The 57,671-nt window shown below is 68.9% G+C and carries 40 protein-coding genes and 2 pseudogenes (1 of these 42 running past the window's edge); 11 read left to right on the top strand and 31 right to left on the bottom strand.

Annotation, left to right across the window (positions count from 1 at the left end; all coding sequences use genetic code 11):
• The 3 genes from dnaG to AC5Y5B_RS21925 form a co-directional block, all read right to left on the bottom strand.
• The coding region (gene dnaG / locus AC5Y5B_RS21915) for a DNA primase (RefSeq protein WP_500006474.1) at positions 1-1,389 on the bottom strand (1,389 nt) is incomplete at its 3' end.
• A 29-nt stretch (positions 1,390-1,418) separates the two neighbouring features.
• Positions 1,419-2,036 carry a superoxide dismutase[Cu-Zn] gene (gene sodC / locus AC5Y5B_RS21920; protein ID WP_112633217.1) on the bottom strand — a complete coding sequence of 206 codons (618 nt, stop codon included), beginning with the start codon at positions 2,034-2,036 and terminating at the stop codon, positions 1,419-1,421.
• A 67-nt stretch (positions 2,037-2,103) separates the two neighbouring features.
• Entirely contained in the window at positions 2,104-3,369 is a 1,266-nt protein-coding gene (locus AC5Y5B_RS21925) for a deoxyguanosinetriphosphate triphosphohydrolase (protein ID WP_500006477.1), read from the bottom strand.
• A gap of 143 nt (positions 3,370-3,512) precedes the next feature.
• On the opposite strand from AC5Y5B_RS21925, the gene AC5Y5B_RS21930 reads away from it, so the two are divergent.
• A complete protein-coding gene (locus AC5Y5B_RS21930) occupies positions 3,513-5,498 on the top strand; it encodes a TPM domain-containing protein (protein ID WP_500006479.1) in 1,986 nt (661 codons plus the stop codon).
• 175 nt (positions 5,499-5,673) lie between these two features.
• On the opposite strand, the pseudogene AC5Y5B_RS21935 reads toward AC5Y5B_RS21930, so the two are convergent.
• The 3 genes and pseudogenes from AC5Y5B_RS21935 to AC5Y5B_RS21945 form a co-directional block, all read right to left on the bottom strand.
• Positions 5,674-5,833, bottom strand: a pseudogene (locus AC5Y5B_RS21935) (hypothetical protein); the annotation flags it as partial.
• A gap of 518 nt (positions 5,834-6,351) precedes the next feature.
• Positions 6,352-7,584 (bottom strand): PPE family protein, encoded by a 1,233-nt coding sequence (locus tag AC5Y5B_RS21940; protein WP_500006481.1) that lies wholly within the window; start codon positions 7,582-7,584, stop codon positions 6,352-6,354.
• A gap of 251 nt (positions 7,585-7,835) precedes the next feature.
• Positions 7,836-9,227, bottom strand: coding sequence for a glycine--tRNA ligase (locus AC5Y5B_RS21945; protein WP_500006584.1), 1,392 nt, complete (start codon positions 9,225-9,227; stop codon positions 7,836-7,838).
• Positions 9,228-9,417: 190 nt separating this feature from the next.
• Between AC5Y5B_RS21945 and AC5Y5B_RS21950 the strand changes: the two genes are divergently transcribed.
• A complete protein-coding gene (locus AC5Y5B_RS21950; protein WP_205869105.1) occupies positions 9,418-9,846 on the top strand; it encodes an ArsR/SmtB family transcription factor in 429 nt (142 codons plus the stop codon).
• On the top strand, positions 9,843-10,238 hold the full coding sequence (locus tag AC5Y5B_RS21955; RefSeq protein WP_007770286.1) for a Fur family transcriptional regulator: 396 nt from the start codon (positions 9,843-9,845) through the stop codon (positions 10,236-10,238). The genes AC5Y5B_RS21950 and AC5Y5B_RS21955 overlap by 4 nt, the downstream gene beginning before the upstream one ends.
• A gap of 4 nt (positions 10,239-10,242) precedes the next feature.
• On the opposite strand, the gene AC5Y5B_RS21960 is transcribed toward AC5Y5B_RS21955, so the two are convergent.
• From AC5Y5B_RS21960 to recO, 3 genes are read right to left on the bottom strand one after another with little or no spacing between them, the layout of a single operon-like run.
• A complete protein-coding gene (locus tag AC5Y5B_RS21960) occupies positions 10,243-10,671 on the bottom strand; it encodes a hypothetical protein (RefSeq protein ID WP_112633223.1) in 429 nt (142 codons plus the stop codon).
• Positions 10,671-11,588, bottom strand: a complete 918-nt coding sequence (locus AC5Y5B_RS21965; RefSeq protein WP_112633224.1) for a decaprenyl diphosphate synthase — start codon at positions 11,586-11,588, stop codon at positions 10,671-10,673. The genes AC5Y5B_RS21960 and AC5Y5B_RS21965 overlap by 1 nt, the downstream gene beginning before the upstream one ends.
• Positions 11,581-12,378 (bottom strand): DNA repair protein RecO, encoded by a 798-nt coding sequence (gene recO, locus AC5Y5B_RS21970; protein ID WP_112633225.1) that lies wholly within the window; start codon positions 12,376-12,378, stop codon positions 11,581-11,583. The genes AC5Y5B_RS21965 and recO overlap by 8 nt, the downstream gene beginning before the upstream one ends.
• Positions 12,379-12,439: 61 nt before the next feature.
• On the opposite strand from recO, the gene AC5Y5B_RS21975 reads away from it, so the two are divergent.
• Entirely contained in the window at positions 12,440-13,930 is a 1,491-nt protein-coding gene (locus tag AC5Y5B_RS21975) for an amidase (RefSeq protein WP_112633226.1), read from the top strand.
• Positions 13,931-14,000: 70 nt separating this feature from the next.
• Positions 14,001-15,458 (top strand): aminotransferase class I/II-fold pyridoxal phosphate-dependent enzyme, encoded by a 1,458-nt coding sequence (locus tag AC5Y5B_RS21980; protein WP_500006496.1) that lies wholly within the window; start codon positions 14,001-14,003, stop codon positions 15,456-15,458.
• Between the two features lie 42 nt (positions 15,459-15,500).
• On the opposite strand, the gene era is transcribed toward AC5Y5B_RS21980, so the two are convergent.
• From era to hrcA, 8 genes are read right to left on the bottom strand one after another with little or no spacing between them, the layout of a single operon-like run.
• Positions 15,501-16,400 (bottom strand): GTPase Era, encoded by a 900-nt coding sequence (gene era / locus AC5Y5B_RS21985; protein ID WP_500006500.1) that lies wholly within the window; start codon positions 16,398-16,400, stop codon positions 15,501-15,503.
• Positions 16,393-17,703, bottom strand: coding sequence for a hemolysin family protein (locus AC5Y5B_RS21990; RefSeq protein WP_500006503.1), 1,311 nt, complete (start codon positions 17,701-17,703; stop codon positions 16,393-16,395). Before AC5Y5B_RS21990 ends, era begins: the two co-directional genes overlap by 8 nt.
• Complete coding sequence (locus AC5Y5B_RS21995; protein ID WP_500006507.1) at positions 17,700-18,968, bottom strand: hypothetical protein; 1,269 nt, start codon at positions 18,966-18,968, stop codon at positions 17,700-17,702. The genes AC5Y5B_RS21990 and AC5Y5B_RS21995 overlap by 4 nt, the downstream gene beginning before the upstream one ends.
• On the bottom strand, positions 18,965-19,498 hold the full coding sequence (gene ybeY, locus AC5Y5B_RS22000) for an rRNA maturation RNase YbeY (RefSeq protein WP_112633231.1): 534 nt from the start codon (positions 19,496-19,498) through the stop codon (positions 18,965-18,967). The genes AC5Y5B_RS21995 and ybeY overlap by 4 nt, the downstream gene beginning before the upstream one ends.
• A gap of 20 nt (positions 19,499-19,518) precedes the next feature.
• Positions 19,519-20,577: a PhoH family protein gene (locus AC5Y5B_RS22005; protein ID WP_112633232.1), complete on the bottom strand. Its 1,059-nt coding sequence runs from the start codon at positions 20,575-20,577 to the stop codon at positions 19,519-19,521.
• Between the two features lie 56 nt (positions 20,578-20,633).
• Positions 20,634-21,482 carry a 16S rRNA (uracil(1498)-N(3))-methyltransferase gene (locus AC5Y5B_RS22010; protein WP_500006513.1) on the bottom strand — a complete coding sequence of 283 codons (849 nt, stop codon included), beginning with the start codon at positions 21,480-21,482 and terminating at the stop codon, positions 20,634-20,636.
• Between the two features lie 22 nt (positions 21,483-21,504).
• The gene (gene dnaJ, locus AC5Y5B_RS22015) at positions 21,505-22,656 is read right to left on the bottom strand and encodes a molecular chaperone DnaJ (RefSeq protein WP_112633234.1); all 1,152 of its coding nucleotides are present in this window, start codon (positions 22,654-22,656) and stop codon (positions 21,505-21,507) included.
• Positions 22,657-22,712: 56 nt separating this feature from the next.
• The gene (gene hrcA, locus AC5Y5B_RS22020; protein WP_112633235.1) at positions 22,713-23,744 is read right to left on the bottom strand and encodes a heat-inducible transcriptional repressor HrcA; all 1,032 of its coding nucleotides are present in this window, start codon (positions 23,742-23,744) and stop codon (positions 22,713-22,715) included.
• Positions 23,745-23,958: 214 nt separating this feature from the next.
• Between hrcA and AC5Y5B_RS22025 the strand changes: the two genes are divergently transcribed.
• The 3 genes from AC5Y5B_RS22025 to AC5Y5B_RS22035 all read left to right on the top strand — a co-directional run bounded on the left by AC5Y5B_RS22025 (position 23,959) and on the right by AC5Y5B_RS22035 (position 25,855).
• Positions 23,959-24,273, top strand: coding sequence for a type II toxin-antitoxin system VapB family antitoxin (locus AC5Y5B_RS22025; protein ID WP_112633237.1), 315 nt, complete (start codon positions 23,959-23,961; stop codon positions 24,271-24,273).
• 83 nt (positions 24,274-24,356) lie between these two features.
• Entirely contained in the window at positions 24,357-24,953 is a 597-nt protein-coding gene (locus tag AC5Y5B_RS22030; RefSeq protein ID WP_112633238.1) for a carboxymuconolactone decarboxylase family protein, read from the top strand.
• The gene (locus tag AC5Y5B_RS22035; protein WP_112633239.1) at positions 24,950-25,855 is read left to right on the top strand and encodes a sigma-70 family RNA polymerase sigma factor; all 906 of its coding nucleotides are present in this window, start codon (positions 24,950-24,952) and stop codon (positions 25,853-25,855) included. The genes AC5Y5B_RS22030 and AC5Y5B_RS22035 overlap by 4 nt, the downstream gene beginning before the upstream one ends.
• On the opposite strand, the gene AC5Y5B_RS22040 is transcribed toward AC5Y5B_RS22035, so the two are convergent.
• The 10 genes from AC5Y5B_RS22040 to AC5Y5B_RS22085 all read right to left on the bottom strand — a co-directional run bounded on the left by AC5Y5B_RS22040 (position 25,849) and on the right by AC5Y5B_RS22085 (position 48,537).
• Complete coding sequence (locus AC5Y5B_RS22040) at positions 25,849-26,370, bottom strand: MTB12 family secreted protein (RefSeq protein ID WP_112633240.1); 522 nt, start codon at positions 26,368-26,370, stop codon at positions 25,849-25,851. The two genes, AC5Y5B_RS22035 and AC5Y5B_RS22040, sit on opposite strands and share 7 nt — an antisense overlap.
• A 260-nt stretch (positions 26,371-26,630) precedes the next feature.
• A complete protein-coding gene (locus AC5Y5B_RS22045; RefSeq protein ID WP_112633241.1) occupies positions 26,631-27,167 on the bottom strand; it encodes an MTB12 family secreted protein in 537 nt (178 codons plus the stop codon).
• Between the two features lie 226 nt (positions 27,168-27,393).
• Positions 27,394-27,609 carry an MbtH family protein gene (locus tag AC5Y5B_RS22050; protein WP_112633242.1) on the bottom strand — a complete coding sequence of 72 codons (216 nt, stop codon included), beginning with the start codon at positions 27,607-27,609 and terminating at the stop codon, positions 27,394-27,396.
• Positions 27,590-28,876 (bottom strand): NADPH-dependent L-lysine N(6)-monooxygenase MbtG, encoded by a 1,287-nt coding sequence (gene mbtG, locus AC5Y5B_RS22055; protein ID WP_112633243.1) that lies wholly within the window; start codon positions 28,874-28,876, stop codon positions 27,590-27,592. Before mbtG ends, AC5Y5B_RS22050 begins: the two co-directional genes overlap by 20 nt.
• Positions 28,873-33,312, bottom strand: coding sequence for an amino acid adenylation domain-containing protein (locus AC5Y5B_RS22060; RefSeq protein ID WP_500006530.1), 4,440 nt, complete (start codon positions 33,310-33,312; stop codon positions 28,873-28,875). Before AC5Y5B_RS22060 ends, mbtG begins: the two co-directional genes overlap by 4 nt.
• Positions 33,309-39,890: an amino acid adenylation domain-containing protein gene (locus AC5Y5B_RS22065; RefSeq protein WP_500006532.1), complete on the bottom strand. Its 6,582-nt coding sequence runs from the start codon at positions 39,888-39,890 to the stop codon at positions 33,309-33,311. The genes AC5Y5B_RS22060 and AC5Y5B_RS22065 overlap by 4 nt, the downstream gene beginning before the upstream one ends.
• Before the next feature lies 1 nt (position 39,891).
• Positions 39,892-42,933: a mycobactin polyketide synthase MbtD gene (gene mbtD, locus AC5Y5B_RS22070; RefSeq protein WP_500006536.1), complete on the bottom strand. Its 3,042-nt coding sequence runs from the start codon at positions 42,931-42,933 to the stop codon at positions 39,892-39,894.
• The gene (locus tag AC5Y5B_RS22075) at positions 42,933-44,273 is read right to left on the bottom strand and encodes a beta-ketoacyl [acyl carrier protein] synthase domain-containing protein (RefSeq protein WP_500006541.1); all 1,341 of its coding nucleotides are present in this window, start codon (positions 44,271-44,273) and stop codon (positions 42,933-42,935) included. Before AC5Y5B_RS22075 ends, mbtD begins: the two co-directional genes overlap by 1 nt.
• Positions 44,270-45,031: a thioesterase II family protein gene (locus tag AC5Y5B_RS22080; protein WP_112633248.1), complete on the bottom strand. Its 762-nt coding sequence runs from the start codon at positions 45,029-45,031 to the stop codon at positions 44,270-44,272. Before AC5Y5B_RS22080 ends, AC5Y5B_RS22075 begins: the two co-directional genes overlap by 4 nt.
• An 8-nt stretch (positions 45,032-45,039) precedes the next feature.
• Positions 45,040-48,537: a non-ribosomal peptide synthetase gene (locus AC5Y5B_RS22085; protein WP_500006544.1), complete on the bottom strand. Its 3,498-nt coding sequence runs from the start codon at positions 48,535-48,537 to the stop codon at positions 45,040-45,042.
• Between the two features lie 106 nt (positions 48,538-48,643).
• Between AC5Y5B_RS22085 and AC5Y5B_RS22090 the strand changes: the two genes are divergently transcribed.
• Positions 48,644-50,308, top strand: coding sequence for a (2,3-dihydroxybenzoyl)adenylate synthase (locus AC5Y5B_RS22090; RefSeq protein ID WP_500006548.1), 1,665 nt, complete (start codon positions 48,644-48,646; stop codon positions 50,306-50,308).
• A 30-nt stretch (positions 50,309-50,338) separates the two neighbouring features.
• Here AC5Y5B_RS22090 and AC5Y5B_RS22095 read toward each other — a convergent pair whose 3' ends face one another.
• A complete protein-coding gene (locus AC5Y5B_RS22095) occupies positions 50,339-51,400 on the bottom strand; it encodes a 3-deoxy-7-phosphoheptulonate synthase (protein ID WP_500006552.1) in 1,062 nt (353 codons plus the stop codon).
• Positions 51,401-51,713: 313 nt separating this feature from the next.
• Entirely contained in the window at positions 51,714-52,574 is an 861-nt protein-coding gene (locus AC5Y5B_RS22100) for a LysR family transcriptional regulator (RefSeq protein ID WP_500006555.1), read from the bottom strand.
• Between the two features lie 106 nt (positions 52,575-52,680).
• On the opposite strand from AC5Y5B_RS22100, the gene AC5Y5B_RS22105 reads away from it, so the two are divergent.
• Positions 52,681-53,391 (top strand): SDR family oxidoreductase, encoded by a 711-nt coding sequence (locus AC5Y5B_RS22105; protein WP_500006557.1) that lies wholly within the window; start codon positions 52,681-52,683, stop codon positions 53,389-53,391.
• Positions 53,392-53,523: 132 nt separating this feature from the next.
• On the opposite strand, the gene AC5Y5B_RS22110 is transcribed toward AC5Y5B_RS22105, so the two are convergent.
• Both AC5Y5B_RS22110 and AC5Y5B_RS22115 read right to left on the bottom strand, forming a co-directional pair.
• Positions 53,524-54,840: a PPE family protein, SVP subgroup gene (locus tag AC5Y5B_RS22110; protein ID WP_500006559.1), complete on the bottom strand. Its 1,317-nt coding sequence runs from the start codon at positions 54,838-54,840 to the stop codon at positions 53,524-53,526.
• 254 nt (positions 54,841-55,094) lie between these two features.
• A pseudogene (locus tag AC5Y5B_RS22115) lies at positions 55,095-56,753 on the bottom strand (NAD-dependent malic enzyme).
• 860 nt (positions 56,754-57,613) lie between these two features.
• Here AC5Y5B_RS22115 and AC5Y5B_RS22120 point away from each other — a divergent pair.
• Positions 57,614-57,671 carry the 5' portion of a condensation domain-containing protein gene (locus AC5Y5B_RS22120; protein WP_500006561.1) on the top strand. Its footprint extends 1,334 nt past the window's final position, so the window shows 58 of its 1,392 coding nt (coding positions 1-58); its start codon is at positions 57,614-57,616; its stop codon lies beyond the right edge, outside the window.

Genomic DNA, 57,671 nt, shown 5'->3' on the forward strand with positions numbered 1-57,671 from the left:
GGCGTTCGACGTCTTGGCCTGGCCGCGCACCCGGTCGATGACCTGCGCGACGTCGTCCCAGCCGACCCACCCGGCCAGCTGGCGGGCGTACTCGTCGCGCAGCGTGGGGTCCTTGATCTGGCTCACCATCGGCACGCAGCGGCGCAGCGCGGCGACCCGGCCCTCGGCGCTGTCCAGGTCCATTTCGGCGAGCGCCGAACGGATCGCGAACTCGAACAGCGGCGTTCGCCGCGCCACCAGATCGCGCAGCGCCCCGTCGCCGGACTTCAGCCGCAGATCACAGGGATCCATGCCGTCGGGCGCGACGGCCACGAACGACTGCCCCGCCAGGTTCTGCTCGCCGCCGAAGGCCTTGAGCGCGGCGGCCCGCCCGGCCGCGTCGCCGTCGAACACGTAGATCAGTTCGCCGCGAAAGAAACTATCGTCCATCATCAGCCGGCGCAGCATCGACAGGTGTTCGTCGCCGAACGCGGTGCCGCACGACGCCACCGCCGTGGTGACCCCGGCCAGGTGCATCGCCATCACGTCGGTGTAGCCCTCGACGACGACGGCCTGATGCCCCTTGGCGATGTCGCGTTTGGCCAAGTCGATGCCGAACATCACGTTCGACTTCTTGTACAGCAGCGTCTCGGGCGTATTGATGTACTTGGCTTCCATCGGATCGTCGTCGAAGAGCCGCCGGGCGCCGAAGCCGATCACCTCGCCGGCAGAACTGCGGATGGGCCACAGCAACCGGCGATGGAAGCGGTCCATCGGGCCGCGGCGCCCCTGCCGTGACAGGCCGGCCGCTTCCAGCTCCTTGAACTCGAATCCCTTGCGCACCAAGTGCTTTGTCAGCGAGTCCCAGCCCGAGGGCGCGAAGCCGCATCCGAAGCGACGGGCCGCCTCGGCGTCGAAGTTCCGCTCGGTCAGGTACTGGCGGGCCGGTGCGGCCTCCGCGGATTCCAGCGCCGCCGCATAGAACTCCGCCGCGGCCGCGTTGGCCGCGACGAGCCGGCTGCGACTACCGCGGTCGCGCTGCACGCTGGTCGCCGGGCCGGAGTAGTTGATGGTGTGGCCGATCCGGTCGGCGAGCAGTTCGACGGCCTCGACGAAGCTGACGTGTTCGATCTTCTGGATGAACGCGTACACGTCGCCGCCCTCACCACAGCCGAAGCAGTGAAAGTGACCGTGGTTGGGGCGGACGTGGAAGGACGGCGACTTCTCGTCGTGAAACGGACACAGGCCCTTGAGCGAATCGGCGCCGGCACGCCGCAATTGGACGTAGTCGCCGACGACTTCGTCGATGCGCACCCGGTCGCGGATGGCGGCGATGTCGCGATCGGGGATCCGGCCCCGACCCCGGGCACGGCCATCGCCCTCCGCGCGTGAACCTGCCGGGCTTGACATCGGCTCAGTCTAAGTCGCGACGGCGGACGCTAGCCGGTACCGATGACACCGCAGGCGATCCGGTCCATCGCGTTCTCGGTGTCCTGGGCGCCGTGCAGCATCAGCGCGGTCTTGTTGCCCGCCAGCAGGTCGTCCCGGTTGAACGAATCGGTGGTGGTGACCAGGTACGCCGAGCCGTCCTGACGGACCTCGAGCGAGGCCAGGTCGCCACTTTCGGGCTTACCGGTGTGTCCGGGGGCCTGGTAGTGACCGCCGGCGGACAAGAAGTTGCCGGGCGCACCGCCGGTGGGGGCCACCGAGTTGGGCTCGCACTTGCCGATCTCGTGCACGTGCAGGCCGTGGATACCGGGCGCCAGGATGCCGGGCGCCACCGTCTTCACCGTCACGGTCACGTATCCGCCGGTGAAGTCGAAGGTCGCGGTGGCCGCCGAACGGCCATCGGGCGTCTTCAGTTCCGCGCTGAGCGAGCCGGCCGCGGGCGCCGGGGTCGTCGCCTCGCCGGAGGACGTCGGGGCGGCACTTTTCACCGGAGGGGTGGTGCCCGGCTGGGTGCTCGCGTGCTGCGGTGAACTGCAGGCGGTCATGGCGACGACGGGGAGCCCCATCAAGAAGGAGGCCACAAAGGGCGAGCCGCTGAATTTCGTCATGTCGGGCAGCCTAACTCGCCGCGGCCCCGCCGATTCCCGGACCGGACGACTTGGTGCCAACCGGTGACTACGGACCGGCCTGGCGGGTGTCGATCCGTTCGAGCCGGCCCTCGGTGTACGAGGCGATCTGGTCGACGATGACGCGCCATCGGGCGGCGTCGTCGGCCGCGGTGTTGAAGGCCGCAGCAAAGAAGGGGTCCAGCGTTCGGGGCGCCCCCGCATACAGCCAGTGCGCCACCCGATGGATGCGTTCACGCTGCCCGGCTTGCGTTTCCTGATGGCGTGGATCGGACATGATGAACTGCAGCGCCAGGATTTTCAGCAAGGCGACCTCGGCGCGCACCAAGTCGGGGACCTGCAACTGGGCCCGGTAGCGCACCAGCGGGCCCGGACCGGCCGCCGCACGCGTCGTGGCGACGGCGGCCGAGGCGAACCTGCCGACCAGTTCACTGGTCAACCTCTTGAGCGCCACCGAAGCCGCGAGCGTGGCGTCGTACTTGCCGACGGCGGCGACGACGGGCAGAGCGGAGAGCCGTCGCGCCGCCGCCATGAAGTCGTCGGCGCGCACCCGCGAGAATTCGGTCTCGCCCAATCGGGCCAGCGCGGCGGCCTCGTCTTCGTCGGCGAGCACCCGCAGGTCGATGCGTTGGGACACCACACCGTCCTCGACGTCGTGCACCGAATACGCCACATCGTCGGCCCAGTCCATGACCTGCGCTTCCAGGCACATCCGGCCCGGCGGTGCGCCCGCCCGAACCCAGGCTGCCGGCTCGCGGTCGTCGTCGTAAAACCCGAACTTGCGCTGCCCTTCGCCGCGGGGCCACGGGTACTTGGTCACCGCGTCCAGCGACGCGCGCGTCAGGTTCAGCCCCGCGCTATTACCTTGTGCATCAAGGACTTTCGGCTCCAGACTGGTCAGGATCCGGAAGTTCTGGGCGTTGCCCTCGAAGCCGCCGTAGTCCGCCGCGACCTCGTCGAGCGCGCGTTCGCCGTTGTGTCCGTAGGGTGGGTGGCCGATGTCGTGGGCCAGTCCCCCCAGCTCGACCAGGTCGGGGTCGCAGCCCAGCCCGATCGCCATCCCCCGCCCGATCTGCGCGACCTCGAGCGAGTGCGTCAGCCGGGTGCGCGGCGTGTCCCCTTCTCGGGGCCCGACGACCTGGGTCTTGTCGGCCAATCGGCGCAGCGCGGCGCTGTGCAGGACCCGCGCCCGATCGCGGGCGAAGTCGGTGCGGTGCTGCCCCTCGGCGCCCGGCAGGCCCGCAGTCTTGGGCGCTTCGGCCACCCGTCGCTGACGGTCGAAGTCGTCGTAGGGGTCGTGCTGATTCCCGGTCACCGACGCACAGTCTGCCAGGGAATGCCTGCCGAAGTATGGCTCGACTCAAGCGTACTGGCCCGTGTCGCCGCCCGGCTGCGCCTGACCGCCCCACTCCTCAGCAGGCCTACTGGCCTGCATCGTCACGGGGCTAGATTGGCCCTATGCGCACCGCTCGCCTGATCGCCGTGATCGCGGCGATCCTCACGGTCGGCTTCGGCGGCGGCCTGCTGCTCGCGCCCGGCGCCGGCGCGCAACCACCGTTCCGGTTGGCCGACTACATCACCGACAACGCGGGGGCCCTGTCGGATTCCGGGCGCGCGGCGGTCACGTCGGCGCTCGACAAGCTGTACACCGACCGGCACATCCGGCTGTGGGTCGTCTACGTCGACAACTTTTCCGGGCAGAGCGCGACCGGGTGGGCACAGCGCACGGTGACCAGCAGCGACCTGGGCGCCTACGACGCGATACTGGCCGTCGGCACCAACAGTCGTGAATACGCCTTCCTGGTGCCCTCAACGATCAAGAGCGTCACCGCTAATCAGGTCGACAAGTTGCGGCGCAACAAGATCGAGCCCGCATTGCACGACGGCGATTGGAGCGGCGCCGCCGTCGCGGCGGCCAACGGGCTCGACACCTCGCCGGATTCGTCGGGCCGGGTCGCACTGCTGGCCGTGCTGGCGGGCATTGTCGTCGCATTGGCAATCCTGTTGCTAGTCATGCGTTATCGCGGCCGGCGGCGCCGCGCCGCCGCGTTGGCGGCGGCACGCCGGGTCGACCCCACCGACGCCGATGCGCTGGCCGCGGTCTCCCCGCAGGCACTCGACGACCTGTCCCGCGAACTGGTGGTCGACGTCGACAACGCGTTACGCACCAGCGCCAACGAATTGGACCTGGCGGTCACGGAATTCGGCGCCGACCGCACCCAGCCGTTCACCCAGGCCGTGACCAACGCGAAAGCCGCTCTGTCCCAAGCCTTCACGATTCGCCAACAACTCGACGACGACACACCCGAGACGCCGGCGCAGCGTCGTGAGCTACTCACCCAGGTGATCGTCTCGGCGGCGCGCGCCGACCGCGAACTGGAGTCGCAAACCGAGGCGTTCGAGAAGCTGCGCGATCTGGTGATCAACGCCCCCACCCGCCTGGACTCACTGACGCAGCGATACGTGGAACTCACGACCCGCATTACGCCGGCCGAACAACGACTTGCCGCGCTGCACAACGACTTCAGCGCGGCTGCACTGACTTCGGTGTCCGGCAATGTGACCGCGGCCAAGGAGCGGCTGGCCTTCGCCGACCGCAACATCACCAGCGCCCGTGAGCTGGCCGTCCAAGCCATCAGCGGGCAGCAGGCCCGCCTGGTCGACGCCGTCCGCGCCGCCGAGTCGGCGCTGGGCCAGGCGCGCGCGCTGCTCGACGCGGTGGACAACGCGGCCAGCGACATTCAGCACGCCATCGACCGGCTGCCATCGGCCATGACCGACATCGAAAACGACATCGAGCGCGCGGACGAACTGCTGCGAAAGACACCGAAGGTCAACACCGCGCACACCGGTGATCTGGTCGCCGCGCGCGATGCCGCCATCAGTGCCGTCGAGAGCGCACGAGCCGGCGCTTCCGACGATCCGCTGGGCGCCTTCGGTCAACTGACCAAGGCCGACGCCGGCCTCAACGGGCTCCTGGCCACCCTGGCCCAGGAGCAGGCCGCCGCCGAGCGGCTGAACCGGTCGTTGGAGCAGGCGTTGTTCACCGCGCAGTCGCGGATGCGTGCGGTGTCGGACTACATCGACACCCGCCGGGGCAGCATCGGTCCCGAAGCGCGCACCCGGCTCGCCGAAGCCAGACGGCATCTACAGGCCGCGGAGGACAAACGATCGACGCTGCCCACCGAGGCGATCGCACATGCCAACGCGGCGTCGACGCTGGCCGCCACCGCCCAGTCTCTGGCCAACGACGACGTGCAACTGGCGCAGCGGGCCTACGTGGGCCGCGGCGGCAGTGACATGGGTGCGATGCTCGGCGGGATCATCATCGGCAATGTGCTCAGCGGAGGCATGCGGGGCGGATTCGGCGGCTGGAGTCCGACGTCGTTCGGCGGCAGCCCCTCGTCCGGCGGCGGCTTCCTGGGTGGCGGCGGCCGATTCTGAGCGGCGCCTAGCGCCGGCGATCGCGGCGGCTTTGGGTTTCGCCGGTGTCAGCCGGCTGCCGGGGAATGCGGGATCACGCCCGAGCCCCGTGGCACGGTGTCGCCTTCCCACCCGCTCCACACGCCGTCGGCAACCGCGGTCGGGCGGGGCACGTCGGCCGTCTCTTCGGGGGTCTCGGCGCCGGCGTCTGGCTTCGGCGCCCAGTGGTCATAGTCGTCCGGTGGGACGACCACGCCCCACTTGAGTGGAACCGACAGGCCACCGAGCATGCCGGACTCTCCTCGAACTGCCGACACCGTGTCATCCGGCAACGGCGAACCGAGAGGCAATAGCACCCCTGCCCCCTTCCACAGCCGATTAGAGCGTTCGGGCGCTGTGGCGATCTATTTACACCAACCGGTTCACATCGTAAGACAAACTGAAGAAAATATGCGGGAATTGCCAATTTTCTTCTGGTGAGCACATGAGGGACGGGCGGCGCGCGACGCCGGATCCGCGGTCACGGCCACCGGACATCGCCACCCGCCGCGCCGACAACCACATTCGCGCGGGCCGACTCGCGACTTCGCCCGGTGGATCGGGACTCCCACATTCGTTGTGCCGCAACACTTCAGCGCGTGCGGGTGGACGCCGGTCCGAGGACGCCAAGTTTCACACGGGCCGCCTAAATCGGTTTCCTCGCCCCGTTCCTCCGACAAGCGCGCGGACCGGTTGCGGATATTCACTCGACCATTCGGATGAATTCGGCGTTGCGGATCCGACGTTCGTGGCGGCGCATGCCGGGCATAACCAAAAGTATCGAATTCGGGCCGCTTTGCACACTATTCACGTCTGCAACAGCAGCATCGCCGCGCTAGCCCGGACGGTTGCGCGGCACCACCTTGGGACGAGACCTGACCACCTGTGCCCGGGTCCCGCGGTCCTCGCCCTCCGGGGTCTTGTCACCGACCGGCATCGCCGTCATCGGCACGCCACTTCCCGAGGCGCCGGCCCCCACCGCCGCCGTGGCCGGCGCGCCGGAGCTCGCCCCCGACATCGCCGGAGTGGCGACGTAAGCCGGCACCGACCCTTGCCACGCCGCGGGCACCGTCAGCGACCCGACGAACCGCGCGCCGCCGAGGCCCGCGGTCGCAACCCCCAAGGCGCCCAACCCTCCACCGGCCAGCGGCTGCAAGTCCGACAGGGCGGTACCCGCGCTGTGCGGCGCGCTCAGAGGAGCGCTGGCCGCGCCCACCAGCGCCGGCTTGAGTGACGGCGCCAACGCGGGCGCCACCGGTGCCGGCGCCGGGGCGGCACTTTGCGCGAGCGTCACCATGGGTGTCATCAGCGCGGTGGCCGGGTACATTCCGGCCTGCGCCACCGTCGTCAATGTCGCGACCGGAGTCGACGACAGCAACGAGACGGCCGGCGAGAACGCCGAGAACACCGACTGCAGTTGGGAGACGAACGCGGTCCCCAGCGAGGACAGGCCCTGGAAGAACTGCGACGCGAAACTCAGGGGCGCCGTGACCAATCCGGCCAGGCCCGACAGATCCGCGGCGGGTGCGCCACCGCCGAGCGCCGCCGGTGGCACGCTGAATTCCGGCAGCGCCTGCGTCATCGATTGCGCCCCGGCGTGGTAGCCGAGCATCGCGGCGACGTCCTGCGCCCACATCTCGACGTACTCGAGCTCGGTCTGCGCGATCGCCGCCGTGTTCAGGCCCAAAAAGTTCGTCGCGATCAGGACGAGCAGCCGGGCCCGATTGGCCAGCACCGCCGGCAGCGGCACCGTCGCCACCAGTGCGCCCTCGAAAGCCAGCGCCGCGAGGCGCGCCTGCAAGGCCGCCACCTCCGCTTGCGCCGCCGCGATGATCAGCCATTGCACGTAGGGCGCCGCGGCCGCCGTCATCGCCATCGACGACGGCCCCATCCAGGGGCCGGCCGCCAAATCCGACACCACGGTGTTGAATGACGAGGCCGAGGACGACAGGTCGACCGCCAGCCCATCCCACGCCGAGGCCGCCTCGAACAGAGGTCCGGCCCCCGGGCCGCCAACTATCAAGGCCGAGTTGATCTCCGGAGGGAAGAACACAAACGCGGGAATCATGTACAACCCCAACCGACCGAGTCAACGGCTCCTACCCCGGACAGCCGACATCCGCCCGCGGCCATTAGCTATCTACTTATGCCCCAGTGGCGATCCTAAGGCACCCGCACCGCGAAATGCCGGACTTTTACGCAAACCTTATTTCGCGAAATTTGGTGTCGGTGAGCACACATCAGCGGCCGCGCCGGCGGTCAGACGCGCGCCGATGCAACGGGACAGAACAATCTACAAGACGGCCCGGGAGTACGCGATTAACAACCCTTGAGGCGCGCCGCCAGATAATCGGACACGGCATTCATCGGGACCCGCTCCTGGGACATGTCGTCGCGCCGGCGCACCGTCACGGCGTCGTCTTCGAGTGAGTCGAAATCCACCGTCACGCAGAAGGGCGTGCCGATCTCGTCCTGGCGTCGATAACGTCGTCCGATGGCCCCGGCATCGTCGAAATCGATATTCCAGAACTGGCGCAACTCGGCGGCGAGGTCTCGCGCCTTGGGACTCAGGTCGGCGTGCCGGGACAGCGGCAGCACCGCGGCCTTGACCGGGGACAGGCGCGGGTCCAGCCGCAGCACCGTCCGTTTTTCCATCTTGCCCTTGGCGTTCGGGGCTTCGTCCTCGGTGTAGGCGTCGATCAAGAACGCCATGAACGACCGTGTCAGGCCGGCGGCCGGCTCGATCACGTACGGGGTGTACCGGGTGTCGGTCACCTGGTCGTAGAACGACAGGTCGACACCGGAATGCTTTGCATGCGTCGACAAGTCGAAATCCGTGCGGTTGGCGACGCCTTCCAACTCGCCCCACGGGTTACCGGCGAAACCGAACTTGTACTCGATGTCGACCGTGCGATCCGAGTAGTGCGACAGCTTGTCGGCGGGGTGCTCGAATAACCGCAAGTTCTCCGGATCGATACCCAGCCCGACATACCATTGCAGCCGGGTGTCGATCCAGTACTGATGCCATTCCTTGGCGGTCGAGGGCTCGACGAAGAACTCCATTTCCATTTGTTCGAACTCGCGGGTCCGGAAAATGAAGTTGCCCGGGGTGATCTCGTTGCGAAAACTCTTGCCGATCTGACCGATTCCGAAAGGCGGCTTCTTGCGGGCGGTCGTGACCACGTTGGCGAAGTTGACGAAGATGCCCTGCGCGGTCTCCGGGCGCAGATAGTGCAGACCCTCCTCGGTTTCGATCGGACCGAGGTAGGTCTTGAGCATCATGTTGAATTCGCGCGGCTCCGTCCACTGGCCCGGCTCGCCGGTCTCCGGGTCGCGGATGTCGGCCAGACCGTTGGGCGGCGGGTGTCCGTGCTTGGCTTCATAGGCCTCGATGAGATGGTCGGCGCGGTAGCGCTTGTGGGTGATCAGCGACTCGACCAGCGGGTCGTGGAAGACCTCGACGTGGCCGGAGGCCACCCAGACTTGCCGCGGCAAGATGATCGACGAGTCCAGACCCACCACGTCGTCGCGGCCGGTGACCACCGAGCGCCACCACTGCCGTTTGATGTTCTCCTTGAACTCGACGCCCAGCGGGCCGTAGTCCCACGCCGACCGGGTGCCGCCGTAGATCTCCCCCGAGGGAAAGACGAAGCCGCGCCGTTTGGCCAGGTTCACTACGGTGTCGATGACGGACGCCACGGGGTGGTGCACTCCCTTTCCGGGTTTGAGCGGGCACGCGCGGCGCTCGACCGCGGTGCGCAGAGCATCAGTCATGGTAGCGATCGGCGCCGCGGTCTTTGACATGCGTCATCATGCATGTGACAGTGGATGGCAGCCGACAACGATATTCAATGGCGGATACTTTCCCACTACCTGGCACTTCTCGAGGTGATGCCGCTCCATGATGACGTCCCCGTCACCTTCTGCCTCGATGCCGGCCCCCGCCGACGGCGACTCCGACCCGGGTGTGGTCGCCCATGACCACGACGCGCTCGGCGCAGCCGGGCATTCCGCAGGGGCCGCCTATCCCGTGCCGCCGCCGCGGGACATCCTCGATGCCGCCGGCGAGTTGTTGCGCGCGCTGGCCGCGCCGGTGCGCATCGCCATCGTGCTGCAGCTGCGCGAGTCCCATCGCTGCGTCCACGAGCTGGTGGACGCGCTCGGCGTGCCGCAGCCGCTGGTCAGCCAGCACCTGAAGATTCTCAAGGCGGCCGGCGTGGTCACCGGCGAGCGATCCGGCCGCGAAGTGCTCTACCGGCTGGCGGACCACCACCTCGCGCACATCGTGGTGGACGCCGTCGCGCACGCCAGTGAGGAGCCGCGCCAATGACCGGAACCAGCGTCCGCTCCACCCGGCAGCGGGCCGCGATCTCCACGCTGCTGGAGACGCTCGACGAGTTCCGCTCGGCCCAAGAGCTGCACGACGAGCTGCGCCGCCGCGGCGAGAACATCGGCCTGACGACCGTCTACCGGACCCTGCAGTCGATGGCGGCGGCCGGGATGATCGACACGCTGCGCACCGACACCGGTGAATCGGTCTACCGCCGGTGTTCCGAACACCACCACCACCATCTGGTCTGCCGCAGTTGCGGCGCCACCATCGAGGTCGGCGATCACGAGGTCGAGGAGTGGGCCACGGAAGTGGCTGCCAAGCATGGCTTCTCCGACGTCAGCCACACCATCGAGATCTTCGGCACCTGCTCGGATTGCGGGGGCCGGTAACCGGTTACGCCGTCAGCGCCCGGCGTATCTCGGCGCCGGTGTCGAGCACCAGCAGGATCAAGGTCCGCAGGGCGTCGTCGGCCAGGCCGGCGCCGGGGAAGTTGTAGCGCAGCATCACGTCCGCGGTTTTCGACGCGCCTTTGCCCGAATTACGTTGCACCGCTTTCTCATTGATTTTCTCAATCAGGGTCACGCTGCCGAAGTTGCTGTCGCGCGCCTGCTTGGCCACCTGCTCGCCGAGTTTCTTGGTCAACGGCAGATCCCACGCCAGTATCTGGGTGAGCGAGATCAGATCGAGGCCCTCGGCGATGTTCACCACCCGCAACGAGGCGATGGTGCCGTCGTGACGCACCGTCACCGCGCCGTCGGCCTCCTCCTCGAGCGGAAGGACATCGCCGAGTATCGATGCCAGACGCTGCTGCTGTGACGGCATTATGCGCTCCCGAATCTGCGGTTGCGCGAGGCGTATTCCTCGCAGGCCGCCCACAAGTCGCGGCGGTCGTAGTCGGGCCACAGCTTGTCCTGGAAGACATACTCGGCGTACGCCGACTGCCACAGCATGAAATTGCTGGACCGGTGCTCCCCCGACGTCCGCAGGAACAGGTCCACGTCGGGGATGTCGGGCCGCTGCAGGTGGTGCGACACCGTCGCCTCGGTGACCCGTTCGGGGTTCAGCCGGCCGGCCGCGGCCAAACGGGCGATTTCCTTTGTGGCCTCGGCGATTTCGGCGCGACCGCCGTAGTTGACGCAATAATTGACCGTGATGACGTCGTTGTCCTTGGTCAGGTCCTCTGCGATCGCGAGTTCATTGATCACGCTGCGCCACAGGCGTGGCCGCGAACCCACCCACCGGATCTTGACCCCGATGGTGTTCAGGTTCACCCGGCGCATGCGCACCACGTCGCGGTTGAATCCCATCAGGAAGCGGACCTCCTCGGGGGACCGCTTCCAGTTTTCGGTGGAGAAGGCGTAGAGGCTGAGCCATTTGATGCCGAGTTCGATTGCACCACAGACGATGTCGATGACCACCGCCTCCCCGGCCTTGTGGCCGTCGGTGCGGGTCAATCCCTGCTGGGTGGCCCAGCGGCCGTTGCCGTCCATCACGATGGCCACATGGTTGGGCAATCGGTCCGCCTCGATGTTGGGCGCGGCCGCCTTGGAGATGTGCTGCGGGGGCCGGCACGGCCCGCCGTCGGCGGACGGCGGCAGCTCGGGAAAGACGACCGGCCAGGTCGACTTGTCGGGGAACACCGGATAGTCGTCGGGCGCGGGGGGCAGCTGCGGGAAATCGGCTGACGCCGTGGGGCGCTGCGCCTTTCGGCCCGAGCCGCCGACCCAGAGTTTAGCCACAGTCCATATCCTGCCCGATCAGCGCCGCGCGCTGGTCGGCGATGGTGCGGTCGGCGTGATACGTCCGCTCCACCAGCGGCAAGGTCTTGAGCTGCCGCTCGAGATGCCACTGCAGGTGCGCGGCCACCAGACCGCTGACGTAGTTGCGGTGCGATTGCGGCGTCTTCTCGGCGAAGTCCCAATCGCCGTCGTGGAGCGCGGACATCAGATCCAGCACCCCCGGCGGCGGCGTCGTCGCACCGGCCGGGCGGCAATGAGTACAGACGCTGCCGCCGGCACCGACATGGAAGGCCCGGTGGGGACCGGGCGTCGCGCACCGGGCGCACTCGTTCAGCGCCGGCGCCCATCCGGCGATGCCCATCGCGCGCAGCAGGTAGGCGTCCAGCAGTAGGTCCCGGGACCGGCGGCCGTCGGCCACCGCCCGCAACGCGCTCACCGTGAGCCCGTGCAGCGCCGGCGCCGGTGCCCGCTCCTCGCCGGCCAGGCGTTCGGCGGTTTCCAGCATGGCGCACCCGCACGTGTAGCGGCCGTAGTCGTTGACGATGTCGGTGGCGAACGCGTCGATGGAGACGACCTGGGTGACGATGTCGAGGTTGCGGCCGGGATGGAGCTGCGCGTCGATATGCGCGAACGGCTCCAGCCGAGCACCGAATTTGCTGCGGGTGCGGCGCACGCCCTTGGCAACCGCGCGGACCAGCCCGTGATCACGAGTCAGCAGGGTGACGATCCGGTCGGCTTCGCCGAGCTTGTGCTGGCGCAACACAACAGCTCGGTCTCGGTATAGCCGCATCACAATAGTTTTGCACCCCGCCGCGACATTACGGGTATCCGCGCCGTTAGTCTCGTACCCCGTGATTGGCGCTTCTGGGTCGGGTCCCGGATCCATTTCCGGATCCGGCCACCGGCGCCTGCCCACGCTCACTGACCTGCTCTATCAGCTGGCGAGCCGCTCGGTGACGTCCACCACACTGGTGGGTCGCTCGCTGCACGCCATCCATGCCAGCCAGCCGACGCTGAACGCCTTTCGGGTGGTGCTGACCGAGTCGGCGCTGGCCGATGCCGCCGAGGCCGACCGGCGACGCGCGGCCGGTGACACCGCCCCGCTGCTGGGGATTCCGATCGCGGTCAAAGACGACGTCGACGTTGCTGGAGTGCCCACCGCCTTCGGGACCGAGGGGTCGGTCGCCCCGGCGACGCAGGACGCCGAGGTAGTGCGCCGTCTCAAGGCGGCCGGCGCGGTGATCGTCGGCAAGACCAACACCTGCGAACTCGGCCAGTGGCCGTTCACCAGCGGGCCCGGTTTCGGGCATACCCGCAACCCTTGGTCGCGCCGGCACACCCCGGGCGGATCGTCGGGGGGCAGCGCAGCGGCGGTGGCGGCCGGGCTGGTCACGGCGGCGATCGGCTCCGACGGCGCCGGCAGCATCCGCATCCCTGCGGCGTGGACGCACCTGGTGGGCATCAAGCCGCAACGCGGCCGCATCTCGACCTGGCCCTTGCCGGAGGCGTTCAACGGCATCACGGTCAACGGCGTGCTGGCCCGGACCGTGGCCGATGCGGCACTGGTGCTCGACGCCGCTTCCGGAAATGTCGAGGGAGACCGGCACAAGCCGCCGCCGATCACCGCCTCCGACTATGTGGGCAAGGCGCCCGGCCCGCTGAACATCGCGCTGTCCACCCGGTTTCCGTACACCGGCTTCCGGCCGAAGCTGCACCCGGAGATCCTGGCCGCGACGCGCGCGGTCGGCAAGCAGCTCGAACTGCTCGGCCACACCGTGGTGCCGGGCAACCCCGATTACGGCGTGCGGCTGTCGTGGGACTTTCTCGCCCGGTCCACGGCGGGACTGCGGGATTGGGAGGAGCGGCTGGGCGACGGCGTGGTGCTGGACCCCCGCACCCTGTCCAACCTGCGCCTGGGCGCCGTGCTGGGCCAGGCGATTCTGCGCAGCGCGCGTCGGCACGAGGCGGAAGACCAGCGCCGGGTCGGCTCGATCTTCGACATCGTCGACGTGGTGTTGGCGCCGACCACCGCGCAGCCCCCGCCGCTGGCCCGCGCCTTCGACCGGCTCAGCGGCTTCGGCACCGACCGCGCCATGATCGCCGCCTGCCCGCTGACGTTCCCGTGGAATGTCCTGGGGTGGCCGTCGATCAACGTCCCGGCGGGCTTCACCTCCGAGGGCTTGCCGATCGGTGTGCAGCTGATGGGGCCGGCGAACAGCGAGGGCATGTTGATCTCGCTGGCCGCCGAGCTGGAAGCGGTCAGCGGGTGGGCGAGCGAACAGCCCCAGCCGTGGTGGGACCAGACGACGGACGCTCCGGGCGCCGCCGGGCCCCGCGCCTGACCACGTCGCCCCGCGTTCGCCCAGGTATTCGTGAGGAATTAGCCGCTGGCAACTCGGGTACTCGTTGGCGATGGACCAATCGACCGCTCCCCTACTCGATGCGCTGGCCGATTATCGGGCCAAGAACCGGTACGGATTCACGCCACCGGGCCACCGCCAAGGTCGCGGCACCGACGACCGCGTGCTGCAGGTGCTGGGCCACGAACCGTTCCTCGACGACGTACTGGCCAGCGGCGGCCTGGATGACCGCAGAACCAGCAACCAGTACTTGAAGCACGCCGAGGACCTGATGGCCGAGGCCGTCGGCGCCGACATCGCATGGTTTTCCACCTGCGGCAGTTCCCTGTCGGTGAAGGCGGCGATGATGGCCGTGGCCGGCGGCGACGGCAGTCTGCTGGTGAGCCGGGACAGCCACAAATCGATCGTCGCGGGTCTGATCTTCTCCGGCGTGCAGCCGCGGTGGATCACGCCGCGGTGGGACGCCGAACATCACTTCTCCCATCCGCCGTCACCGCAGCAGGTCGAAGAGGTGTGGGACAAGCATCCCGACGCCGCCGGGGCGCTCATCGTGAGCCCAAGCCCGTATGGCACCTGCGCCGACATCGCCGGAATCGCCGACGTCTGCCACGCGCGGGGCAAGCCCTTGATCATCGACGAAGCCTGGGGCGCGCACCTGCCGTTCCACGACGACCTGCCGACCTGGGCGATGGACGCCGGCGCCGACATCTGTGTGGTCAGCGTGCACAAAATGGGCGCCGGTTTCGAGCAGGGCTCGGTGTTCCACGTGCAGGGCGACCGCATCGACAAGGATCGCCTGTCGGCCTGCGCGGACCTGTTGATGACCACCAGCCCCAACGTCCTGCTGTATTCGGCCATGGACGGATGGCGGCGACAAATGGTCGAGCACGGACGCGAATTACTCGGTGCCGCATTGGATCTCGCGCATCAATTGCGCGCGGACATCGAAGAGCTACCCGGCGTCGAGGTGCTCGACGACGAGCTACTCGGGGTGCAGGCGTCCCACGACCTGGACCGCCTGCAGGTGCTGATGGACGTATCGGGCACCGGCACCTCCGGCTACCAGGCCGCCGACTGGCTGCGCGCCAACGCGCACGTCGACACCGGGATGAGCGATCACCGCCGCATCCTGGCCACGCTGTCGTTCGCGGACGACAAGACCACCGCCGGGCGTCTCACCGATGCCCTGACGGCGTGGCGCAAGGCGGCCGACGACTTCGACCGCCCGCCACGGATCGCCCTGCCCTCGCCCGAAGAGCTGCAATTGGAGACCGTGTGTCTACCCCGCGACGCGTTCTTCGGTCACGTCGAGGCGGTGCCCACCGATCAGGCCGCCGGGCGGGTCGCCGCCGAACAGGTGACACCCTATCCCCCCGGCATCCCGGCGGTCGTGCCCGGCGAGCGTCTCAATGAGGCGGTGCTGGACTACTTGTGCACCGGGGTGCGCGCCGGCATGAACACCCCGGACGCCGCCGACCCGTCGATGAAAACGATTCGGGTGCTCGCCTGACCCACCGGTGAAGCGCGGGCACCCGCCGGCCGCATAGGACCGCTAAAAGCCCAACCGGCCAAGCTGTTTGGGGTCGCTCTGCCAGTTTTTGGCGACCTTGACGCGCAGATCGAGGTAGACCTTTGTGCCCAGCAGCTTTTCGATCTGGGCGCGCGCGGCGGTGCCCACCTCCCGCAGCCGGGCACCACCCTTGCCGATGACGATCCCCTTCTGGCTGTCGCGTTCGACGTAAAGCAGGGCATGCACGTCGATCAGGTCGTCGCGATCCTGGCGCGCGTTGACTTCGTCGATGACCACCGCCAGCGAATGCGGCAGCTCGTCGCGCACACCCTCGAGGGCGGCCTCCCGGATGAGCTCGGCCATCAGCACCTCTTCGGGCTCGTCGGTCAGCTCACCGTCGGGGTAGTACGCCGGGCCGGGCGGCAGCGCCGCGGCCAGCACGTCGATCAAGATGTCGACCTGGGCCCCGGTGACCGCCGACACCGGGACGATTTCCGCCGAGTCGCCCACCAGCTCGCTGACCGCCACCAGCTGCGCGGCCACGCGGTCTTTGGGCGTTTTGTCGATCTTGGTGACGATCGCGACCAGCGTCGTCTTCGGCGCGGTCACGCGGATCTGCTCGACGATCCACCGGTCGCCGGGACCGATGGCTTCGTCGGCCGGGATGCACAGCCCGATCACGTCGACCTCGGAATAGGTATCGCGCACAAGATCATTCAGCCGCTTGCCCAGCAGGGTGCGGGGCCGGTGCAGGCCGGGCGTGTCGACCAGGATGATCTGAAAGTCGTCGCGGTGCACGATGCCGCGGATGGTGTGCCGGGTGGTTTGGGGGCGCATCGAGGTGATCGCCACCTTGGTACCGACGAGCGCGTTCGTCAGCGTCGATTTGCCGGTGTTGGGGCGGCCCACCAAACACACAAAGCCGGAACGGAATTCAGTCATGCTGCTCGGATTTCTCACCATCGGATGAACCGTCGGATTCGACCGGGCTGAGCAGCACGGTATTGATCCGCACCCGGCCCCGGTGGTCGGTACCGCCTTCGGCCTGCAGCCGCAGACCGTGCGAGACCACCTCGGCGCCCGGCAGCGGTACCCGGCCGAGCTCGAGGGCGAGCAGGCCGCCCACGGTGTCGACGTCGAGATCGTCGTCGAACTCCACGCCGTACAGCTCACCCAAATCCTCGATCGGCAACCGCGCCGACACCCGGAAGTGCTTGTCGCCCAAGTCTTCGACCGGCGCCGTCTCCGCCTGGTCGTACTCATCGGCGATCTCGCCGACGATTTCCTCGAGCACGTCTTCGATGCTGACCAGCCCGGCGATCGCGCCGTATTCGTCGACGAGCAGGGCCATGTGGTTGCGGTCGCGCTGCATTTCCCGCAGCAGCGAGTCCAACGGCTTGGAGTCCGGCACGAAGACGGCCGGCCGCATCACCTTCGACACCGGCGGGGTGCGCCCCCCGTCGCCCGACAGAACCGTCTGCTGGACAAGGTCTTTCAGGTACACAACGCCGACGATGTCATCGACGTTCTCACCGATCACCGGGATGCGGGAATGCCCGCTGCGCACCGCCAGGTTGATGGCCTGGCTGGCGTACTTGTCGCTTTCGATCCAGATCATCTCGGTGCGCGGCACCATCACCTCGCGGGCCGGGGTGTCTCCGAGTTCGAAGACCGACTGGATCATCCGGCGCTCCTCGGCGGCCACCACGCCGCGCTGCTGGGCCAGGTCGACGACTTCACGCAACTCGATCTCGGAGGCGAACGGCCCGTTACGCAGACCACGGCCGGGAGTCACCGCATTACCCAGCAGCACCAGCAACCGGCTGATCGGCATCAACAACCACGAAATAGCCTGCAGCGGAAGGACAGTCGTCAACGCGATGGAGTAGGCGTTCTGACGGCCGAGGGTGCGCGGACCCACCCCCATCACGACGAAGCTGGTGACCACCATGATGGCCGCGGCACCGAACAAACCCCATCTCAGCCCGAAGTTGTCATAGAGGAACACCACCAGCAGCACGGTCGCCGTGATCTCGCAGGTGGTGCGGAGCAGCACCACCAGGTTGATGTAGCGGGGCCGTTCGGACATGACCTTGGACAACGCCACCGCGCCGGGCCGCTCGTCGCGCACCAACTCCTGAACCCGGGCCAGCGACACCGTGCTGATGGCCGCATCGATCGCCGCGAACAGTCCGCCGAGCGCGATCAGCGCGACTGCACCGAGCAGCTCAGACCAGCCGGTCATGAGTCAGCGTTCTGCTCCTCGGACCGGCTCCGGCGAGCGAGCAGCCAGGCGACCAGGCCCACCACCACCGCAAACCCCCCGAAGCGCAGCGCCAGGGTCCATCCGGATTGGCTGGGCTGACCGGGCTCCTGGTGGTGCACGGCCAGCAGCACCAGGAAACCGCCGTCGTCGGTCGGCCCGACGCCCGGCGTCGGCTGCGTCTTGATCACCCTGATCTGGGCGGGAGCGCTGCTGGAGTTGTCGATCTGCCCCCAGGCCAGGGTGGAGTCGTCGAGCAGGAAGGTGTCCTGGCTGCCCGCGGGTTGGCTCCCGTCGTGACCCACCACCGCCACATGGCCCACCTCCACGGTCTCGCCCTTGGCGGGAACGAACACCGTGACGTTCTCGTACAGCTTCGGGGGCGCCGGCGGCTTGTAGTCGGGCGGCGGCGGACCGTTGTACCCGTTCAACGGAAGCGAGCCCCCGCCATAGAAGCTGCCCGCGGCCACGTAGCTGTCACCCACCGCGGTGAATGGGACGACGCCGACGGTCGCGGCGTCGAGCACCATCCGGCCCCCGCGCGGCAGGTACGCCTCCTGATAGGCGCCGTTGTAGAAGTAGCGGAAGGTGATCGGCTGATTGAGCGGGTTGTAGATGGTCGGGCGCCGGTAGGCGTCGTCGTAGTCCAGGTAGTCCCAGTGGCGCGGCCGGACGAACTTCTGATCGTCGACCTTGAGGATGTCGACGTTCTCCCGGTGCGAACTCACGACGTTTTGCACCCGCTGATTGACGTCCACCTGGGTCGGCGGTTTCGGCGGGTTGGCGGGATCGACCCGCGAAACCGGGGCGGCCTTGGCCGCCGCGATCGCCAGCGACGGCGCGTCCAGCCCCCGCGGCGGCGCCACCACCGGCGCGTTCCGCGGCGCGTCGGGACCGGGCGGAGGGATCTCCAGCGCCGGGACGCTCTGGCCCGCGTTGGGCGGCGGGAGGACCAGCGGGTTCTGCGCCGGCGGCGGCATCGGCGGCGGCTCGTACACCGGAATGGGAATTTCCGGGGCCCGCGTCGGCGCATTGCTCGGTGGCCCCTCCACCCCGCGGTGATCCTCGTTGCACACGTTCGCGGTGTGGTAGGCGTTCACGTAGAACATGCAGTGCTGGCAGGCAACGGGGTTCGAGCCCGCGCCCGCGCACGGAGCCGCCTGTGCCACCGAAGCGGTGGTGGTGACCAACACCGACAGCGGTGCGAATGCGATGGCTGCGGCCGCCAGGATGCTGAGTGGCCTCAATGGTCGAAATACCTTGACTTGTCGAGCAATCGGCGGTCGCGTTCGGATTGGCGGTCCTGGTGGTAGGCCTCGACCTGCTCGGCGACCCACTCTTCGAGCAACCGGTCCTGCAGGGCGAACATCTCCTTTTCCTCGTCCGGCTCGCCGTGGTCGTAGCCGATCAGGTGCAGCACCCCGTGGATGGTCAGCAGCGCCAGCTCGTGTCCCAGGCTGTGCCCCGCCGAGGCGGCCTGGCCTGCCGCGAATTCGGGGCACAACACGATGTCGCCCAGCATCGCGGGCCCCGGCTCGGGGGCGTCCGGACGCCCGCCCGGCTCGAGTTCGTCCATCGGAAAGCTCATCACGTCGGTCGGGCCGGGCAGGTCCATCCAGCGCATGTGCAGGTCCGCCATCGCGGCGGTATCCAGCAGCACCATCGACAGCTCGGCCGCCGGATTGACGTCCATCTTGGCGATCACGAACCGCGCGACGCTGATCAGCTCTGCCTCGGAGACGTCGATACCCGATTCGTTGGATACCTCAATGCTCATAGAATCCGCTCACCGCACCATCATCGACGACCGCGCGAGCCCGTCGCGCGCCGCGCCGCCCGGTTCATCGTGAGGCCGGGCTCGTCAAACTTCGCATAGGCGTCGACGATCTCGGAGACCAGCCGATGGCGAACCACGTCCACACTGGTCAGCTCCGCGACATGGATGTCATCGACGCTGTCCAGGATTTCCATCGCCGAGCGCAGGCCCGACTTGGCGCCGCCCGGAAGGTCGACCTGGGTGATGTCGCCGGTGACGACGATCTTCGACCCGAAGCCGAGCCGGGTGAGGAACATCTTCATCTGCTCGGCGGTGGTGTTCTGCGCCTCGTCGAGGACGATGAACGCGGAGTTCAACGTGCGTCCCCGCATGTACGCCAGCGGCGCCACCTCGATGACCCCGGCGGTCATCAGTTTGGGGATCAGCTCGGGGTCCATCATGTCGTACAGCGCGTCATACAGCGGCCGCAGATACGGATCGATCTTCTCGCTGAGCGTGCCGGGCAAAAAGCCAAGGCGCTCACCGGCTTCCACGGCCGGGCGGGTCAGGATGATGCGGCTGACCTGCTTGGTCTGCAGCGCGTTGACCGCCTTGGCCATCGCCAGATAGGTCTTGCCGGTGCCGGCCGGGCCGACCCCGAAGACGATGGTGTTGGCGTCGATCGCGTCGACGTAACGCTTCTGGTTGAGCGTCTTGGGCCGGATCGTCTTGCCGCGCCGCGACAGGATGTCCAGCGTGAGCACTTCGGCCGGCGACTCGTTGTCGGTGCCCGCCAGCATGGCGACGCTGTGCCGAACCACCTCCGGGGTCAACGGCTGACCACTGGCGACGATGGCGACCAGCTCGGAGATCACCCGCTCGGCGAGCGCGACGTCGGCGGGTTCACCCGCGACGGTGACCGCATTGCCGCGCACGTGCAGGTCGGCGTTCAGGCTGCGCTCGAGGGCCCGCAGATTCTGGTCCGCCGAACCCAACAAGCCCATGACGACATCGGGCGGAACGTCGATGCTGCTGCGAACCTGAGCAGAGGCCGGGACGGCTCCGGCTGCGTCAGCAGCGCTGATCTCGCGGGGCGTCACGTGGCTCTCGATGCCTACTTTCTCGGATTGTCGGTCGGTTGCTGGGCCGTCTCAGTCTACGCCGAGGGCCCCGATTGGTCAGTGTCCAGCAACGTACTCGACGTCGGGCCGGTGTCGCGAACCCGCAGGGTGTGACCGTTTGCCGAGACGTCGCCGCGCTGGTCCCACCTCGAGGTCAGCACGCCGATCGCGCCCAGTGCCACCGCCGCGGCGCTCGATGTCCGCAGCACCTGGGGCCCGAGCCGCACCGCCGCCGCGCCCGCTTCGGACAGCGCGGCCATCTCGTCATCCGCGATGCCGCCCTCCGGACCGACCACCAGGAGCAGTGATTTCGCGTGGGTCAGCCCGACATCCGCGAGCCGGTCAGTGGCCGACTCGTGCAGGGCGAGCGCCGTGGCGCCGGCGGCCACTTCGTCGCGGACCCGCCCGGCGAGCTCGGCGGTGGACAGCACGCCGTCGACCGGCGGGATGTGCGCCCGACGGGATTGCCGGGCCGCCGACCGTGAGACGGCCCGCCATCGGCGCAAACCCTTGTCGACCCGGTTGCCCTGCCAGTTGGCCACGCACCGCGCGGCTTGCCAGGCCAGGAACGCGTCCGCGCCTGCTTCGGTGGCCAACTCGATGGCCAGCTCCGAGCGCTCCGACTTCGGCAGTGCCTGCACCACCGTCACCCGCGGGGATCCCGGGGCGACGCTCCAGCGTTCGAGGACCCGCGCGCGCAGCCCGTCGCGCCCTGCGTGCTCGACCTCGCAGTGGGCCAGGACCCCGGCGCCATCGCCGAGCAACAGCTGCTCGCCGGGCCGGATGCGGCGCACGGTGGCGGCGTGAAAGCCCTCGTCGCCGCCCAGCACGGCGAGCGAGCCGGGCTCGGGCAGATCGTCGAGGTAGAACAGGGTCGCGACCATGTGCGCGCCTCGCGGCTCCCGGCTAGCGCCCGGTGAAGGTTTCGCGCAGCCGGCTGAACAACCCGCCCCCGGCGTGGGCCGAGCGCACCTCGGGCACGTCGCGGCCGCGGCGGGTCTTGAACTCGCGCAGCAATTCTGTGTCGCGGTGGTCCAGCCGGGCCGGGACGACGACCTCGACGTGGACGTGCAGATCGCCGCGGGTGCCGGAACGCAGGTGCGGCATGCCGTGGCCGCGCAGGGTGATGACCGACGCCGGCTGGGTGCCGGGCGGGATGGTGATCTCGCTGACGCCGTCCAGGATGGCGTCGACGGTGACGGTGGCGCCCAGTGCCGCGTCGACCATCGGCACCGACACCGTGCAGTGCAAATCGTCGCCCTCGCGGACGAAGACGTCGTGGGGCTGTTCGTGGACCTCGACGTAGAGGTCGCCGGCCGGCCCGCCACCGGGCCCGACCTCACCCTGGGCGGCGAGCCGCACCCGCATGCCGTCACCGACACCGGCGGGGATCTTGACGCTGATCTCGCGGCGGGCGCGCACCCGGCCGTCGCCCATGCATTGATGGCACGGGTCGGGGATGACGACGCCGACGCCACGGCAGGTCGGGCACGGCCGTGACGTCATCACCTGGCCCAGCAGTGAGCGCTGCACGGTCTGCACCTCGCCGCGCCCGCCGCAGGTGTCGCACGGCACCGGCGCCGAATCGCCGTTGGTGCCCTTGCCCTGGCATCGATCGCACAGCACCGCGGTGTCGACGGTGACCTGCTTGGTCACCCCGGTCGCACACTCTTCGAGGTCGAGCCGCATCCGCAGCAGCGAGTCCGAGCCCGGCCGCACCCGCCCGATCGGGCCCCGGGAGGTCGCGCCGCCGCCGCTGAAGCCGCCGCCGAAGAATGCCTCGAACACGTCGCCCAGGCCACCGAATCCGGCGCCGAACCCGCCGGCCGCCGCGGCGGCGCCCTCCATCGGATCCCCGCCGAGGTCGACGACCCGCCGCTTCTCGGGGTCGCTCAGCACCTCGTAGGCGACGCTGATCTCCTTGAATTTCGCCTGCGCGGCCTCGTCGGGGTTGACGTCCGGATGCAGTTCGCGCGCCAGCTTGCGGTACGCGCGCTTGATCTCCGCGTCGCTGGCGTTTCTGCTCACGCCGAGCAGCCCGTAGTAATCGCGTGCCACGCTTGCTCTCCTATACCTGGTCTTTCCCCGCGCCTACCCACCCTGCGGGTGCGCGTTCATCGAGCACCCAGGACTTCGCCGATATATAAGGCAACCGCAGCAACGCTGGCGATAGTTCCCGGATAGTCCATCCGGGTGGGCCCCAGCACACCCATGCCCCCGTAAACGGTGTCGGAGGTGCCGTAGGCGGTGGTGACCACGGAGGTGCCCAATATCTGCTCGGCGGCCGTCTCGTGGCCGATGCGCACCGTCACCTTACCGGCTTCCTGCTGGGCGGCCAGCAACCGCAACACCACCACCTGCTCCTCGAGCGCCTCCAGAATGGAGCGCAAGGAGCCACCGAAATCGGCCGCGTTACGGGTCAGGTTGGCGGTACCGCCCAACAACAAGCGCTCTTCGGTGTGTTCGACGAGGGACTCCAGCAACACCGTCGCCGACCGGCCGACGGCGTCACCCAGGCCGTCCGGGCTGCGCAGCTGTCCGGCGAGGTCGGCCACCGCGATCGAGGCGGCCGACAGCTTCTTGCCCACCAGCGCCTGGCCGAGCATCTCGCGGAGCTGGGACAGCTCGTGTTCGTCGATGACGTCGCCGAGTTCGACGACCCGCTGGTCGACCCGGCCGGAGTCGGTGATGACGACCATCAGGAGCCGGGCGGGGGTCAGGGCGATCACTTCCAGGTGGCGCACGGTGGACGACGACGCCGTCGGGTACTGCACCACGGCCACCTGCCGGGTCAGTTGCGACAGCAGCCGTACCGCCCGGCGCAAAACGTCGTCGAGGTCGACGCCGGACTCGAGGAAGCTTTGGATCGCGCGCCGTTCGGCCGAGGACAGCGGCTTGACGTCGTCGAGCCGGTCGACGAATTCGCGGTAGCCCTTCTCGGTGGGCACCCGTCCGGAACTGGTGTGCGGCTGGGTGATGTAGCCCTCGGCCTCGAGGACCGCCATGTCGTTGCGGACGGTGGCGGACGAGACGCCCAAGTTATGGCGCTCCACCAACGCCTTGGAACCGATCGGTTCTTTGGTGGCCACGAAATCGGCCACGATGGCGCGCAGTACCTCAAACCGACGGTCATCGGCACTTCCCACCGGCTGCCACCTCCTTCGATACCGCGTTGACCGGATTCATTTTACGGGCCCCGGCGGCGTCGACCGCCATCAGCGGCGGTTCGGTGGACCCGATGGCGGCGGGGCCGTGGAGGCGACTTGCTTCGCACGCATCGGTGCCGACGAACTTCGGTCCGGCTAGCCTTTCCAGAATGAACCGGTCGGGCCACAGCAACGAGTCGAGAAGGGTCGGCCGATGATCTTCAAGGGCGTGCGCGACGGCAAGCCGTATCCGGAACACAACCTCTCGTATCGGGATTGGTCCCAGATTCCGCCGCAGCAGATCCGGCTCGACGAATTGGTCACCACCACAACGGTGCTCGCCCTGGACCGCCTGCTGTCCGAGGACTCCACGTTCTACGGCGATCTCTTCCCGCACGCCGTGCGGTGGAAGGGCATCACCTATCTGGAGGACGGCCTGCACCGCGCGGTGCGCGCCGCGCTGCGGAACCGCACCGTGCTGCACGCGCGGGTGTATGACATGGATATGTCGCTGCACCCGCCGGGGTGATTCGACCGGTCACGTTCGGACCTCGCCGCGTGTCGACCTAGTAAGGACGTTGGTTCCCGCCACAACTTGCCAGGAGGACCGCCATGCCACGGCTGCAAGGAGTTTCCGACCGCGACGCCGGACTCGGCGCCAAGATCGCCTTCTTTTTCACCAAGCGCAAGCTCGCGCAGATGACCGGGCTGGAAACCGCGGAGATGCTCGAACCGCTGCGGATGTATGCCCACATCCCGCGGCTGCTCAACGCCTACGGCAAGTTGGAGCAGGCGGAGTCCAGGCTCGACGTCCTCACTCCCCGCCAACGGGCGCTGGCCGAGCTGAAATCGGCGACGACCGTGCGCTGCGAATACTGCATCGACCTCGGGTCCCAGATTGCCCGGCGCTGGGGCATCACCGACGAGGAGCTACTGGCTCTGGGCAACTTTCAGAGCGCGTCATGCTTCTCCGATGTCGACAAGCTGATCCTGCAGTACGCCTCCGCGATCAGCCGCACCCCCGTCGAGGTGACCGATGAGCTCTTCGACGCGCTGCGCGCGCACTTCGACACGGCCCAGCTGGTCGGCCTGACCCACGTCATCACGCTGGGCAACCTGCGCGCCCGGTTCAACGTCGCGCTCGATATCGGGTCGTCGGGCTTTTCCGGTAACCGGGTGTGCGCCTTGCCCGAGACCGACCGCCCATGACCGCGGGCGCGGCCCTGGCGACCCGCTTCGAGGCGGCGCGGCCCCGGCTGAGCGCCATCGCCTACCGCATGCTGGGTTCGATCGACGACGCCCAGGATGCGGTGCAGGAAGCGTGGCTGCGCCTGAGCCGCACCGCCGAATCCGGCGGCGTGGACGGCTTGGACGGCGTCGTCAACCTCGACGCCTGGCTGACCACGGTGGTGGCGCGCATCTGCCTGAACGTGTTGCGCGACCGCCGGGCCCGTGGCGGGGAGGAACTGGTGGGTCACCTGCCCGACCCGATCGTGGAGGCGGACGGCGAATCCGACCCCGAGCACCGCGCGATGCTGGCCGACGCGGTGGGGCTGGCACTGTTCGTCGTGCTGGATACGCTGCCGCCGGCCGAGCGGTTGGCGTTCGTGCTGCACGACGTCTTCACCGTGCCGTTCGATCAGATCGCGGCCATCGTCGAGCGGACGCCGGAGTCGGCCCGCAAGCTGGCCAGCCGGGCCCGGCGCCGGATCGAGCGGGCCGATCCGACACCCGACGGCTCGCTGGCCGCGCAACGTGAGGTGGTCGACGCGTTCTTCGCGGCGGGACGCAGCGGCGACTTCGACCGCCTGGTCTCGGTGCTCGATCCCGACGTCGTGCTGCGCGGTGACTTCGGTGCCGGCGTCGCGGGCTTCCGCGTCGAGGGCGCGCACCCGGTGGCCGAGCTGGCCCGTGGTTACGCCGGGCCGCAGCGCGAGGCGGTCGCGGCAACCGTGAACGGCGCCGCCGGCGCGGTGATTTTCATCGCCGGCCGTGCGGCATCCGTCATGGCCTTCGTGGTGCGCGGCGGCCGGATCCGCGCGATCGACGTGCTCGCGGATCCGGCCCGCATCGCCAGGTTGGAGCTGGGCGCGTTACGCCCCGGTCACTGACCGGCGGCCTGCAACAACTCCATCGCCGACGCCCGCGACAGTACCCAGCCGCCCTGATTGACGAACGTGACGTTCTGGGTGACCGGCGACGTCAGCTTCGGGCCGGAGACCGCAACGTCGGCGGTCGCCGAACCGGCCGCGGCCGGCTGGATGTTGGTGACGTCGAACGACAGCGGCAGGTCGCCGTTCTTCGCCGCCTTCTGCAGCTTCTTGTCGGCCACGTGCGCTTCGATCCCGCTGATGCCGCCCTGCACCAGGTTGCTCTTGTTGGTGAACGGAACACTCGGGTCTGCGAGGCTGGTGAGCACGCCCGTCAGCTGATCGGGCGTCGGGAGGTTGGCGCCCGCGACGGGCTGCGCCGGCGGCGGGTCCTGCGGAAGCGGCGCGCCGACCGTGGCGAGCCGCACCCCGGCGGACAGCTCACTCGGGCTTGCAGCGGAGGCGACGCCGGCGGCAACGCCCCCGACGATGGCCAGGGCTGCCACCCCGGTGGCAATGGTTTTGACGATCTTCATGGTTCCCCCTTCAGTGGGCACGAACGTCGACGCAGGGTTGGTGATCCGTGTCAGCGTGCCAGTTGCGTCTGTTACTTCGCGTCTCGGCACCGATACGTTACGGCCATCCGATGTGCACGCAACAGGAGAAGACTGTGCGCCGGCTGTGCGGGCATGTCCGTCCGGGAGCGTGCGGATCCGTTTTCCGGCGCGGCCGTGGGCCGATACGACAAACCCCATGCGCCGCCTTGCGGGACGCATGGGGTTTGCCTCTGTCGGTCTTAGTTCGTCGCGGTCGCCGCCTGGATCAGCGCGATCGCCGCGTCGTGCTGCATCACCCAGTTGCCGCCCTGGTTGACGAACACCAGGTGCTTGCTGACCGGTCCGGCGAACTTCGGCCCCGTGATGCCGACATCGGCCTGGGCCATGTTCGGTCCCGCGGGCGCGATGTTCGTGACATTGAACTGCTCGGGGAAGTTGCCGTTGCGGTAGGCCTTCCGCAGGTCGTGGTCGGCCACCATGCCCTCGTTTTGAGGGATCCCGTTTTCGACGAAGTTGGCCTTGTCCCGGTAGTTGACGCCGGGGTCGGTTATTTGGTTGCAGAGAGTGGCCAACTGGTCAGCCGTCGGCAGCTGCCCCGGCGCTCCCGGCGGCGGAGGCGGCGGTGGCGGCGGGTCCTGGGGCAGGGGCGCGCCGAGCGCCGCCAACTGCACATGATCCAGACCCATCGGTGCTGCAATGGAAGCCACACCGGCGGCGGCGCCGCCAATGGCGGTCAGCGCCGCCACGCCCGTGGCAATGGACTTCACGGATTTCACAGGTCCCCCTTCGATGCGCATGGACCGTGGCGGAATCCTGCGGATGGCCGCACACGGTCACACGTCTCCATGGTTGAAGATGGTGTAAGTGTGCCCTGTGACTTCGGGATTTGTGTCTCAGGTCGGTCACGTTACGACGACGCTACGGTCGCGACATGTGAAAACGCGCTAAATGACCTGTGGGGCAAGTATGTAGCAGCATCTTTCGTCCGCGGAATGTGGCCTGTCACTCGGCGCCGAGCGCCTCGATCAGGCTCTTGGGCCGGATGTCCGACCAGCTCTGTTCGACGTACTGCAGGCAGTCCGCGCGGCTTGCTTCCCCGAACGCCACCCGCCAGCCGGCCGGCGTGTCGGCGAAGGTCGGCCACAGGCTGTGCTGGTTCTCGTCGTTGACCAGCACCACGAACGTCGCGTTCTCGTCATCAAAGGGGTTGGCGCTCATCGTGTCTCCTTCTCACGGGATACTTGGACGGGCTGACGGTGGATCCCAACACCCGATCGGACAGCAGCCCAAGGCAGCTCAGGTTGGGGAACCCGGGCCCCTGGGTGAGTCCTGACAGGTTCGGCAGGAACAATTTGGGTGTCACGTCCGTGACGGCCAGGTCATAACCTATCGCCTCCTGCAGCCGCTCCGCGGTCAGGGGCCCACCGAGGCCGAGTTCGAGCAGATCGAGCGCGTCCTGACTGAATAACGGTGCGAACCACAGTGAGTCGGCGCCGGAGCCGTCGATGACGAGATCGAATCCGTGTACCGTCTCCAAATTCTCGCTGCCGCGATTGGTGGACAGCGTCAACCGGATCTGCCCCTCCTTGCCGACAGCATGGGCGACGCGGCCGCGCAGGTGGTGGATGCGATCGTCGGCGAGCAACGCTTCCTGCACGTTGGACGAGAACACCCCGCGGTCGGTGCGGGCCAACGCATCGCGCCGTTCGGCCAGGGTGAGGGCCGGCCAGTTGGTGGGATCGGAGAACAGCGAGTTCTCGAAGAACCCTTCGCCGCGGGTGAACAACGTGGCCTGCGGAGAGATTACGGTGATGCTCGAAACCCGGTGGCGGAACAGCTCATAGAGCATCGCCGCGGCGGTCTCGCCGCCGCCGATCACCGCCACCCGCTCGGCGTTGATCCGGTCGTGATTGGCGGCGCGGTCCCAGAACTGCGCGATCGACAGCATGCGCGGATTGCCGGGCAGCAAGGACTTTTCGGCCTGGCCGGGACCGGTGATCATCAACGCGTCGGCGTGCACGGTGGTTTCGTGTGTGTGCAGCGCCCACCGGTCCCCGGTGATCGCCAGCCGTTCGACGTCGCCGTGCACCACGTTCATGCCCACGTGGTCGGCGACCCAACTCAGGTACTGGCTCCACCGGCGATGCGTCGGTGCCGGTCTGCCGCGGTCGATCCACTCGGCGAACGACGCCGTCGCGATCAGGTAGGACTGCCAGCTGAAGCGGGTCATCCGCTCGTCGAGGTCGGCGTTGCGGCGCGGCACCAGCGCCGAGCGGTAGGGAAACCCCACATCTTTTTCCGGGCTGGTGCCCAGCCGGTGCGCGCCGTCGGTCCACCCGCCGCTGGCCTGCCAGTTCGCCGCGACGCCGATCCGCTCCACGGCCACCACGTCGGGAACCTCGACGCCCATTTCGCGCAGCGCGAAGGCCTTGGCAGCCACGGCCACCGCCTTGGCGCCGGCCCCCACGATCGCCAGTGTGCTCATTTCACCATCTCCCGCAGTGATTCAATCCAAAGACCTTGCAGCGCAGCAACATCCGACTCATCGAGGATGTCGGGCAAGGCGCGCCACTGCGCGACCAGGACCCGCTCCCCGTCGTAGGTCAGGAGCATGGCCGCGATGGTGAGCTCGTGGCGCACCGCGAGCTCTGGCTCCGGAATGGGCGACGACCCGGCGAGCAGTTCGCGCTCGAGCCGCAGCCCGGTGCCGCCGTCGGTGTGCGCGGCGCCGAGGTAATTCAGCAGCAGCTGCGGCGACGGGAGACCGGCGAGCCGCCCGGCGGTGTCCGCCCGAAGGTAGCGCAGCAACCCGTAGTCGAGTCCGTCGCCGGGGATGGCCGCCAGCTGCTCTGCCACCCTGCGCGGGTCGGTCGAGTCCAGCCGTACGGGGTAGATGGAGCTGAGCAGCCCGACCGTGTCGCTGGTGTCGATGGTGTGTGCGCCCGGGCCGTCCACCACACTGTCTGCGCGGCCGTGCGTTTCGAGCGCGAGCAATGGGGGCGGGGTGGGCTGGCCGCGCAGCTCGCGCCAGCGGGTCACGGTCGCCGCGGTGGCGGCGACCAGCAGCGTGGGCAACGGCAGACCCGAATCCAGCAGCCGGCGGGTGACGTCGGCGTCGGTCGCGGCATTGCGGACGATCAGGTCTCGCGCCCGATCGCGACTCGGATCGAGCCGCCGGGCACCGAGATCGGGATCGTCGCCGTCGAGCTGGGACGCCCAGAATTGCACGGTGTCCAGCCGGTGTGCCCGCGCGGTGAGCGCGTCGGCCCAACGGCGGTAGCTGGTGTGTTCGCGCACGGGTGCCGGTGAGTGACCGGTGGCCGCGGCCGTCAGCGCGGCGCCGAGCTCACCGAGGATCACCCGCCACGAGGCCGGGTCCAGCGCGACCACGTGCGCGGCCAGCAGCAGGACGCTTTCCCCCGCGGGCGGTCGGAGCCACACCGCGGATAGCAGCGTCCCGCGTTCGGGGTCCAGGCGGTCGACGGCCTCGGCGACGTGGGCCGGTACCGCCGCGGCCAGGTCGCCGGCCACCTCGACCTCGTTGAGTGCGTCGAGGGTTGTGGCGGCCGGGTTGGGCACCAGGGTCATGGTGGAGCGGTCCAGGCGGGTGCGCAGCACCTCGTGGCCCTCGATGATGCCGGCCAGGGCCGCGTCCAGCTGTTCGCGGCGCAGCGTTTCGGGCAACCTGATGGCTTCGGTCTGGGCGAGCCTGCGCGGGTCGCCGTGTTCGTAGAGCCATCGGCCGTTGGGCAGCAACGGCATCGGTCCGGTACCGGTGTAGGCCTGACGGGCGGCGGCCGTGGTTTCCGAGTCGATCGCCTCGGCCAGTTCGCGGACGGTGCCGCACTCGAGGATGAGCCTGGCGCGCAACGCGATTCCGCGTGCCCGGGCCGCTTGCACCACGGACAACGCCGTGATGCTGTCCAGGCCGAGCTGTAAGAAGTCCGCGGTGACGTCGATGCGCGGTTGGCCGAGCAGCTCGGCGAGCAGTTCTGCCAGCGCGGATTCCGTGGGTGTCTCGGGTGTCGCCGTGCCGGCTTCGGACTCGTCGGCGTCGAACGCGGCCAACGCCGTTTCGTCGAGTTTTCCGTTGGGGGTCAACGGAATGTCGTCGACCAAGATGATGCGCTGGGGAACCATGTAGCGCGGCAGCCGGGCGCTGAGCATGCTGCGCAGCTCGGGGGCCGTGGCCCCACCGGTGGCCGTGTCGGCCGCGACGTACGCGGTGAGCCGCGCCATGCCGCGGCGCTGCCGTACCAGCACCCCGGCGTGCCGCACGGCCGGATGCGACTCGAGGGCGGCCGCGATTTCGCCGGGTTCGACGCGATGGCCGCGGATCTTCACCTGCGCGTCGGCGCGTCCCACGTATTGCAGTGAGCCGTCGGGCAATCGGCGCACCAGGTCGCCGGTGCGATACATCCGTTCGGCCGCGGCAAACGGGTCGGCGACAAAGCGCGCCGCGGTCTCCGGCGCGCGGCCCAGGTAGCCGCGGGCCAGCTGGGCACCGCCCAGATACAGTTCGCCCGTCGCCCCGCACGGGACGGGCAGCAGCGCGGAATCCAGTACGTAGCCGCGGGTGTGCCGCGTCGGTCGTCCGATCGACGGCTCGTCGTGCTCGGCGATGGTGGCGACCACCGCCTCGACGGTGGTTTCGGTGGGCCCGTAGCAGTTGTACGCCGTCATCGACGTGCTGGCACAGGTGGTGCGGATCCGCGCCCAGGCCGCGCTGCCCAGCGCCTCACCGCCGAGCGCCAGCACGGTCAGCGGCGCCTCGGTGAGCAAACCGAACGCGTGCAGTTGGGCAAACATCGACGGGGTGGTGTCGATCATGTCGATGCCGCGCTCGGCGATCAGCGCCACGAGAGCCTCGGCGTCAGTCTGGGTCTGCTCGTCGACCACATGCACGCCGTGCCCGTCGAGCAAGCCGACCAGTGGCTGCCAGGCGGCGTCGAAGGCGAACGACCATGCGTGGGCGATGCGCAGCGGCCGGCCCAGTGCTGCCGCCGCGGGCCGCACTACGCGGTCCAGATGGTCGTCGGCGTAGGCGCCCACCGCGCCGTGGGTTCCGATGACGCCCTTGGGTTCTCCCGTGGTGCCGGAGGTGAAGACGACGTACGCGGCCTGCGCGAGGGGAACGTCGACGGCCTTGAAGTCGTCTTCGTGGGGTTCGGCGGCCTCGAGTAGCTGTTCGGTCAGCTCTTCGTCCAACACGATCGACGCGCCCGATTGGCGCAGGATCGAGTTGATCCGTTCGGTCGGCATGCCCGGCTCCATCGGCACGCACATGCCGCCGGCTTTGAGCACGGCCAGCATCGCGATGATGTATTGCGGCCCCCGCGAAAGTTTGATGCCCACCGGTGTTTCGGGCGGCACCCCCTGGTGGGCGAGTCGCGCCGCCAGCCGGGTGGCGTGGCGGTTGAGCTCGCGATAGCTCAGCGTCCCACCCGCCCAGCTGACCGCCGCATTGTCCGGCGCCTTGGCCACAACGTCGGCAAACCGCGCGTGGATGCTCAACGGCGACACCGGGTTCGGCGTTCCGATCGCGCCCAGCGGGCCGGCCTCATCGCCGAGCAGGACGCTGACCTCGGACAGCGGACGCTCCCAGCCCTGCAGCAGCCTCTCGGCGGTCGTCAGCACCCGCTGCCCGACAGTGGCGGCGGGAACCGCCCCCAGCGCTCCGTCGATCGCTTCGATCAGCACCACCAGCTCGCCGCCTTCCATGTGGGCGGCGATGGCGATCGGAAAATGCGACAGGGTCTGCAGCGCGGACGGGCGGAATGTCGCACCGCCAGCGGTCAATTCGCCGCCGGCGGTCAGGCCGTCCATCGGGAAGTTCTCGTAGACCAGCAGGGTGTCGAACATCTCGCCGACCCCGCCGAGGGCCCGCAATTGGGCATGCCCGAGATAGCTGTGGTCGCGCAGCAGCGCGGCATGGCGCTGCACGGCGCGGCATTGCTCGCCGGCGGACGCGGACGGGTCGAGTCGCACCCGCAGCGGCACGGTGTTGATGAACAAACCGACCATGGTCTCGACGCCTGCCAGTTCGGGCGGGCGGCCAGAGACCGTGACCCCGAAAACCACGTCCTGCGTATCGGTCAGCCGCGACAACACCAGCGCCCATGCCATTTGCATCAGGGTGTTGACAGTGATGCCCCGGGATCGGCTGTCGTCGACCAGGCGCCCGGTGGCCTCGGCCGGCAGTCGCAGCCGGGTGGTGCGCGGCAGCCCCGTCCGCTGGCCCTCGGTGGTGTCCATGGATCCCAGCGCGGCCGCAAGCAGGGTGGGGCCCGGCAGGCCCGCCAGGTGTTCGCGCCAGACCCGTTGGCTGGTCTCGGGATCGCGGCTCGCCAGCCAGCCGATGTAGTCGCGGTAGGGCCGCGGGGCAGCGGGCAGGGCCGACAGATCACCGCCGGCCTGGTACAGCATCATCATCTCGTTGACGAACACCGGCAGCGACCAGCCGTCGATCACGATGTGATGGGCGGTGAGCACCAAACGCCATTGCGCACCGGGCAATTCGATCAGCAGGAAGCGGATGGCCGGCCCGCGCTCCAGATCGAAGGGCCGCCGCCGTTCGCCGGTTTCCAGCGCAGGCACGTCCTCGGGTGCGGCGGCGACGAGTCGCCAGGGCAGCTCGACGCGGGACGGCACGATCTGAACCGGGCGCGGGATCCCCCGGCTGAAGAAGCTGGCCCGCAGGTTCGGGTGGCGCACCAACATCTGCTCCGCGCAGTCACGCAGCAGTGCGACATCGAGTGCGCCGGTGATATCCGCGGCGATCCCGATGACGTACGGGTCGTCCGCCTCGTGCCCGTCGGCGAATTCGGCGAGCGTGGTCAGCGAATACAAGCCCTCCTGCAGCGGGCTCAGCGCCATCACGTCTTCGATGTCGGGCACGACATCGGTGTCGGCCGCCGTCACGTCGTGCCCTGGCGTGACGACGACCAAAGTTGCGTCACGGCAGCCAAATCCGACGACGACAGGCCGGAGGCGCTCATCGGCTCGAACCGGGTGTCGACCGCCGGCTCGTGCTGCTCGACGCCGGACTCCGCGTCACCCATTGCATCCAGCGCGGCTGCCAACTGCTGCACCGTCGGATTCTCGAAGATCATCCGTGGGCTGACGGCCAGCCCGGCGGCCCGCGCCCGGGAAGCGAGCTGCACGGACAGGATGCTGTCACCGCCGAGGGCGAAGAAGTCATCGAAGCGCCCGACGTCGGGGGTGGACAGCAGTTCGGCGAACACCGTGGCCAGCGCGCGTTCGGTGTCCGTGCGTGCCGGTTCGGTCTGGCCGCCGGTGCTGACCGCCGGCCGCGGCAGGCCGGGCCGGTTCAGCTTGCCCGACTCGGTCTTGGGCAGCGCATCGAGCACGGTCAGCGACGACGGCAGCATGTACCCCGGCAGTGTGGTGGCGATCGCGGCGCGCACCTCCCCGGCGAATGCCGCCTTCTCGGCGTCATCCACGATCGGCCGTTGGGGCACAACATATCCGGCCAGCGACGTGCCGCCGTGTACCTCCCAGGTGCGGGCCGCCGCGGCCGCGACCCCGTCGGCGGCCACCAGGGCCGCCTCGACCTCGGCCAGCTCGACGCGGAAACCGCGGACCTGCACTTGGTGGTCGGAGCGCCCGACGAATTCCAGCTGGCCGTCCTCGGTCCACCGGGCCAGGTCACCGCTGCGGTACAACCGCGAACCCGGTTCGAGTCCATAGGGATTGGCGACGAACCGCGTGGCGGTCAGGCCCGGGCGTTTCCAATATCCCCGGGCCAGCTGGTCACCGGAGTAGTACAGCTCACCCACCACACCGACCGGCACCGGACGCAGCCCGTCGTCGAGCAGGTAGGCCTGGGCACCCGGGACCGGCCTTCCGACAAGCGGATTCGGCGGGCCCAGCCGCCCGCGGGACACCGCGCCGGAGGTCTCGGTGGAACCGATGTTGTTCAACAGCTGGGTGCCGCCGTCGTCCTCGTCGGCGCACACCGACACCAGCCGTTGCAGCAGTGACGCGCTCATGGGTTCGCCGCCGCACACCAGCCGCGACAGCGAGCGCACGGCGCCGGGCCGGCTGTCCACCAGGGCCGAGACCAGGCTGGGCACCGCGGTGACCTGGGCGACCGAATACCGATTCATCAAGTCCCCGAGGGCCTCCGGGTCCCGGTGCTCGGCATCGTCGGCCAGGATCATGGTGGCGCCGGCCGCCAGGCCGGCCAGCATTTCCATGCCGCCTTCGAGAAAGGTGATCGAGGCCTGCGCCAGTCGCACGTCGTCGGTTCGCGGCGGGTAGTGCCGCAGCTGCCAGTCGAGCCGGGCGGCCATCGAACGATGCGTTCCCACTGCACCTTTCGGCTTGCCGGTGGACCCGGAGGTGAACACCAGGTACATCGGGTCATCGGGGTGTGGCAGTCGCACGTTCCTCGACTGCGGATCCACGTCGTCGCCGTTCACCAGGGCGCGTACCGCGGGATCGTCCAGCGAGATCAGCTCGACACCGGGCACCCGCGGCATGGTGGCGACCGCTTCGACCGTCGCGATCACGACCGGCGGCGCGACGTCGTCGAGCATGAATTGCTTTCGCGCCGTCGGATAGCCGGGATCGATGGGGAAGTAGCCGGCGCCGGCCTTCATGATGGCCACCAGCGCCACCACCAGCTCGATGCTTCGCCGCGTCGACAACCCCACCAGCGTGCCCGGGCCCACGCCGTTCTTGACGAGCAGGGCGGCCAGATTGTCCGAACTACGGTGCAGCGCGGGGTAATCGATGCTGGTGTCGCCGCAGCGCACCGCGATCCGCTCGGCTCCCCAGGCGCGGCTGGGTTCCAGCAATTCCGGGATGGTGCGCGGCCGGTCGTGCGGCGGCTGCTCGCCGCGGCTCCAGTCCCCCACGATGCGGTCTTGCTCACCGGCGTCGATCAGCTGAACGTCTCGCAAAGTCTGATCGAGGTCGTCGGCAAACGCGGTGAGCGCCCGGGTCAGCCATCCGGCCAGCCGCTCGATGGTGGCCTTGGCATACAGCTCGGTGCGGTAGATGACGTTGCAGTTGTAACCGATGCCGGCGGAGCCGTCGGTACCGAAGAAGTTGACGCTCAGGTCCGCGTGCGCCATGTCGAAGATCGGGTCCAGCGAGGTGCACACGGTGTCCTGCTCGCCGCTGCCCGCGGCCGCGGTCTCGATGACCCGGGTGGCGGACAGGTGATCCCGGACGTGCACGACGACCTGGAACAGCGGGTTGCGGGACAGCGAGCGCACCGGGCTGACGCTGTCGACGACACGGTCGAACGGCAGGTCCTGGTGGGCGTAGGCGGCCAGGGCGGTCTCCCGGGCACGCTTGAGCAGTTCCCGCAACGTCGGGTTGCCGTCCATGTCGTTGCGCAGCACCAGGATGTTGACGAAAAAGCCGATCAGCTGGTCCAACTCGGCTTCGGTACGGCCCGCGACCGGGGTGCCCAACGGAATGTCGGTCCCGCCACCGGCTTTGTGCAAGACCACGGCGACGGCCGTTTGCAGCAACATGAATTCGGTGATGCCCAGCTCGCGGCACAGCTCGCCGAGCTTGGCCCGGGTGGCCGCGTCGATGTGGAAGTCGACGGAGTCGCCCTCGCCGCTGGGCACCGGCTGGCGCGGGAAGTCCGGCCGCAGCCCGGTGTCCTCCGGCAGGCCGGCCAGTTGCCGGGTCCAGTACTCGCGCTGGTCGGCGGCGATCGCACCTTCCTGTCCGCCGGCGTCGCCCAGGAAGGTGCGCTGCCACGCCGCGTAGTCGGCGTACTGCACCCGCAGCGGGGCCCAGGACGGTGCCTCTCCCCCGCGCCGTGCCCGGTAGGCGGTCATCACGTCGGAGAACAGCACGCCCGCCGACCAGTGGTCGGACGCGATGTGGTGCACCACCAGCGACAGCACGTGTTCGGCGGTGTTCTCGGTGCGCAGCACCGCGACCCGGATCGGCAGTTCGGCGTCCAGCTCGAAGCAGTGGCATCGTTCGGCGTCGAGCTGCCGCTGCAGCCAGGCATCGTCGGGCCCCTGCTCGCGGCACACCGGGACCTCGACGCCGGCAGGGCCCACCACCTGATAGGGCACGCCGTCCAGCTCGACGTAGCTGGTGCGCAGGATCTCATGGCGCGCAACGACATCACCGACGGCGGCGATCAGCGCATCGATGTCCCACGGCCCGGTCAGTTTCGCCGCAAAGGGAATGTTGTTGACCCGGCTGGGCCCCTCCACGCGGTAGGCGAACCAGCTGCGCAGCTGGGACGCCGAGAGCGGCATGGGCTCGTCGTGTGCGGTGGCGATCAGCCTGGGCCGCGACTGCGTCAGCTCGCCGGAGCTCAACTGGTCGATCCGTTGGGCCAGTCCCCCGACCGTGGCGAGTTCGAACACGTCGCGGATGCCGATCTCGACGCCGCATTCGGCGCGGATCGCGGTGACCAGTTTGGTGGCGACCAGCGAGTGGCCGCCCAGATCGAAGAACGAGTCGTCGACGCCTACCCGCTCGTGACCGAGCAGCCCCGAAAAAAGTTGCGCGACGCGCTGTTCGGTGGGAGTGGTCGGATCGCGGTATTCGGTGGCCGCCGCGATCTGTGGTTGCGGCAGCGCGGCGCGGTCGATCTTCTGGTGCGCGGTGATCGGAATCTGGTCGAGCACCACGTAGGCAGCCGGGGTCATGTAATCCGGCAGCGCGGCGGCCACCCGGGCGCGAATGCGCTCGACGTCAACCGATTCCGTGCCGGCGCCCTGGGCCGGCGTCACGTAGCCCACCAGGCTCTTGCCCAGCTGGGGCAGGTCCATGGCCAACACGACCGCTTGCCCGACGCTGGGATCCACCGAGATGGCGGCCGCGATTTCGCCCAGCTCGATGCGGAAACCGCGGATCTTCACCTGCTCGTCGGCGCGACCGACGAATTCGATGTCACCGTGGGCGTTGCGGCGGGCCAGATCTCCCGAGCGGTACATCCGCCCACCGGGCGTGAACGGGTCGGCGACGAAGCGTTCGGCCGTCAGCTGCGGCCTGCGATGGTATCCATGCGCGACATGTGTTCCGGCGATGTAGATCTCACCGATCACGCCGACGGGAACCGGCTGCAGGGCGTTGTCGAGCAGATACACCTGGGTGTTGATCTTGGGCCGGCCGATCGGCACGATCCGGGTGCCCTGGGCGCCTTCCACCGGGTAGCTGGTGCAGTTCACCACGGTCTCGGTGGGCCCGTAGAAGTTGTACAGCGCCGCGTCGAAGGTGGCGTGGAACTTGTCGGCGATCTCGCCGGGCAGGGCCTCGCCGCCGATGGGCACGCGCCGCAGCGTCCGCCACTGGCTGACGCCGGGCAACGACAGGAAGAGCCCCAGCAGCGACGGCACGAAGTGCATCGATGTGATGCCCTCGCGGGCCAAAAGCTCGGTGAGATAGCCGATGTCGCGCAGGCCGTCGGGCCGCGGAATTACCAACCGGGCGCCCATGATCAACGTGCCGAAGATCTCGCCCATCGACACGTCGAAGCTGGGCGAGGCGACCTGCAGCAGCCGGTCGGTGTCGTCGATGCGGTATTCGTCGCCGAACCAGACGAAGTACTCGGCGATGGGTGCGTGCGGCACCGGCACACCCTTGGGCAGCCCGGTGGAACCCGAGGTGTAAATCAGATAGGCGGTGTTTTGCGGGCTCAGCGGCCGGATCAACTCGGCGGGCGCGGTGACCGGGTAGTGCGCGACGTCGGAAACCGGTTCGCGCAGCACCAGTTTGGCGTCCGCATCCTGGAGAATGAAGCTCAGCCGGTCCTCGGGGTAGGTGGGATCCACCGGCAGGTAGACCCCGCCCGCCTTGAGCACCCCCAGCGCGGTGATGACCAGTTCGGGCGACTTGTCCAGCAGTACCGCGACACGGTCCTCGGTGCCGATCCCCCGCTCGATGAGCCAGTGCGCCAACCGGTTCGACTCTTCATCGATCTCTCGGTAGGTGTAGGCGCGGCCCTCGTAGACGACGGCAACGGCGTCGGGCGTCAGCGTCGCGCGGCGGCTGACCAGCTGGGGCAACGTGCTGGCAGGCGTGACGAATTCCTCGCCGGTCGACACCGCACGCAGCCACTCGGCGTCTTCGGCGCCCATCAGCGCGCACGTCGACAGCTTCGCGTCCGGATCGGACAGCAGCCCGTCCAGCAGGGCGGCGTAGTGGCGCAACAACTGTTCGACCAGCTGCTGATCCATCACCTCGACGAGGTACTCGGCCTCGATCAAGCCGCCGCCGTCGCCCCCGGGCGTTCGGTCCAGCTCGACCATCAGGCTCAGCGGCAGTTGGTTGAAATGGCCGCGCAATTCGCCGCGTTCGCAGCGCACGCCCGGCGGGCAGAAGCCGGCGCCATCGGGTTCCCGTTGCCCGAAGCTCACCCGGGTCATCCGGTCGGCGCCGTGCCGGCGATCGGGGTTCGATTCGCGGACCAACCAGTCGAGGTCGGCGCGCGAATGAGCGAAGGCGCCCACCGCGCCGTCACGGGTTTGGGTCAGCAACTCGCGGAACGTCTGGTGCGGCTGCGGGCGCAGCCGGATCACCACGGTGTTGCCGTGGTAGCCGATGACATCCTCGGTGCCCACGCCGCGGTTGAGCACCGGGGCGGCGACGAGGAAGTCGTTCGACTGGGTGTAGCGGTGCACGAGCGCGGCGAAGGCCGCCATCAACACCATGTAGGCCGTGGCGCCCGTCTCGCGGGCCAACGCCGCGGCCCGGTCGACGGTCTCCGGCGACAGCTGCGTGGACGCGCGCTGCGCGCGCCAGGTGGTGGGCACCACCGAACCGTTGGGCCCGGGCAGCTCGAGTGGCTCCGGAAGGTCGGCCATCAGCGGACGCCAGTAGTCCAGATCCGCCTGACGAACGGCGGTCGAATCCGCCGGAACGCCTCCGCGGGCCTGCCCGTCGGCGAAGGCGTCGGGGTCGGTGTAGGCGCGGGTCAGATCCGCGAAGAACGGTGCCCACGAGCCGTCGTCCCAGGCGATGTGATGCGCCGTGATCAGCAGCATCAGCTCGTCGTCGGCCAGCCGCGCCGCCGTGACCCGCAGCGGCGAATCCTTGCTCAGGTCGAATGGGCGACGAAAGTCCCGCTGCGCCAGCACATCCAGGCGCAGCCGTCGCGCCTGATCGGTCAATCCGGCCAGGTCGTGTTCGGCCCACTCGGGTCGCAGATCCGCGCGGATCACCGGATGCGGATCGCCGTCGGCGTCGGTGGCATACGTGGTGTGCAGCACCGGGTGTCGCGCGGCGACGGCATCGACCGCGCGGTGCAACTGCGCGGTGTCGACGGTGCCCGACAGGCGGTAGGAGACGCAGATGTTGAGCAGCGCGCTGTCAGGGTCGACGGACTGCACGAACCACATCCGGTGCTGCCCGACCGACATGCGTGGCTCGTCGTCGCCCGATGCGGGTGCCGCGGCCGCCGTCCTGGCCAGGCCGCGCTCGTTTAGCTTGCGGCGCAGTAGTTCCAGGCGCTCGTCGTCGAGCCGGGTGCTGACACCGGTGGTGTTAGTCACGCTAGGAGTCCAACCTTTCTAGCATTGCGAGCGTTGAGTGGTGCGCGCCGTTGGCGGTGCCGGCGCGCTCGAATGACGGCGTCGCCGCCGGCGTTGAGTCGTCCCGCAACGCGTCGATCAGCTCGGTCACCGTGATGCCGCCGAGCATGCGGGACACCGGAACCGAGTTCCCTACCGTCCGGCGCAGCCGTTTGCGCAAATCGAGTGCGAGCAACGAGTCCACGCCCAGGTCGATCAGCGAGGTGGCGGGGTCGATCGACAGCGAATCACCCAGGTGCAGCGTCGCCGCCAATTCGCCGCGCACGATGTCGGCGAGCGGCTTTTCGACCGAGATATCGCTTGCCTCGTCCTCGGCGGCGCGCGCCACGCTGAATGGCATTGGCATGCCCTGGCTTTCGAAGAACACCTGAAGCCGCTCGAAGTCGGCGTCGAAAATCAGCGGGTCGCCGTCGTAGCGATACAGGCTCGCGGCGATCGCCCGCTGCGGCTCGATGGCCACCAGGCCGGAGCGCTCGGTACGGGTGATCTCGTTGCCCGCGACGACCCCGGCGCCCTGCCATAGGCCCCAGCGGATCGCCGTGCAGTCGCGGCCCGCGGCGCGCAACTGGGCGGCCAGCACGTCGAGCATCCGGTTGGACGCCGCGTAGGCCGCGTGGTTGTGTCCGCCCCAGACCCCGAACACCGATGAGCAGGCCAGGATCCGGCACTCCGGCCGCAGCGGCCAGACGTCGGCCAGCACCGCCAGTCCGCGCACTTTGGCCGCGCACACCGCGGCCACGTCAGCACCGCTGAGATCCGAACGTGAGCGGGCCTGGGCGATGCCCGCCGTGTGGATCAGCAGTGACGCGCCGGGCCCCGCGTATTCGGCGGCGACGGTGGCCACCGCGTCGCGATCGGTGATATCGCAGTGGGGGGCATGCACATTGGCGTCATACTCGCCGATGAGCTCGCGCAGAACCGCCGGATCAACACCGTTGCGGCTCAACAAGGTGACGGTCCGGGCGCCGCGTTCCAGGCAATACCGCGCGTACTGCAGGCCGATGGCGCCGCTGCCCCCGGTGATCACCACGTCGTCGAGCGCGGCCGCATCGAGCGGGCGCTGGGTCGCCGATTCGCCGCACGCACGGAACGTCCGGACGTGGCGTCGCGGTGATTCGATGCCCCGCACCGCGACCTCGGCCGGCTCACCCAGCAGCACGTCGATGACGGTTCGTGCCGTGGCGGCGTCGATCTCGCGGCGTTCGAGGTCCAGATGCCCGAATGCCTGGTCTGGGAATTCGAAGCCGACGCTGCGATGCATGGCCGCCAGCGCCGCCTGCGCGGGAGACACGTGGGAGTCGTCGCGGTCGACGTGTTCGGCACCGGCGGTGAGCATCCAGACGGCGCGGCAGCGGGGGCCGATGAGCGCGGGGTAATCGGGTAGGCCCGCGTCGGGCCGCCCGGCGATCAGGTCGATGGCGGCGGCGGGTTCGAGCGTGTCGAGTTCCGGGGCGGCGATCACGAGGATGTCCGCCTCGTCGGCCGGCACGGTTCGGCACCCGTCGTGTGCGGCAACGGCATCGAGGAGCCGCTGCGTCGGGGTGCCCGCACCGACGAAGGCGATGTCGAGCGTGCGGGCGCTGGGTGTGACCGGCGCCGTGGCCGGTTGCCAGTCCTCGACCGCCACGGTGAGCGCCGGCGCCGGCGCCGCCTCGGTCACCCGCCGCGGGGCCGCCCACAGGTGCACCGCACGCATCGGTGCATTCGGGAAGCCGCGCAGCGCAGGCCGGTCGGTCGTGGCAACCGCGTCGGCCCAGCGGAACCCGGGGTCGGCGGTCGCGAGGGCGGCGATGCTCGCCGACAACGACTCGGTGATGGGTCGGTCGCGATGGCCCGAGCCGACGATGACGGCCGACTCGTCGTCGACGATGTCGCCCAGCGGGTACAGCAGCGACGGGTGCGCGGAGAGTTCCACGAAGGTGTCCGCCCCGCAGCTGCGGGCATGCTGCACGGCGAGGTCGAATCGCACGGTACCGCAGAGGTTTTCATACCAATAGGCGGAGAAGTCGGTCGCCTCCCCCAGCTCGGCGCCCAGCGTGGAGCCGATGAAGCGCACCGCGGCATCCCGGAAGGTCGACTTCGGTGTCAGCTCAGCCAGGCTCGCCCGCAACGGCCGTAGCGCACTGGTGTGTCCGGGATAGTCGACGGACAGCTGCTGGCTGAAGATTGCGCGCCGTTGGGCCAGCGCCACCACGGCGGCCACCGCGTCGTGATCACCGGCGACCACGGTCGACGACGGCCCGTTGACCGCCGACACTTCCAGCCAGCCCGGGGCCTGCGCGAGCAGCGCCTCGGCGGCCTCGAGACCCGTCCCGAGCACCGCCATGGCGTAGTGGCCGGTGAGCTGGTCGACCACGGTGGCGCGGGCGACGACTAACGCGACCGCGTCGGGCAGCGATATCGCTTCTGCCACATAGGCCGCCGCCACTTCGCCGAGGCTGTGACCGATGGTCATGTCCGGCAGTACCCCGCAGGACCGCCACGCCTCGGCCAGGCTCACCGCGTGGGTGAACTGGGCGGCCTGGATCTCGGGGCGTGACCAGTTGCGTTCTGCGTCGCCGACCAAATACGGCAGCGGGGAGGCGAATCCGGCGGCGCCGAAAGCGTGCGCGCACCGGTCGGCGGCCTCGCGGTAGGCCGGTAACAGTTGGTAGGCGCCGGCGCCCATCGCCTGCCATTGATTGCCCTGGCCGGGGAAGACGAACGCGACGCGCGGCGGCGTCGTCTTCGCGGAGTACGAGACCAGCTCGTGCTCCTCGCCGCCGGCGATCGCCGACAGTCCCGCGACGAGCTCGGTGCTGTCCGCCGCTCGCACCACCGCGCGGTGCCGTCGTATGCGCCGCAACCGCAGCAGGGTGGAGGCGACCGCGTCGGTCAGGTCTGCCGAATTCGCCACGCGGCCCACGTAATCGGCGATGGCGGCGGCGTCGCGGCGGATCAGCTCTGGGTCGTGGGCACTCAGCAGCACCGGGATACGCCCGTCGGGCAGGCCATGGGTGGGCATCATGCGACCTCGGGGACGGAGACGATCAGATGCGCGTTGGTGCCGGCGATCCCGAACGCGGACGCCGCGGCGGTGCGCTGCCCGTCGATGGCCGGCCACGGTGTCAGGGTCTGGGCCAACCGTAAACCCTGCTTGTCCCAGTCGATTTCGGGACTGGCGTCGCCGGCGTGCAGGGTGGGTGGGACGGCGCCGTGCTCGGCGGCGACCAACACCTTGGCCAGACCCAGCGCGCCGGCGGCGGCCAATGAGTGACCGACGTTGGATTTCACCGAACCCAGCAAGGCTCCGGCGCCGGGCTCGGTGTCGCCGTAGGTCTGGGCCAGCGAGCGCAACTCGGTTCGGTCGCCGAGACGGGTGCCCGTGCCGTGCCCCTCGATCATCCCCACCTCGGCGGGCTTGATCCCGGCCTGGTCGATGGCCCGCTGGAACAGCCGGACCTGGGCCTCGCCGCTGGGCGCGCTCAGACCGGCGCTGCGCCCGTCCTGATTCATCGCGGTGGCCCGCACCTCGGCGACGATCCGCCGGCCGGCGCGCAACGCGGCCGATTTACGTTGCAGCACAAACATCGCCGCTCCCTCGGCCCAGACGGTTCCGCTGGCCTGCGCGCTGTAGGGGCGGCAGTATCCGTCGTCAGAGAGCGCGTGTTGCTTGGAGAATTCGACGAAAAAGCCCGGTGAGCCCAGCACGTTGACCCCGCCCGCGATCGCCAGATCGCAGTCGTGGTTCTGCAGCGAGCGCACCGCGACGTGGAAGGCCACCAGCGCGGACGCGCACGAGGAATCCAAAGTCAGTGCCGGCCCGGCCAGTCCCAGCGTGTAGGCGATGCGACCCGAGATGACGCTCAGTGCGGTCCCGGCGAGCAGATGCCCGCTGTGTTCGGAGAATTGGGCCATTTCGGGCCCGTAGCCGGTGGCCGAGGCACCGACGAAGCAGCCCACATCGTGCCCGGCCAGGTCGTCGGGGTTGATGCCGCTGTTCTCGCACGCCCGCCAGGCCACCCGCAACGCGACCCGCTGCTGCGGGTCCATCACGACGGCCTCGCGGGGCGAGATGCCGAAGAACTCCGGATCGAATGTGGTTGCCCCGGTGAGGAAGCCGCCGCGGTCATGAATCTCCTTGAAGCCGCTGCGGCGCGAGCCGGCGAGCAGTTCACGCACCGCCCAACCACGGTCGGTGGGAAACGGGCCCAGCGCCTCCCGGCCGTGTGCCAGCAGATCCCAGTAAGCGTCGGCGGTTTCGATGCCGCCGGGCGCCTCCACACCCATTCCCACGATCACGACCGGGTCGGCGTGCGCGGCGTCGAGGCCCACGTCAAACCCATCGTCAGACATCGATGTCATCCGGCATTCACCTGCGCGGCGATCGCTTCGACGTGGTCGTAGACGTAGAAGTGCCCGCCGTCGTACAACGACAAGGCGAAGGACCCGGCGGTGTGCCTTTCCCACTGCCGCAGCACGTCGGTGGCGATGCGGTGGTCGTCGTGGCCGCCCAGCACATGGATGTCTGCACCGATGCGAACATCGGGGCTGGGATCGTAGCCGTTGAAAGCCTGGTAGTCGGCGCGCACCGCGGTGGTGATCAGTTCGGAGAACTCTTCGTCGGCAAGCAGTTCGGGGTCGGTGCCGCCCAGATCGGCGATGTCGGCCAGCAGCCCGTCGTCACTGGTCGGCAGTTCGGGCATCTCGGCGACGACGCACGGCGGCGGGCCCGCCGATACCCAGAGCTTGTGCACGGCTGCGCCGTGCGTCTCGGCGACACGGGCGAACTCGAAGGCGACGACGGCGCCCATGCTGTGCCCGAACAACTTCAGCGGTGCGACGGTGGACCATGGTGCCGCCTGGAAGAGGCTGGCGGCCAGGTCGTGCACGCTGTCGTGGCCGGGTTCGCTGAGGCGGTCGGCCCGTTGCGGGTACTGAACGACGTAGGTGTCGCCGCCGGCGGCCAGCGCGGCCGCCAGCACCCGGTAGCTTGCGGCGGCCGCGCCGGCGTGCGGGAACACCACGGTGGCTCCGGTGGAGGAGCCGTTGTCGCGGCCCGAGGTCAGCTTGATCCAGGACGGGAACGTACCGGACACGGCGATCAGGTTATCCAATGTCATTGCGCAGTCTACGATTTCGCGGGTTGCTGAGTGGCCGCCAGAACCGATTCGGCGTCCATGCCGATCACCTCCAGATAGAGCTCGGCGACCTGGTCGAGCCGGCCGGGGTCGTCCTCGCCGGCACCGAGCACCGCGGCCAGCGTCGACACAGTTCGATTGGCGAAGATGTCGGCGACCATGATGTCCGGTGCGTCGAGCCAGGCCCGAATTCTCGCCACCGCCTGGGTGGCGAGCACCGAGTCACCGCCGAGCGCGAAGAAGTCGTCGTCGACCCCGATGTTCTCCCGGCCGAGCAGCTCGCCGACGATGAGTGCCAGTGCGGATTCCAGCGGCGTCGACGGCGCCCGGTGGCCCGGCCGCTGCGATTGCGCCACGGCGGTTTGCAATTCGCGCGCGACGGCCCGGCGGTCGAGCTTTCCGGCATCGGTGAACCCGATCCGCTCCACTACCGTGATGTGGCGCGGGACCATGTGCGCGGGCACGAGGTCAGCGAGGCGCTGCCGGATGCGCTCGGCGGTCAGGGAGGCGTCGTCTGTGCACACCTGCGCGGCCAGCACGTCGGACTCGCCGGACACGGCGATCAGCGCGGCCACCGCAGTGCGCACCCCGGGCACCCGCCGCAGCGCGGTCTCGATCTCACCCAGCTCGACGCGATAGCCGCTGATCTTGACCCGGTGGTCGGCCCGGCCCACGAATTCGAGGGTGCCGTCCGGCCAGTAACGCACCAGATCGCCTGTGCGGTACCAGATTCGGCCGTCATGCTCGACGAAGCGTTCGGCGGTGAGATCCGGGCGCCCGCGGTAGCCGCGCGCGATGCCACGGCCGGACACCCAGTATTCGCCGGGCACCCAGTCGGGGCAGTCGGCGCCGGTGTCGTCGACGACGCGGCAGGCGTTGTTGGGAAGCGGGACGCCGAACGGCAATGCCGTCCAATCCTCCGGTATCGTCTCGGTCACCTCGAAAATGCTGTTGTGCACCGGGGTTTCGGTCGCACCGCCGAGGCCCGCGAAGCGTAGGTTGGGCGCTTCGGCCTGTAGGCGGCGCACCACCTCGGGCCGCACCCAGTCACCGCCGGTGGGGATCACCCGCACCGAGGACAGTCGTCCGCGCCCGACTTCGATCAGCATCTCCAGCCAGCCGGGCATGAAGTGGAGCACCGTGACCTGGTGGCGCTCGATGAGCCGGGCCCAGGCGTCGGGATCACGCCGCTGCGCTTCGTCGACCACCACGATGGACCCGCCGGTGCGCAGGGTGACGAAGACGTCCATCACCGAGATGTCGCCCTCCAGGGTCGACAGGGCCAGGCATCGATCGCCCGCGCCGATCTCGAAGTGGCGGCCGATGAATTCCACGGTGTTCATCGCCGCGTCGTGGGTGACCTCGACCCCCTTGGGCTCGCCGGTGGAGCCCGAGGTGAACAACACGTAGGCGAGCGCGGCGGGATCGACTCTCGCTGAAGTAATCTCGGCGCTCGAGGCCGCGCCGCGAAGGACATCGGCCAGCACCAGTTCGCGGAGCGGCACGGACAGCGGCCGTCCGCCGCACACCAGGGCCAGGCTCACCGCACCGGATTCGAGGATGCGCTCGGCGCGATCGCGCGGTTGGTCGGCGCCGATCGGCAGGTACACGGCGCCGATGGTCAGGATGCCCAGCAGGGCCGGAATCTGCTCGGCGGTCTTCGGTCCCATGATCGCGATCGTGTCGCCGGCGGCCACACCGGCGTCGCGCAGCGCCGCGGCCACCGCCAGCGCCTGGTCGCGCAATTGCGCGTAGCTGAGGTCGCCGGTACTCGCGAACACCGCCGGAGCGTCGGGCCGCCGCGCGGCCTGCCGAAAGAACCCGTCGTGCAAGGCTTCTCCGCTGGGTTCCGCGGTACGCGCGTTGGCCGCCTCGCGCACCGCGCGCTGCGCCTGGGGCAGCGCCGGGGGGCCCGGCGCGTCCCAGGAGTCGTCGGCGTAGGTCAACTGGAGCAGCTCGTCGATGTGGTAGCCGAACATGGCGTCGATGACGCCCGGGGGGAACATGCCTTCGCGCACATCCCAATTCACCAGCACGCCGCCGTTGAACTCGGTGACCTGCGCGTCGAGCAGCACCTGCGGCCCCTGGGAGATGATCCATCCCGGGGTGCCGAATCGGTCGGTCACCTCGCGGCTGAACAGTTCACCGAGCCCCAGCGCGCTGGTGAACACCACCGGGGCGAGCACCTGGGTGCCGCGATGACGGCTGAGGTCACGCAGCACCGACAGCCCGGGATAGGCGGAATGGGCCGCGGCCGTGCGCATCGCGTCCTGCACCACCTGCGCCCGCGCGGCCGCGGTGTTCGCGCCGGCGAGATCGATGTCGAGCAGCAGCGAGGAGGTGAAGTCACCGACCAACGCGTCGACGTCGGGGTGCAGGGCCTGGCGCCCGAAGAGCGGGACGTTCAGCAGAAAGCGCGAGGTGGTCGACCAGCGCGCCAGGGTATTGGCGAATCCCGCGGCCAGCGCCATCGCCGGGGTGATGCCCCGCGCCTGGGCGCGGGCGAACAGCGCATCGCGGGTTTGCGGGTCCAGCCAGTGCCAGCGCCGGGTGCTCTGCGTGCGGCCGCGGCCGCCGGTGGACGGCAACGCCGGCGGGTCGGGCAGCTCCGGCAGGCGCCGCGCCCACCAGTCCCGGTCGGCCTCGCGGGCCGGTCGGGGCTGGGCCTCTTCGGCCTCGATGGCTTGGCGGTACTGCCGGTAGGTGTAGCTCAGCTCGGGGAGGTCGCGGCCGCCATAGAGGGCCGCGAGGTCGCCCATCAGGGTGCGGTAGCTCATCGCGTCGGCGGCCTGCATGTCCAGGTCGACGTGCAGCCGCGAGCGCTCGGACGGCAGCAGCGTCACCGCCAGTTCGAACACCGCGCCGTCGAGCTGCTGGTGGGATTTCACGTCGCGGATGTCGGCGAGCCGCCGCTCGACCTCGTCGGCGCTCAGCTCTCGCAGGTCCTCGACGTCGACCGGGAAGGCGCCGGTCTGGTCGGCCGGGGTGATGCGCTGGGTGCCGTCGGGCAGGAAGCGCACGCGCAGCATCGGATGGCGGCGTGCCAGCGCGGTCGCCGCCGCGCGCAGCCGCTCGGGGTCGATCGGTCCACCGTCGAATTCGACGTAGAGGTGACCGGCGACGCCACCGAGCTGCTGGTCATCGTGGCGGCCCACCCACATCGCGTGCTGCATCGGGGCCAGGGGAAACGGCTCGTCCTCGGCCGCTGGCTCACCGCCCCCGGGCGTGGGAAGGGTCTGGTGGTCGGCGCTTTGCCCGCCGGCGGTGACCAGGCGGGTCCAGGCGTCGATCGTCGGCTGCTCGGCCAGGGTGGCGAAGTCGATGGCGATGCCCTGACGGCGCCAGCGGCCGGCCAACGTCATGATGCGGATCGAGTCCAGGCCCTGGCTGATGAGGTTGTTACCCGGCTGAACTGCATCGACGTCGACGCCGAGCAGTTCGGCCACCTCCGCCCGGATGTCCTCCGAGCGTGCCGAGGCGTGCACCACAGACCCTCCCTGAATTAGCACAGGCTGCCCTAATTTTTTGGTTACCCTATCCTTACTCCCTGCGTCCCCGCTACTAGCCCCGTGCGAAGCCCCCTCTGAAGGAGCCATGAGCCCGAACACACCGCGGCCGCCGGCCGGAGTCCTCGACGGGTTTGTGCCCTTTCCCGCCGAACGGAGCGCCGCCTATCGGGCGGCCGGTTACTGGACGGGACGGGCCCTGGACACGATCCTGACCGACGCGGCCCGGCACTGGCCCGATCGAATCGCCGTCCTCGACGCCATGGGCGACACCGGCTTCAGTTATGCGGACCTTGACGACCAGGCCAACCGCGCGGCCGATGGACTGCGCGGCGCGGGCATCGCGCCGGGCGACCGGGTGCTGCTGCAATTGCCGAACGGCTGTCAGTTCGCGGTCGCCCTGTTCGGCCTGCTGCGGGCCGGGGCGATCCCGGTGATGTGCCTCCCCGGTCACCGGGCCACCGAACTAGGGCATTTCGCCGCGGTCAGCGGGGCCACCGGGCTGCTGATCGCCGACACCGCAGGCGGATTCGACTACCGGACGATGGCGCAGGGGCTCATCGAGCGGCACGGCGCGCTCAAGCACGTCATCGTCGACGGCGACCCTGGGCCGTTCACCTCGTGGGCGCGACTGCGCGAACGGGCGGTAACCGGGACAGCGCCGGCGACTCCCGATCCGGGATCGCCTGCGCTGCTGCTGGTTTCGGGTGGCACCACGGGCACGCCCAAGCTCATCCCCCGCACCCACGACGACTACGTCTTCAACGCGAAGGCCAGCGCCGAACTCTGCGGACTCACCAGCGACGACGTGTATTTGGCGGTGCTGTCGGCCGGGCACAACTTCCCGCTCGCCTGCCCGGGTCTGCTCGGCGCGATGACGGTCGGCGCCACCACCGTTTTCGGCACCGACCCCAGCCCCGAAGCGGCCTTCGCCGCCATCGCGCGCCACGGCGTCACGGTGACCGCCCTGGTGCCGGCGTTGGCCAAGCTGTGGGCGCACGCGTGCGACTGGGAACCCGTGACGCCAAAGACGCTGCGGCTCTTGCAGGTTGGTGGCGCTAAGCTGGAAGCCGAGGATGCCCGCCTGGTGCGCAGCGCGCTGACCCCGGGCCTGCAGCAGGTGTTCGGGATGGCCGAGGGGCTGCTGAACTACACGCGCCTCGACGATCCCCCGGAACTCACCGAACACACCCAGGGGCGGCCCCTGTCCGCGGCGGACGAACTGCGCGTCGTCGATGCGGAGGGAAAGCCGGTAGCCCCGGGCGAGGAAGGGGAGCTGCTGGTCCGCGGACCGTACACGTTCAACGGTTACTTTCGGGCCGAGCGCGACAACGAGCGCAGCTTCGACGCGCAAGGGTTCTTCCGCAGCGGTGACGTGGTGCGGCTGCGTCACGACGGCTATCTGGTGGTGACCGGTCGGGTCAAAGACGTGATTTGCCGTGGCGGAGAGACCGTTTCGGCGGCGGACCTGGAGGAGCAGCTGCACAGCCATCCGGCGATCTTCTCGGCCGCCGCGGTCGCGCTGCCCGACCCCTACCTGGGCGAGAAGATCTGTGCGGCAGTGGTTTTCAACGGCCCTGAACTGTCGCTGACAGAACTGAACGGCTATCTCGACGAGCGCGGTGTGGCCGCGCACGCCCGCCCCGACGTCTTGGTGGCGATGACGTCGCTGCCCACCACCCCGATCGGCAAGATCGACAAAAAGGCGATCGCCGGTCAGGTTTCGGCGCGACAGGTATCGACGCCGCGTTGACGCTGTGCCCCTGCCCAGTGGCCGACCGGATCAACCCATCGCCGCATACAGTCCGGCCAACAGGCCCGCCGTGGTGTCGAAGTCCATGCACCGATCGGTCACGGACTGGCCGTAGACCAGCTCCCCGCCGAGCGATTGAGCACCGGCGATCAGGAAGCTCTCCAGCATCAGACCGGCAATACCGCGCTCGCCCGCGGCGATGCGCGCGGTCAATTCGGCGGTGACCTCGGCCTGCCGCACATGGTCTTTGGCCGAGTTGGCATGTGAGCAGTCGATCATGACCTGCCCGGAAAGCCCTGCCTTGCTTAGCCGTTCGACCGCGGTGGTTACCGAGGCGGTGTCGTAGTTGGGTCCGGTGGTGCCACCCCGAAGGATCACGTGACAGTCGGGATTGCCCATGGTCTCGACCACCGCCGCGCGACCGAAGTTGTCGGTGCCGAAGAAATTGTGCGGCGCCGCAGCGGCTTTCACCCCGTCGATGGCGACCTGGACGTTGCCGTCGGTGCCGTTCTTGAACCCGACCGGCATCGACAGGCCCGACGCCAACTGGCGGTGCACCTGCGACTCGGTCGTCCGGGCGCCGATCGCGCCCCAGGCGACGGCGTCGGCGATGTACTGCGGGCTGGTGGGCTCCAGGAACTCGCATCCCACCGGGAGGCCGACGTCGATGACGTCGAGCAATAATCCACGCGCGATGCGGATGCCCCGCTCGACGTCGAAGCTGCCGTCCATGTTGGGGTCGTTGATCAGTCCCTTCCACCCGACGGTGGTCCGCGGCTTTTCGAAGTAGACGCGCATCACGATCTTCAGCCGATCCGCGTACTCGGCGGCCATCGGGGCGAGCCGGCGTGCGTAATCGAGCGCCGCGACGGGATCGTGCACCGAGCACGGGCCGACCACCAGCAACAGCCGGTCGTCAGCACCGGCCAGGATCGCCGAGATCTCGTCGCGATCGCGCTGGACGGCCTGGGCACGCCGCGCGGTCAACGGCAGTTCCGTGCGGATCACCGCCGGTGCCGACAGTTCCCGGAACGAGACGATCCGGTGATCGGACGTATCGATGGTCGCCGTCTCGCAATTGATGATGGACATGTGGGGTGTGTGCCTTTCTGTGATGGCTCCCAGGGCACGCCCGCTGGTTCCCGATGCCCTGAAAAACGAAAAGCAGCGACCGTGTGGTCACTGCTGGGCTCCGGGTATCAGTCGTGCGCGTGCGTCAATCGGCCGCCGCATCGCTGGCTCCACCCGGAGCCACGATAAAGCGCCAATACGCGCGCACGCCGATATTCACGTCGGCGAAGATACCACGTCGGTGCGGCGCGGCCGAAAGCGCGTCTCGGCGAGCGGGTGGTTGCGGACCGGGCCGAGTCCGAACGGGGCTCAAAACCGCGCTGGCCCAAGCGAATCAGCGCAGCCTCAGCTCCGCGATCTGATCGAGGAATGCGCGCGCGGGCGCGGACGCACTCGCGGAGACCGCGACGCCGAGGCGCCGCACGGTCTGGGGCAGCAGCGGACGCACCGCGACGCCGGGCAGATCGGGCAGGCCGGCGCTGGGCAGGATGCTCACGCCCAGCCCGGCGCGCACGATCTCGAGCGTCGCCGCAATCTCGCGCGCCTCGAAGGCCAGGTCGAACTCGACCCCTTCGCGCCGCGCGATCGGCATGAACACCTCCGCACAACCGCCGGTCCCGCGAACGAACGGTTCCTTGGCCAGGTCGGCGTAGGTGACGACGTCCTTGGCCCCCAGCCAGTTGTCGGCCGGTACCACGGCAACCATGTCCTGTTCGCCGAGGACCGCGACGTCAAGGCCCTTGCTGGGCAGGCTGACCACACCGGCTTCGGCGGCCCCCTGGTCGAGCCAATCCCGAATCTCTTGCTCGCTGCCCTCGAGCAGCCGGATGGCGACGGCCGGATGCCGCTGGGCGAATGCCCGGAGTTGGGGGGCGACGAGCGTCGCGGTGGCGGACGGCAGGCTCGCGAGGCTCAGCGTCCCGGTGATGTCGCCCGCCAGGCCGGCGACCTCGGTGCGCATCAACGCGATCTGCCGCACCGCTTCTCGCGCATGCGTCAGCGCGACGGCGCCCGCTTCGGTCAGGCAGAGCCCGTCCCGGCGGCGCAGAAACAGCGGCAGGCCCAGCTCTTTTTCCAGCGCGGCGACGGTGCGGCTCACCGCCGGCTGGCTTAACCCGAGCCGGCGGCTCGCCGCCGTGAAGCCGCCCTGGTCGACCACCGTGATGAAGGTTCTGACCTGCGCCAACGTCGTCATCGATCCTCCATAAGGGCCACGTCATCGCCCATACCAACAACGTTATGAGGATTTGGCATTCCACAACGTTGAGGTAATCATACGAAGGCCGTCGAAGGAGGACACCATGACCGCAAGGCGCGTACTGATCACCGGGGCATCGAAGGGGATCGGCCGGGCAGTCGCCGACCGGATCGCGAAGTCCGGCGACATTCCGGTCGGCGTGGCTCGCACCGGGCCCGACGACTTCCCGGGCGAGTTCTACGAGGCGGACCTGGCCGATCGGGCGGCGACCGACGCGGTGCTCGGGCGGGCCCTGGCGAACGGACGCATCGACGCGGTGGTCAACAACGTGGCCGTCGCGCGGTTCGGCCGACTCGGTTCGATCGATCTGGACGATCTGGCCAGCACGTACGACCTGAACGTGCGCGCCGCCGTCCAGGTGGTTCAGGCGGTGCTGCCCGGCATGCTGGCCAGCGGGTGGGGGCGCATCGTCAACGTCACCAGCTTGACCACGCTGGGCACGCCCGAACGCACGCCGTATGCGGCGACGAAGGCGGCGCTGGAAGCGTGCACCCGTATCTGGGCCGGCGAGCTGGCACAGTCCGGCATCACCGTCAACGCCGTCGCGCCCGGGCCCATCGAAACCGAGATGTACCGCGAGCTCAGCCCGGTCGGCTCCGAACGCGAAGCCCGCATCCTGCAGACGATTCCGCTGCGCCGCCTCGGGACACCCCGCGAAATCGCCCACGCGATCTGCTCCCTGCTGGATGAGGATGCCGGCTACATCACCGGCCAGATCATCCGAGCCGACGGCGGCGGCAGCATCGCCGCGTAGCGACACTCATCGGCGAGATTGACGGTGTGGAGGGCCAGCCAGAATCGTTGGCGCGCAACGCATGGCGGCCCCCTCGGCGAAATCAGAGTCAAGGGTATGCCCGCTGGCTTTCTACGCCGGCGCCGTCCTGGGTTAGCCGGTGCCCAGGAGGCGTTGCTTCTGTTCGGCGAATTCGGTGTCGGTCAGCGCGCCGCTGGCGCGGAGTTCGGCGAGTTTGCCTAGCACGTCGGTGATTTCACGCAGCTCGGCGGCGCTTCCCCCCGTTGGCGTTTTGCGCGAAGGCCTCCCCCGCTCGTGCAGTGCTCCGGCAGGAACCTGACGGCGGGGCATATCGCTGGTGTCTGCCGGTCGCTGCGCCCGGGAGTCGGGGGCGCCCCGGCCGGGCAGACCCATCAACGGCGCGCCACCGAAGAGCGGCATGTGGCCGAGCGGTCCGGGGCCGGGACGGGCCGCGCTGGCGGTGGGCGACTCGAGCGCGGTGAGGCGCAGTTCGGGCGCCGCCGTGGACCAGCCCTGCGGCACCGACATGCCGCCCAAGGAGGACGCGCGCCCCATTCCCGCGGACACCGTCATCGCTTTGGTCGACGGGCGCGGCGCCGCCGGCCCATCGAGCTTTGCGACCTTCGGCTTTGCCCCCGGCTCGGTGATTTTGTGTTCGGCGTCGGAGATGAATCCCGCTGCGCCCGAGACCCCGATCAGCCCAACGCCGTTGCCCAGGAACCCCGAGCCGAGCGACACCAGGTTGTAGGGGTTCATGAAGCTGGAGAAGTCGCCGAGTCCTGACGCCGACGAGGTGGAACTGAGGCTTTGCAGCGCATTTGGGACGGCGTTCATCGCGTTGCTGGACAGTGTCGACTGCACGCGTCCGGCCGAGGTGCCGGCAGCCTGGGCGACGGCGGCGTTCTGCGCGGGAAGCTCGCCCTCATTGGTCGTCTGCTGCGGCGGGGTGAAGGGCGTCACTTGCGCGGCCGCCCGCGAGGCGCCGGCATAGCCGTACATCGCGGCGACGTCCTGGGCCCACATCTCGCCGTAGGCCACCTCGGTGGCCGCGATCGCGGCGGTGTTCTGGCCCAGCAGGTTGGTGGCGACCAGCGAGGCCAACTGGGAACGGTTGGCCGCGATCACCGAGGGGTGCACGGTCATCGCGTATGCCGATTCATATGCCGTCGCAGCGGCTTTGGTCTGAGCGCCGGTCTGCGCGGCCTGCTCGGCGGTGGCGTTCAGCCAGGCTACTTGGCCCGCGGCCGCGGCCGCGGCCGTCGCCGCGGACGGCCCCTGCCACGGCTCATCGGTGAGCCCCGAGATCACCGACTCGATGTTGGCCGCCGTGGCGTGCAGTTCAGTGGCCAGCTCATCCCACGCCGTCGCTGCGGCGAGCAGCGGCCCCGAGCCGGGACCTGCGTACATGCGGCCGGAGTTGACCTCCGGCGGCAATACCGCGAAGTGCATTCGGTTCCTCTGGGGTCGTGGAGGCGCCGGTCGTTCGCCCCCGCTCAAGTCCACCTGGTACCACGTGCTGCCGATTCTCAATCCTGCAGGCGCGTGGGCATTCAGGTGCGTCGCCCCCCGGGGATGTCAGGCGGATGCGCCGCTGCGCTGGCGTTTCATGCGGCGTCCAAAGTCGTTGCACACGGCCAAGACTGGTGCACGAATGGGAAGTGAAAATCATCATACCGGCCTTTCGGCACCGTGACCGCCTGCGTTCACGGGTTGGCTGACGTGGCGTACTCGGGTTGCCAACGCACCTGCGCGATGCGGTCGGCGAGCTCTGCGTCGCTGCGCCTCGGGGCGACGCCGTCCGCGACCGCCTGCACGGCGACCGCGTGCCCGATGCGCAGGGCGACGTCGGGCACGTCTGCCCAGGCCGGCAGCAGCGGCTGGTCGGGGTCGGCGAGGGCGGGCGATGCCTCGCCCAGGGTCTCCGCGGCGACGCGCATCATCTCGTCGGTGATCCTGGTCGCCTGGGCCGCCGTCACCCCGAGTCCCATGGCGGGAAAGATGTACACGTTATTGCATTGGGCGACAGCGTGTTCCACACCATCGCGGTGTAGCGGGGCGAACGGTGATCCGGTGGCGATCAGGGCCCGGCCGTCTGTCCACTGATCCAGCTAAGCGGGGCGCGCCTCGGCGCGGCTCGTGGGGTTGGACAGCGGGAAGATGATCGGCCGCTCGGTCTTGCCGGCGAGTTCGCGCACGATGCTCTCGGTGAAGGCACCCGTCGCGGTCGACAGGCCGAGCAGCACGCCCACGTCGACATGGTGGACGACGTCGGCCAGCTGCGCGGGACCCGACAAACCCCACCGGGCGACGCGGCCGGGGGGCTGGGCGAATCCGCGCTGGGCATCAGACAGGTCGGCGCGGTCATCGGTGAGCAGGCCGACGACGTCGACGACCCAGATGCGCTGCGAGGCAGCCTGTTCGGAGAGCCCTTCGTTCATCATTTGCCGCCGAATCATGTCGAGCGCTCCGATGCCGGCCGAGCCGGCGCCGAGCATGACGATTTCTTGCTGCGAGAGCGGGCGGCCCGCGACTTTGGCCGCACCGTGCAGTGCACCGAGTGTGACGGCGGCCGTTCCCTGGATGTCGTCGTTGAACGTGAGCAGCGAGTCGCGGTAGCGGGCCAGGATCGGCAGCGCATGCGTCGTGGCGAAGTCCTCCCACTGCAGCAACACATTGGGCAGCTGCTTGCGCACCGCGGCGACGAACTTGTCGATGAACGCGTAGTAATCGTCGTCGTCGATGCGCCGGTGTCGCCAGCCCAGGTATTGGGGATCGTCGAGGAGTTCGCTGTTGTCGGTACCCACGTCGAGCACGATCGGAAGTGTTCGCGCGGGATCGATGCCGCCGATCAGGGTGTAGAGGGACAGCTTTCCGATAGGGATCCCCATCCCCCCGATCCCCTGGTCGCCCAGGCCGAGGATGCGCTGCCCGTCGGTCACCACGATTACGTCGACCTCGCGCTGCGGCCGGTTGCTCAGCACCTCGTCCAGGCAGTCACCTTCGGCGTAGGAAACGAACAGCCCCCGGGGCCTGCGGTAGATCTCACTGAACCGCTGGCAGGCCTCGCCCACGGTGGGGGTGTAGACGATGGGCAGCGCTTCGGGAATGTGGTCGCGCAGCACCCGGTAGAACAGCGTTTCGTTGCGGTCCTGCAATGCCCGCAGATAGATGTGTTTGTCCAGATCATCGCGACGAGTGGAGAATTCGTGCCAACAATGCTCGGCTTGCTGCTCTAGCGTCTTCACCGTCGTCGGCAGCAGACCCAGGAGGCCCAATCGCCGGCGCTCGGCCTCGGTGAAGGCGGTGCCTTTGGTGGTCAGCGCATCGAACAGTCTGGCCGTACCGCGGAGCTCCTCGGGCATCGTCAACGTCCCTTCTTGCGACTCTCGCGGCAACGGGAAACGGTGGTGTCCAGATCATCATCGGTCATCGAGGGTGCTTTGTCTGCCCAGCTGTCGGCTTCGGACAAACGCATACAGCCTTTGCGATGGGCGCTCGGATTGGGGCCCGCGGGTTCTGGTCGGTTGCGCTCTCCGGTCGAGGACCACTAGGCGGACGCGCAGTTTGCTGCGGGCGTCACGGTTCTCGCGAACTTCGGTACGGGAGTTGTCGTCGGTAGCGACGTAGGGCCCAGTGGCGCGGCGCTTTTGGAGGATCGCTCGATTGTTTGCCCGGATCTCCGGTGCGAGAAATGTTTCACTGACACTATTCCAATACGGCCGTACATCACGATATGGTAACCGAGGCGCCGTTTCGGCAGGTCCGCAAGCGTCCCGTGTGGTCTCGCCAGGATTGCGCCGGCTCTGTGGGTGGGATTCGACAGGTGGGGTCATCACGTCGAGATAAATGCTTGTTCGAGTAGTAGTTCCGTGTTAACGATGCACGAATTAAATGACCCCGCGTGTCGACTACCTCACACGAGCACACGATCGGTTGGCAGAACTTCTTGTGCGATTGCGGGCCCGAGAGGGGAATTTTATGATTGCGCCGCGGAAGGGTCGGCGAGTCATTTATCCGCGCTGGTTGGCGATATGCGTAGCACCGGCTGAAAACACCGGAAACCCAAGCAAACGTGCGCACTGGTCGACGCAGCGCACCCCATGGCACTTGCCGGGCCTGCGGAACTGGACCGCGTCGGCAACCGACTTACTCAGCAATTCATCCGCGTTGCCGTTAAGGTCATCCGGACCGGCGTCGCCAGCTGACGGACGAAAGGTAGCGCATGTTCTTGGGCACAGTTGAGGACTGGACAGCCGAGGGCACCGTCGTCTCCTGGTACC

Source organism: Mycobacterium sp. NGS33, from assembly GCF_059812885.1.

Bases quoted from the DNA above. Each gene is read 5' to 3' on its own strand.
- AC5Y5B_RS22025 (WP_112633237.1), top strand. From the start codon at position 23,959: ATGATCTTCAAGGGCGTGCGCGACGGCAAGCCGTATCCGGAACACAAC.
- AC5Y5B_RS22105 (WP_500006557.1), top strand. From the start codon at position 52,681: ATGACCGCAAGGCGCGTACTGATCACCGGGGCATCGAAGGGGATCGGC.
- AC5Y5B_RS22095 (WP_500006552.1), bottom strand. From the start codon at position 51,400: ATGTCCATCATCAATTGCGAGACGGCGACCATCGATACGTCCGATCAC.
- AC5Y5B_RS21950 (WP_205869105.1), top strand. From the start codon at position 9,418: ATGATGACGTCCCCGTCACCTTCTGCCTCGATGCCGGCCCCCGCCGAC.
- AC5Y5B_RS21930 (WP_500006479.1), top strand. From the start codon at position 3,513: ATGCGCACCGCTCGCCTGATCGCCGTGATCGCGGCGATCCTCACGGTC.
- AC5Y5B_RS22040 (WP_112633240.1), bottom strand. From the start codon at position 26,370: ATGAAGATCGTCAAAACCATTGCCACCGGGGTGGCAGCCCTGGCCATC.
- recO (WP_112633225.1), bottom strand. From the start codon at position 12,378: ATGCGGCTATACCGAGACCGAGCTGTTGTGTTGCGCCAGCACAAGCTC.
- ybeY (WP_112633231.1), bottom strand. From the start codon at position 19,498: ATGAGCATTGAGGTATCCAACGAATCGGGTATCGACGTCTCCGAGGCA.
- AC5Y5B_RS21980 (WP_500006496.1), top strand. From the start codon at position 14,001: ATGGACCAATCGACCGCTCCCCTACTCGATGCGCTGGCCGATTATCGG.
- AC5Y5B_RS21960 (WP_112633223.1), bottom strand. From the start codon at position 10,671: ATGCCGTCACAGCAGCAGCGTCTGGCATCGATACTCGGCGATGTCCTT.
- AC5Y5B_RS22090 (WP_500006548.1), top strand. From the start codon at position 48,644: ATGAGCCCGAACACACCGCGGCCGCCGGCCGGAGTCCTCGACGGGTTT.
- AC5Y5B_RS21940 (WP_500006481.1), bottom strand. From the start codon at position 7,584: ATGATTCCCGCGTTTGTGTTCTTCCCTCCGGAGATCAACTCGGCCTTG.
- AC5Y5B_RS22100 (WP_500006555.1), bottom strand. From the start codon at position 52,574: ATGACGACGTTGGCGCAGGTCAGAACCTTCATCACGGTGGTCGACCAG.
- AC5Y5B_RS22050 (WP_112633242.1), bottom strand. From the start codon at position 27,609: ATGAGCGCCAACCCCTTTGATGACGAGAACGCGACGTTCGTGGTGCTG.
- AC5Y5B_RS22030 (WP_112633238.1), top strand. From the start codon at position 24,357: ATGCCACGGCTGCAAGGAGTTTCCGACCGCGACGCCGGACTCGGCGCC.
- AC5Y5B_RS22080 (WP_112633248.1), bottom strand. From the start codon at position 45,031: ATGACATTGGATAACCTGATCGCCGTGTCCGGTACGTTCCCGTCCTGG.
- AC5Y5B_RS21990 (WP_500006503.1), bottom strand. From the start codon at position 17,703: ATGACCGGCTGGTCTGAGCTGCTCGGTGCAGTCGCGCTGATCGCGCTC.
- era (WP_500006500.1), bottom strand. From the start codon at position 16,400: ATGACTGAATTCCGTTCCGGCTTTGTGTGTTTGGTGGGCCGCCCCAAC.
- AC5Y5B_RS22075 (WP_500006541.1), bottom strand. From the start codon at position 44,273: ATGACATCGATGTCTGACGATGGGTTTGACGTGGGCCTCGACGCCGCG.
- AC5Y5B_RS22010 (WP_500006513.1), bottom strand. From the start codon at position 21,482: ATGGTCGCGACCCTGTTCTACCTCGACGATCTGCCCGAGCCCGGCTCG.
- AC5Y5B_RS22035 (WP_112633239.1), top strand. From the start codon at position 24,950: ATGACCGCGGGCGCGGCCCTGGCGACCCGCTTCGAGGCGGCGCGGCCC.
- sodC (WP_112633217.1), bottom strand. From the start codon at position 2,036: ATGACGAAATTCAGCGGCTCGCCCTTTGTGGCCTCCTTCTTGATGGGG.
- mbtG (WP_112633243.1), bottom strand. From the start codon at position 28,876: ATGAGCACACTGGCGATCGTGGGGGCCGGCGCCAAGGCGGTGGCCGTG.
- mbtD (WP_500006536.1), bottom strand. From the start codon at position 42,933: ATGCCCACCCATGGCCTGCCCGACGGGCGTATCCCGGTGCTGCTGAGT.
- AC5Y5B_RS21955 (WP_007770286.1), top strand. From the start codon at position 9,843: ATGACCGGAACCAGCGTCCGCTCCACCCGGCAGCGGGCCGCGATCTCC.
- AC5Y5B_RS22110 (WP_500006559.1), bottom strand. From the start codon at position 54,840: ATGCACTTCGCGGTATTGCCGCCGGAGGTCAACTCCGGCCGCATGTAC.